52 protein-coding genes, 1 tRNA gene and 1 pseudogene (1 of these 54 running past the window's edge) are annotated in these 57,671 nt (G+C 41.6%); 12 read left to right on the top strand and 42 right to left on the bottom strand.

The features are described 5' to 3' along the window. Window positions 1-480, bottom strand: a pseudogene (gene rpoN / locus D0463_RS08400) (RNA polymerase factor sigma-54); it reaches 787 nt to the left of the window's first position. Between the two features lie 614 nt (window positions 481-1,094). On the opposite strand from rpoN, the gene D0463_RS08395 reads away from it, so the two are divergent. Next, a complete protein-coding gene (locus tag D0463_RS08395) occupies window positions 1,095-2,315 on the top strand; it encodes a Fic family protein (protein WP_160118384.1) in 1,221 nt (406 codons plus the stop codon). Between the two features lie 217 nt (window positions 2,316-2,532). Here the strand turns inward: D0463_RS08395 and D0463_RS08390 are convergent. Beyond that, window positions 2,533-2,604 (bottom strand) — tRNA-Arg (locus D0463_RS08390). Window positions 2,605-2,862: 258 nt separating this feature from the next. Between D0463_RS08390 and clpP the strand changes: the two genes are divergently transcribed. Then, complete coding sequence (gene clpP, locus D0463_RS08385) at window positions 2,863-3,462, top strand: ATP-dependent Clp endopeptidase proteolytic subunit ClpP (protein ID WP_117306955.1); 600 nt, start codon at window positions 2,863-2,865, stop codon at window positions 3,460-3,462. Window positions 3,463-3,523: 61 nt separating this feature from the next. On the opposite strand, the gene D0463_RS08380 is transcribed toward clpP, so the two are convergent. From D0463_RS08380 to D0463_RS08310, 15 genes are all read right to left on the bottom strand, one after another. Then, the gene (locus D0463_RS08380) at window positions 3,524-3,781 is read right to left on the bottom strand and encodes an HPr family phosphocarrier protein (protein WP_117306954.1); all 258 of its coding nucleotides are present in this window, start codon (window positions 3,779-3,781) and stop codon (window positions 3,524-3,526) included. A 30-nt stretch (window positions 3,782-3,811) separates the two neighbouring features. Beyond that, on the bottom strand, window positions 3,812-4,771 hold the full coding sequence (gene whiA, locus D0463_RS08375) for a DNA-binding protein WhiA (RefSeq protein WP_117306953.1): 960 nt from the start codon (window positions 4,769-4,771) through the stop codon (window positions 3,812-3,814). 69 nt (window positions 4,772-4,840) lie between these two features. Further along, window positions 4,841-5,815, bottom strand: a complete 975-nt coding sequence (locus D0463_RS08370; RefSeq protein ID WP_483295726.1) for a gluconeogenesis factor YvcK family protein — start codon at window positions 5,813-5,815, stop codon at window positions 4,841-4,843. Further along, window positions 5,805-6,704, bottom strand: coding sequence for an RNase adapter RapZ (rapZ, locus tag D0463_RS08365; protein WP_117306951.1), 900 nt, complete (start codon window positions 6,702-6,704; stop codon window positions 5,805-5,807). The genes D0463_RS08370 and rapZ overlap by 11 nt, the downstream gene beginning before the upstream one ends. Window positions 6,705-6,749: 45 nt before the next feature. Beyond that, entirely contained in the window at window positions 6,750-7,208 is a 459-nt protein-coding gene (locus D0463_RS08360; protein ID WP_117306950.1) for an 8-oxo-dGTP diphosphatase, read from the bottom strand. 503 nt (window positions 7,209-7,711) lie between these two features. Beyond that, the gene (gene trxB / locus D0463_RS08355) at window positions 7,712-8,662 is read right to left on the bottom strand and encodes a thioredoxin-disulfide reductase (RefSeq protein WP_117306949.1); all 951 of its coding nucleotides are present in this window, start codon (window positions 8,660-8,662) and stop codon (window positions 7,712-7,714) included. A 112-nt stretch (window positions 8,663-8,774) separates the two neighbouring features. Further along, the gene (locus tag D0463_RS08350) at window positions 8,775-10,277 is read right to left on the bottom strand and encodes a tetratricopeptide repeat protein (protein WP_117306948.1); all 1,503 of its coding nucleotides are present in this window, start codon (window positions 10,275-10,277) and stop codon (window positions 8,775-8,777) included. A 248-nt stretch (window positions 10,278-10,525) separates the two neighbouring features. Continuing rightward, window positions 10,526-11,161, bottom strand: coding sequence for a bifunctional phosphoribosyl-AMP cyclohydrolase/phosphoribosyl-ATP diphosphatase HisIE (gene hisIE, locus D0463_RS08345; protein ID WP_117306947.1), 636 nt, complete (start codon window positions 11,159-11,161; stop codon window positions 10,526-10,528). Beyond that, window positions 11,158-11,916 carry an imidazole glycerol phosphate synthase subunit HisF gene (gene hisF / locus D0463_RS08340; RefSeq protein WP_117306946.1) on the bottom strand — a complete coding sequence of 253 codons (759 nt, stop codon included), beginning with the start codon at window positions 11,914-11,916 and terminating at the stop codon, window positions 11,158-11,160. The genes hisIE and hisF overlap by 4 nt, the downstream gene beginning before the upstream one ends. Further along, window positions 11,917-12,651, bottom strand: coding sequence for a 1-(5-phosphoribosyl)-5-[(5-phosphoribosylamino)methylideneamino]imidazole-4-carboxamide isomerase (hisA, locus tag D0463_RS08335; protein WP_117306945.1), 735 nt, complete (start codon window positions 12,649-12,651; stop codon window positions 11,917-11,919). Continuing rightward, complete coding sequence (hisH, locus tag D0463_RS08330; RefSeq protein WP_117306944.1) at window positions 12,648-13,283, bottom strand: imidazole glycerol phosphate synthase subunit HisH; 636 nt, start codon at window positions 13,281-13,283, stop codon at window positions 12,648-12,650. Before hisH ends, hisA begins: the two co-directional genes overlap by 4 nt. Next, a complete protein-coding gene (hisB, locus tag D0463_RS08325) occupies window positions 13,284-13,871 on the bottom strand; it encodes an imidazoleglycerol-phosphate dehydratase HisB (RefSeq protein ID WP_117306943.1) in 588 nt (195 codons plus the stop codon). It lies immediately after the preceding gene. Window positions 13,872-13,898: 27 nt separating this feature from the next. Beyond that, complete coding sequence (hisD, locus tag D0463_RS08320) at window positions 13,899-15,161, bottom strand: histidinol dehydrogenase (RefSeq protein ID WP_117306942.1); 1,263 nt, start codon at window positions 15,159-15,161, stop codon at window positions 13,899-13,901. Between the two features lie 19 nt (window positions 15,162-15,180). Then, on the bottom strand, window positions 15,181-15,822 hold the full coding sequence (gene hisG, locus D0463_RS08315; protein ID WP_117306941.1) for an ATP phosphoribosyltransferase: 642 nt from the start codon (window positions 15,820-15,822) through the stop codon (window positions 15,181-15,183). Then, complete coding sequence (locus tag D0463_RS08310; RefSeq protein ID WP_117306940.1) at window positions 15,815-16,996, bottom strand: ATP phosphoribosyltransferase regulatory subunit; 1,182 nt, start codon at window positions 16,994-16,996, stop codon at window positions 15,815-15,817. Before D0463_RS08310 ends, hisG begins: the two co-directional genes overlap by 8 nt. Window positions 16,997-17,302: 306 nt before the next feature. On the opposite strand from D0463_RS08310, the gene D0463_RS08305 reads away from it, so the two are divergent. From D0463_RS08305 to D0463_RS19335, 3 genes are all read left to right on the top strand, one after another. After that, a complete protein-coding gene (locus tag D0463_RS08305; protein WP_117306939.1) occupies window positions 17,303-18,286 on the top strand; it encodes a processed acidic surface protein in 984 nt (327 codons plus the stop codon). 1 nt (window position 18,287) lies between these two features. Then, window positions 18,288-18,941 carry a class D sortase gene (locus tag D0463_RS08300; RefSeq protein WP_117306938.1) on the top strand — a complete coding sequence of 218 codons (654 nt, stop codon included), beginning with the start codon at window positions 18,288-18,290 and terminating at the stop codon, window positions 18,939-18,941. 375 nt (window positions 18,942-19,316) lie between these two features. Beyond that, window positions 19,317-19,460, top strand: a complete 144-nt coding sequence (locus D0463_RS19335) for a hypothetical protein (protein WP_160118383.1) — start codon at window positions 19,317-19,319, stop codon at window positions 19,458-19,460. 32 nt (window positions 19,461-19,492) lie between these two features. Here the strand turns inward: D0463_RS19335 and D0463_RS08295 are convergent, their stop codons facing one another. The 5 genes from D0463_RS08295 to hprK are packed head-to-tail and all read right to left on the bottom strand — an operon-like array spanning window position 19,493 to window position 23,414. Continuing rightward, window positions 19,493-20,005 carry an acyltransferase gene (locus tag D0463_RS08295; protein ID WP_117306937.1) on the bottom strand — a complete coding sequence of 171 codons (513 nt, stop codon included), beginning with the start codon at window positions 20,003-20,005 and terminating at the stop codon, window positions 19,493-19,495. Then, on the bottom strand, window positions 20,002-20,655 hold the full coding sequence (gene ppaX, locus D0463_RS08290) for a pyrophosphatase PpaX (protein WP_117306936.1): 654 nt from the start codon (window positions 20,653-20,655) through the stop codon (window positions 20,002-20,004). Before ppaX ends, D0463_RS08295 begins: the two co-directional genes overlap by 4 nt. Further along, the gene (locus tag D0463_RS08285; RefSeq protein WP_117306935.1) at window positions 20,645-21,592 is read right to left on the bottom strand and encodes a nucleoside recognition domain-containing protein; all 948 of its coding nucleotides are present in this window, start codon (window positions 21,590-21,592) and stop codon (window positions 20,645-20,647) included. The genes ppaX and D0463_RS08285 overlap by 11 nt, the downstream gene beginning before the upstream one ends. A gap of 29 nt (window positions 21,593-21,621) precedes the next feature. Beyond that, entirely contained in the window at window positions 21,622-22,434 is an 813-nt protein-coding gene (lgt, locus tag D0463_RS08280) for a prolipoprotein diacylglyceryl transferase (protein WP_117306934.1), read from the bottom strand. A gap of 44 nt (window positions 22,435-22,478) precedes the next feature. Next, on the bottom strand, window positions 22,479-23,414 hold the full coding sequence (hprK, locus tag D0463_RS08275; protein WP_117306933.1) for an HPr(Ser) kinase/phosphatase: 936 nt from the start codon (window positions 23,412-23,414) through the stop codon (window positions 22,479-22,481). 232 nt (window positions 23,415-23,646) lie between these two features. On the opposite strand from hprK, the gene D0463_RS08270 reads away from it, so the two are divergent. Continuing rightward, entirely contained in the window at window positions 23,647-24,321 is a 675-nt protein-coding gene (locus tag D0463_RS08270; RefSeq protein WP_117306932.1) for an N-acetylmuramoyl-L-alanine amidase, read from the top strand. Between the two features lie 131 nt (window positions 24,322-24,452). Here D0463_RS08270 and D0463_RS08265 read toward each other — a convergent pair whose 3' ends face one another. From D0463_RS08265 to D0463_RS08240, 5 genes are all read right to left on the bottom strand, one after another. Continuing rightward, window positions 24,453-25,553 (bottom strand): DUF4097 family beta strand repeat-containing protein, encoded by a 1,101-nt coding sequence (locus tag D0463_RS08265; protein WP_117306931.1) that lies wholly within the window; start codon window positions 25,551-25,553, stop codon window positions 24,453-24,455. A gap of 477 nt (window positions 25,554-26,030) precedes the next feature. Further along, a complete protein-coding gene (gene uvrA, locus D0463_RS08260; protein ID WP_117306930.1) occupies window positions 26,031-28,907 on the bottom strand; it encodes an excinuclease ABC subunit UvrA in 2,877 nt (958 codons plus the stop codon). Window positions 28,908-28,914: 7 nt separating this feature from the next. Further along, window positions 28,915-30,894 carry an excinuclease ABC subunit UvrB gene (uvrB, locus tag D0463_RS08255; protein ID WP_117306929.1) on the bottom strand — a complete coding sequence of 660 codons (1,980 nt, stop codon included), beginning with the start codon at window positions 30,892-30,894 and terminating at the stop codon, window positions 28,915-28,917. Between the two features lie 234 nt (window positions 30,895-31,128). Then, on the bottom strand, window positions 31,129-31,359 hold the full coding sequence (locus D0463_RS08245) for a CsbA family protein (protein ID WP_117306927.1): 231 nt from the start codon (window positions 31,357-31,359) through the stop codon (window positions 31,129-31,131). 193 nt (window positions 31,360-31,552) lie between these two features. Continuing rightward, window positions 31,553-33,160: a catalase gene (locus D0463_RS08240; RefSeq protein WP_117306926.1), complete on the bottom strand. Its 1,608-nt coding sequence runs from the start codon at window positions 33,158-33,160 to the stop codon at window positions 31,553-31,555. A 411-nt stretch (window positions 33,161-33,571) separates the two neighbouring features. Between D0463_RS08240 and D0463_RS08235 the strand changes: the two genes are divergently transcribed. Beyond that, window positions 33,572-33,850: an SH3 domain-containing protein gene (locus tag D0463_RS08235; RefSeq protein WP_117306925.1), complete on the top strand. Its 279-nt coding sequence runs from the start codon at window positions 33,572-33,574 to the stop codon at window positions 33,848-33,850. Beyond that, window positions 33,843-35,084, top strand: a complete 1,242-nt coding sequence (locus D0463_RS08230) for an N-acetylmuramoyl-L-alanine amidase family protein (protein WP_160118382.1) — start codon at window positions 33,843-33,845, stop codon at window positions 35,082-35,084. The genes D0463_RS08235 and D0463_RS08230 overlap by 8 nt, the downstream gene beginning before the upstream one ends. Before the next feature lie 126 nt (window positions 35,085-35,210). Here the strand turns inward: D0463_RS08230 and D0463_RS08225 are convergent, their stop codons facing one another. Further along, window positions 35,211-35,852, bottom strand: coding sequence for a YczE/YyaS/YitT family protein (locus D0463_RS08225; RefSeq protein WP_117306923.1), 642 nt, complete (start codon window positions 35,850-35,852; stop codon window positions 35,211-35,213). A 966-nt stretch (window positions 35,853-36,818) separates the two neighbouring features. Here D0463_RS08225 and D0463_RS08220 point away from each other — a divergent pair. Then, complete coding sequence (locus tag D0463_RS08220) at window positions 36,819-38,012, top strand: MFS transporter (RefSeq protein WP_117306922.1); 1,194 nt, start codon at window positions 36,819-36,821, stop codon at window positions 38,010-38,012. Between the two features lie 453 nt (window positions 38,013-38,465). Continuing rightward, window positions 38,466-38,753, top strand: a complete 288-nt coding sequence (locus D0463_RS08215) for an HU family DNA-binding protein (protein WP_117306921.1) — start codon at window positions 38,466-38,468, stop codon at window positions 38,751-38,753. 80 nt (window positions 38,754-38,833) lie between these two features. Here the strand turns inward: D0463_RS08215 and D0463_RS08210 are convergent, their stop codons facing one another. After that, the gene (locus tag D0463_RS08210; protein WP_117306920.1) at window positions 38,834-39,049 is read right to left on the bottom strand and encodes a DUF2187 family protein; all 216 of its coding nucleotides are present in this window, start codon (window positions 39,047-39,049) and stop codon (window positions 38,834-38,836) included. A gap of 547 nt (window positions 39,050-39,596) precedes the next feature. Then, the gene (locus D0463_RS08200) at window positions 39,597-40,094 is read right to left on the bottom strand and encodes a GNAT family N-acetyltransferase (protein ID WP_117306918.1); all 498 of its coding nucleotides are present in this window, start codon (window positions 40,092-40,094) and stop codon (window positions 39,597-39,599) included. 77 nt (window positions 40,095-40,171) lie between these two features. Between D0463_RS08200 and D0463_RS08195 the strand changes: the two genes are divergently transcribed. Next, the gene (locus D0463_RS08195) at window positions 40,172-40,414 is read left to right on the top strand and encodes a hypothetical protein (RefSeq protein WP_117306917.1); all 243 of its coding nucleotides are present in this window, start codon (window positions 40,172-40,174) and stop codon (window positions 40,412-40,414) included. 284 nt (window positions 40,415-40,698) lie between these two features. Here the strand turns inward: D0463_RS08195 and D0463_RS08190 are convergent, their stop codons facing one another. The 5 genes from D0463_RS08190 to D0463_RS08165 all read right to left on the bottom strand — a co-directional run bounded on the left by D0463_RS08190 (window position 40,699) and on the right by D0463_RS08165 (window position 46,269). Further along, window positions 40,699-41,436: a hypothetical protein gene (locus D0463_RS08190; protein WP_117306916.1), complete on the bottom strand. Its 738-nt coding sequence runs from the start codon at window positions 41,434-41,436 to the stop codon at window positions 40,699-40,701. A gap of 740 nt (window positions 41,437-42,176) precedes the next feature. Beyond that, complete coding sequence (locus D0463_RS08180) at window positions 42,177-42,857, bottom strand: lysozyme inhibitor LprI family protein (RefSeq protein ID WP_254052744.1); 681 nt, start codon at window positions 42,855-42,857, stop codon at window positions 42,177-42,179. A 36-nt stretch (window positions 42,858-42,893) separates the two neighbouring features. Next, window positions 42,894-44,300, bottom strand: coding sequence for a sensor histidine kinase (locus tag D0463_RS08175; RefSeq protein WP_117306914.1), 1,407 nt, complete (start codon window positions 44,298-44,300; stop codon window positions 42,894-42,896). Between the two features lie 3 nt (window positions 44,301-44,303). After that, a complete protein-coding gene (locus D0463_RS08170) occupies window positions 44,304-44,996 on the bottom strand; it encodes a response regulator transcription factor (RefSeq protein ID WP_117306913.1) in 693 nt (230 codons plus the stop codon). Between the two features lie 13 nt (window positions 44,997-45,009). Beyond that, window positions 45,010-46,269 carry an FG-GAP repeat domain-containing protein gene (locus D0463_RS08165; RefSeq protein ID WP_254052743.1) on the bottom strand — a complete coding sequence of 420 codons (1,260 nt, stop codon included), beginning with the start codon at window positions 46,267-46,269 and terminating at the stop codon, window positions 45,010-45,012. Window positions 46,270-46,798: 529 nt separating this feature from the next. Between D0463_RS08165 and asnB the strand changes: the two genes are divergently transcribed. After that, complete coding sequence (asnB, locus tag D0463_RS08160; protein ID WP_117306912.1) at window positions 46,799-48,700, top strand: asparagine synthase (glutamine-hydrolyzing); 1,902 nt, start codon at window positions 46,799-46,801, stop codon at window positions 48,698-48,700. Window positions 48,701-49,241: 541 nt separating this feature from the next. Here asnB and D0463_RS08155 read toward each other — a convergent pair. The 7 genes from D0463_RS08155 to D0463_RS08125 all read right to left on the bottom strand — a co-directional run bounded on the left by D0463_RS08155 (window position 49,242) and on the right by D0463_RS08125 (window position 57,316). Then, the gene (locus tag D0463_RS08155) at window positions 49,242-50,441 is read right to left on the bottom strand and encodes a PDZ domain-containing protein (RefSeq protein WP_117306911.1); all 1,200 of its coding nucleotides are present in this window, start codon (window positions 50,439-50,441) and stop codon (window positions 49,242-49,244) included. A 157-nt stretch (window positions 50,442-50,598) separates the two neighbouring features. Continuing rightward, window positions 50,599-52,071, bottom strand: coding sequence for a S41 family peptidase (locus D0463_RS08150; protein ID WP_117306910.1), 1,473 nt, complete (start codon window positions 52,069-52,071; stop codon window positions 50,599-50,601). Between the two features lie 714 nt (window positions 52,072-52,785). Beyond that, entirely contained in the window at window positions 52,786-54,057 is a 1,272-nt protein-coding gene (locus D0463_RS08145; RefSeq protein ID WP_254052742.1) for a murein hydrolase activator EnvC family protein, read from the bottom strand. Between the two features lie 108 nt (window positions 54,058-54,165). Beyond that, the gene (gene ftsX / locus D0463_RS08140; RefSeq protein WP_117306909.1) at window positions 54,166-55,059 is read right to left on the bottom strand and encodes a permease-like cell division protein FtsX; all 894 of its coding nucleotides are present in this window, start codon (window positions 55,057-55,059) and stop codon (window positions 54,166-54,168) included. Beyond that, on the bottom strand, window positions 55,049-55,735 hold the full coding sequence (gene ftsE, locus D0463_RS08135; RefSeq protein WP_117306908.1) for a cell division ATP-binding protein FtsE: 687 nt from the start codon (window positions 55,733-55,735) through the stop codon (window positions 55,049-55,051). Before ftsE ends, ftsX begins: the two co-directional genes overlap by 11 nt. 321 nt (window positions 55,736-56,056) lie before the next feature. Then, window positions 56,057-56,401 carry a cytochrome c551 gene (gene cccB, locus D0463_RS08130; RefSeq protein WP_117306907.1) on the bottom strand — a complete coding sequence of 115 codons (345 nt, stop codon included), beginning with the start codon at window positions 56,399-56,401 and terminating at the stop codon, window positions 56,057-56,059. Window positions 56,402-56,449: 48 nt separating this feature from the next. Then, entirely contained in the window at window positions 56,450-57,316 is an 867-nt protein-coding gene (locus D0463_RS08125; protein WP_117306906.1) for a YitT family protein, read from the bottom strand. Between the last annotated feature and the right edge of the window lie 355 nt (window positions 57,317-57,671).

The following is a 57,671-nucleotide window of genomic DNA, read 5'->3' as shown; positions in this document are numbered from 1 at the left end:
CTCGGCTAATTTATGTTTGGCCATCCTCGCTTGAATCAAAAGACATTCCTGCAGGTTCCTTGCACCGATCCCGAAAGGTTCAAGCTGGTGAATCAGCTTCAGGCATTCCGCGACCTCTTCCACCGGGGTTCCCGTCACTTTAGCAATGTCCTCTAACGTAACTCTTACATAGCCGTTGTCATCCATATTGCGAATGAATTGGAGGAAAATACGAAGCCTGGCTTTCGATATTTTCTTAATATTCAATTGGGATAATAAGTGTTTTTCAAGGTTCAGCTGATCCCCGCCGATTTGTTCGATCCAATACTTTGGATCATGCCCATTCCCCTTTCTGCTTTCGCCCCTTCGATGAACGGAAAATGGCTGCGGGTACTCCAGTGAAATCAGAGGATTCTCTAATGCTTCGCTTTCCAGAAAAGCTGTCAGCTCCTGTGAGGAATATTGTAAAAGGGCAATGGCCTGGCTCAATTCCTGGGTCATCGCCAATTTTAACGTTTGCTGTTGAAAAAGCCCCGCTCTCATATCCATGACTTCTCCCCCCTTTTTTCATTTTACAATATAGGGAGAAAAACGTGTATAAAAAGCGTTTGAAAACGGTTACTAAATTACTTTTTCTTTCTACCCATACGATAAATGATATGTGAGAGACGGCACAAAAAACCCGCCTGCCAATTAAAAAAGGCAGGCGGGTATAATGATGACGCCCTCGGCAGTGAGAAGGGCTTTTTTCTTATTATTAGGCTCTGTTAAACGATAATGTTGTTTTTGGGAAGGGAATCTGCGAGACTCCTCGAAAATGCATACGCATTTTCTCGTGCGGTGTCTATTCAAGGATGATGAATCAACGTCCTGCGGAAAAACGGGCTGGCAAGACCCCGCAGCGAGGTACGAGTGAGGAGGCTTGCCAGTTCGTCCGCGGAAAGCGAGTAGATTCCATGACCATTTGAAAATCAACAATGGAATTTAACAGAGCCTATTATTAAATTAAAAAATAATAACAAATTTAATTTTTGTTTTAAATGTCATAATTCTAAACTTTAAAAAATATACATTTTTTAAGTTTTGGTTATAATGGTATGAAAGGAGTGAATAAAATGTACAATTATTTGCATGATTCATTTCATCAAATAACTCAGTCTGAGTTTGAAGAAGAGTATAAGAAAAAATATAATAGTCAAACTACCATTTATTTGCCATTCGAGATTAGATCCCTAAACTATTCAGAAAAGTTCCCAGCATTTTTGAATATCCATATAAATTTAATAAATTTGTTAGACGAAATCTATCAACAAGATCAACAAATAAGAAAAATAATGGAGTTAATCCCTGATGTAGCACAAAAAGATTATATTATTGGCAACTTAGTTGATGAGTTACAAAGTACAAATGATTTAGAGGGTGTTAGAAGTACCAGAGCAGAAATGGCTGAAGGAACTAAGTTATTCATAAGTAAGTCTCCCAAAACCGTTAGACATCAAAGTCTTATTAGAACTTATAATAAGTTATTATCTGGTGACATAGAGATACCAAAAACTTCTAATGATATAAGGGAGATTTTTGACTTCTTACTTCAGGACTCGATTGAAAAAGAAAGTTTATTGGATGGTACTATTTTCCGTAAAGAGGGCTCAGAGGTACTAGCTAACAATGGAACCGGAAAGGTTATCCACAGAGGAGTTTCTCCGGAAAAAGAAGTAATTAAAGAAATGGATAAATTGTTAGACTTCCTAAACAATTTTCATCTACCTATGTTATTTAAAGTTTCAATTGCTCACTATTATTTTGGGTATATTCACCCGTTTTATGATGGCAATGGTAGGACTTCTAGGTTTATTAGTAGTATATATTTAGAACAAAATTTCAACATATTGATTGCTTTGTCCCTTTCTAAGGGTTGCAACGAATTTAAATCACAATACTTGAGAGCATTTGATATTACCAATTCATTTAAAAATAAAGGAGATCTCACATTTTTTTGCGAAACATTTTGTAAAATTATTAGAAATACTCAAATCAACATACTTAATGATATGAAAGAAAAAATCCATCAGATGAATACACTTAAAGATTTTGTAAGAAATGATACTAATTTAGATTCTGAATTAGAAAGAAGAGTAATGTATGTACTCGTACAAAACCATTTCTTTAATTATACTGATGAAGGTGTATCGCGAATGGAGTTAGTTGATTTCACACAGCAGTCTCCTTACACAATAAATAAGGTACTGGATAAACTAATAAAAGTTGATGCCATTGAAAAAATATCCAGTAATCCTATAGTAGTACATCTAAAAGAATCCTATTTCCGTCTCTAGCATCAAAAAGCCCATCTCAAATGAGAAGGGCTTTTTGAATTATTAGCGATAATGCTGTCTAAGGGATCCGTGCAACTTAATAACGGGAAAGTAAATAATTTTATGCGTAGCCGATTAGAGAAAATAGAGTAAAAAATAAGGGTTTTTCAAAGTAACTCGGACAAAACTTGGACAGTCTCATCATCATTACTTGAAAAACCCTTATTTATCAATTTAGCGCCCTCGGCAGGAATCGAACCCACATCTCAAGAACCGGAATCTTACGTGCTATCCGTTGCACCACGAGGGCATATAAAAAGGCAAGCGTATTATTAAACAACGAAGTTTATTATATGTCAGATTTCATCTGTTTGCAAGTAGCCAAGCTGTTTTAAATTCAATCATTATGGGTATTATGGATAAAGTGATTAAATTTACCTTTGGAAAATGTCGAACAAATTATGAGTTTGGTTAGATTGTTTTGTTTGACCTAAATTGACCAAAAGGTGTATCATACATACATAGAGTAAAACCTATAATCATTCTCTTTATAAGGAGGAAATAAAGCATGAACTTAATTCCTACAGTTATTGAACAAACAAGCCGCGGGGAACGTGCTTACGATATTTATTCCCGTCTATTAAAAGATCGTATTATTATGCTGGGCAGTGGCATTGACGATAATGTCGCGAATTCCATTGTGGCCCAGTTGCTGTTCCTTGAAGCGGAAAACCCTGAAAAAGATATCACGTTATACATCAATTCTCCGGGCGGAAGCATCACAGCTGGAATGGCCATTTATGATACGATGCAATATATTAAACCAAATGTCTCTACGATTTGTATTGGAATGGCTGCATCGATGGGTGCATTCCTGCTTGCTGCCGGGGAAAAAGGAAAACGCTACGCGCTTCCAAGCAGTGAAGTTATGATCCATCAACCCCTTGGTGGAGCTCAGGGGCAGGCGACCGAAATTGAAATCGCCGCACGCCGCATTCTTTTCTTGCGTGATAAATTAAATAAAGTTCTTTCTGAACGTACTGGCCAGCCGCTTGAAGTAATTGAGCGCGATACAGAACGCGATAACTTTATGGTTGCCGAGAAAGCGATGGAATACGGATTAATCGACAAGGTTATCTCACGCAACATTGATAACGAGAAAAAGTAATAAGTTCAAAATAAAAGGATACCTGCCAATCTTCAATAGATTGGCAGGTATCCTTTATTAATTATATATCCTGTTCAATGAACGCTTGCAGTGCTTCAACCGCTTCCTGTTCATCCTTGCCCTCTACAACCAGTTTGATGACCGAACCTGTGCTTACAGCGAGGCTCATTAGACCCATTATACTTTTTGCATTTACTTTTCTTCCATCCTTCTCCAAAAATACTTCCGATTGGAACCGGGTGGCTTCTTGGACAAAAAGAGCAGCCGGACGGGCCTGCAATCCGCTTTTCAAGCGAACTTCCACTTGTTTCTCAACCATTTATATATCTCCTCCTTGAAAGTATGATGTTTATATTTTTTGTGACGCAGTCATTTCTCCGGTTCTTAGCTTGTCGGCGATTTCATCAATCTTCCGCAAACGGTGATTAATCCCTGATTTGCTAATGTTACTGCCAGATACCATTTCCCCAAGTTCTTTCAAGGTAACCTCTTGGAATGCCACTCTCAGCTCGGCAATTTCCCGTAGCTTATCTGGCAATATCCCGAGGCCGACCGTTTCATCTATATATCGGATGTTTTCTACCTGCCTTAAGGAAGCACCGATGGTCTTATTCAGATTAGCCGTTTCACAGTTCACTAAACGGTTTACCGAATTTCGCATATCACGGACGATCCGCACATCTTCAAAGCGCAGTAAAGCATTGTGAGCACCAACTATATTTAAAAACTCAGCGATTTTTTCCGCTTCTTTTAAATATGTAATATAGCCTTTTTTTCGTTCCAATGTTTTAGCTTTTAGCCGAAAAACATTCATTAATTCGCATAGAGCGTCGTTATGCTCTTTGTAAAGTGAGAATACTTCCAGGTGGTAGGAAGAGGTTTCCGGATTATTGACAGAACCTCCCGCAAGAAAGGCTCCTCTTAAATACGCACGCTTGCAGCATTTCTTAGCGACCAGTTCTTTTGAAATAGTATGCTGGATCGCAAACCCGTCCTCTAATATTTTTAAATCGGTTAAGATGGATTGTCCACCTGAAGACATTCTGACGATATACACATTATTTTTTTTCAGCTTCATTTTTTTGCGGACAAGCAATTCTACTTGGACCGCCTCATAGTTTTTCTTTAGCAGCGTGTAGATCCTTCTTGCAATCGCCGCATTTTCTGTTTGAATATCGACAACAAGCTTTCGATTGGAAAACGAGAGCGAGCCGTTCATTCGAATGAGCGCACATAATTCAGCTTTGCCGCAGCAATCTTTTTCTTCTAATGTTGTCAGCTCTTTTTTAGTTTCTGAAGCAAAAGACACGAAATCCCACCTCCAATCGAAAATTACGTTATGCTCTGGCTCTGTTTTCTTAAGTTTTATACGAATTAATCAACGGTTAGTTTCATCTAACAACATATTATATAGAATCCGTGCTACTTTTTTTGTATCGTGACGGATCGCATTACGGTCGTAGCTGTATATTTTATCTACCACGATATCTAAACCAAGCGCCGTTAAACTGTCTAGGTCAAATCGGACCGGCTGGGCATCCTCTTCTTTATACCGTCGCAAAACCGAATCCGGAATGGCTTCATTGTTTACGAGGATGCTTGAAATGAAATGACAGCTCATATGATCATAAATCGCCTTTACATGATCGCTGGCTGTGTAATTCAAGGTCTCCCCTGCCTGGGTCATTAAATTACAAATGTAAACCTTCTTTGCCTTTGATTTGCAAACTTCTTCCCCAAGACCGGGAACTAACAGGTTTGGCAGGATACTGGTATATAAGCTTCCCGGACCGATGACAATAAGGTCAGCTTGTTTAATTTCCTGAATGGTTTCACGCAGTGGTTGAATGTCAATGGGTGACAGAAAAACCCTTTTAATCTTCTTCCCCGAATCCGGAATTTTCGATTCTCCTGTTACGACACTGCCATCCACCATCTCAGCGTTAAGAATCACACTTTGATTGGCCGCTGGAAGAACCTTCCCCCTGACATTGAGTACTTTGCCCATTTCCTGGATGGCATGGACAAAATCACCAGTTATCGACGTCATGGCCGCAATGATCAGGTTTCCAAGGGAATGGCCGGTAAGCTCTTTCGAACTTTTGAAACGATGCTGAAACATCTGTTCAACAAGCGGTTCTACGTCGGATAGGGCTGCCAGCACATTTCGGATATCACCGGGTGCGGGAATATCCAGCTCGTTCCTCAATCGGCCCGAGCTGCCGCCATCATCCGCTACCGTAACAATTGCCGTAATATCAACCGGGAATTTTTTTAACCCTCGCAGTAAAACAGGGAGGCCGGTGCCTCCTCCAATTATGACGATTCTTGGCTGTTGAATTTTATTTGGTATCAATTTTGCTCTTCCTCTTCTCTATATCACGGTGAGAAACATGTGTCATATAATCGTCTTCAAAATATTTGGCAATATGCTCAGCGAGTGCTACTGAACGATGCTGCCCGCCTGTACAGCCAATCGCGATAACAAGTTGCGCCTTACCCTCCCGTTTATAATGGGGAAGCATAAAACTTAGCAAATCGGTTACCTTCTCTAAAAACTTGGTCGTTTCATTCCACTTCAATACATAGCTTGACACTTCTTCATCCAGACCGGTTTTTGGGCGCATATGATCAATATAATGCGGATTCGGAAGGAAGCGAACGTCAAAAACAAGATCGGCGTCAATTGGCAGTCCATGCTTAAAGCCGAATGACATAACGTTTACTGAAAAGACAGGTTTACTGCCGTTAGCATACTCCGTTAAAATCTTTTCTCGCAATTCTCTTGGTTTTAATTTTGAAGTATTGTATATCGTCTGCGACCGCCCCTTTAATTCCTCTAACAGGCTGCGTTCGAGAAGAATACCCTCAAGTGGACGCTCTGAAGGCGCAAGTGGGTGCGTCCGTCTCGTTTCCTTGTATCGACGGACAAGCGCCTCATCATCGGCGTCCAGAAACAGAATTTGCGGGGTAACCCACGATGTCTCCGCAAGATTGTCGAGCGCTTTAAACAAATGGTCAAAAAACTCACGGCCACGCAAATCCATAACAAGGGCCACTTTATTCATCTTATTGCCGGATTCCTTCATTAACTCAAGAAATTTTGGCAGTAACGTCGGCGGCAAATTATCGACACAGAAAAACCCTAAATCTTCAAAGCTTTGAATCGCCACCGTTTTACCGGCACCTGACATCCCCGTAATAATTACTAATTGCGTCCCGCTTACCGAACCTGTACTCATTTCACTTTTCCCCCTATCAAAAGAGCAAACAGCATCTATTTTGAATTAACCTGGATCCAGTCTGTACGAAATCAAATCAAAATCAGGTGTATATGTAAACGTCCCGTAAATGATGCCGTTTCCATGAATCATATATTCCAAAATATGATGATCTCCTTCTGCCATCGGAAGCTTACTCACTTCTTCCACATGGTGCCAGAATAGTTCTCCTTCATCAGATTGATCAACATTCACTCCGTCAGCCTCTGTCGCCAGAAAGGTGAACATCATCCACTCGTTGAGAACCTTATCTCCCTCTTTCATAATGAAGGTGAAGATTCCTTTAATGGCAGGGTTCTTTATATATACTCCGGTTTCTTCTCGATATTCCCGGATACAAGCATCCCTCACTGATTCCCCTGGTTCCATCTTCCCGCCCGGCGCGACCCACCATCCGCGGCGGGGTTTTTTTAATAACAGAATTTGATCATCCTTAACCAAGACACAATTCGTTACACGCTGCATTTCCTTCACCTCTGGTCGCCTGAACTCGGCGTCTAAAAACCTAATTTATCATGAACAAAGTATCTGTAATAAGCAAAAGAATAAAGATGTATTCATATTATTATACTATTTTTGCAAACCTCCCACAATGAACAAAGGCTGACAGATTACACGTATTGGTTTGAAGCAAGCATAAAGAGAATTGACCGATTAAAGTAGCCAGTCTCAGACTTCGTAGTGGAAATTCCAATATTGTTGCGAGTTCCATGCTGATTGTAAGCCGAGTGGCGGATTTTTGGAGCGAGAATCTCAATGTTTTTAACCAGTTCAAGATTGCGTAGCGAAGATTTAAATTTTGTAGCGAGTTGAGGGCATTTCGCTCTTAACCGCAAAAAAATAGGCACGGAATTTTATCCGTGCCAGCCAAGGGTTATATTTATTAAAGGGGGTCAATTTCTATATCTACTATACCCGATCTTTATTTCACATATGTTACAGCACAATTAAAACAGAGTTACGAATTATTAAGCTCTTAATTTAAGCTGTTCTTGTACTTCTTCCACATAATGTTGCGCAGCCTGCGCAGCGATGCTGCCATCACCTGTAGCTGTTACAATCTGGCGAAGCGTTTTTTCACGGATGTCTCCCGCCGCAAAAATCCCGGGTATTTTCGTTTCCATTTTTTCATTGGTTACGATATAGCCATTTTCGTTTGTTATGCCAAGGTTTTCGAACGGTTTAGTCAATGGCAACATCCCGATATAAATGAACACACCGTCGGCTTTGAATTCCTGTTCTTCGCCATTGATCGTGTTAACAAGCGTTACACTGCCGACTTTTCCGTCTTTGTCATTAATTTCTTTGATGGTATGATTCCAGATGAAATCAATTTTTTCATTTTCAAACGCACGATCCTGAAGAATCTTTTGCGCACGAAGCTCATCCCGGCGATGCACAATTGTTACTTTTGAAGCGAAACGCGTCAGGTATACACCTTCTTCAACGGCAGAATCTCCGCCGCCGATAACGACTAGCTCTCTTTGCTTAAAGAAAGCTCCATCACAGACCGCACAATACGAAACACCGCGTCCTCCGAGTTCTTTTTCACCCGGCACACCGACTTTCTTGTACTCTGCACCAGCGCTTATAATAATGGAACGGGCTTTATATTCCTTTGAACCAGCAATGAGCGTTTTATATTCTTCACCATCAATGATTTCTTTTACATCGCCATACGCGTATTCCGCTCCGAATTTTTTCGCATGGTCGAACATCTTCGTAGAAAGCTCAGGTCCTAAAATGTGATCAAATCCGGGATAGTTTTCCACTTCCTCCGTATTGGCCATTTGACCACCTGGAACACCGCGTTCAAGCATCAATGTTGAAAGGTTTGCGCGGGAGGTATAGACTGCGGCTGTCATGCCTGCTGGTCCGGCACCGATTATAATTACATCATAAATTTTTTCTTCAGTCATGATGTTCACTCCTTCATTCAATCATTTCCACTAGCTCTTTATCGTTTTTCTTTTACTAGTATTTCCTACCTACTATCCTATATAACAAATAAATTCCAGTCCAAATATTTGCTCATTGAAGCAGTGCATTTACTAATTTGATGTACTTGGAAAGGGTAGAGACCGAAATGAAGTGCTTTTCCGCGATTTCCGGCTGGGTTTTTCTTTCATTGCGAAGTCTATACCATGCATATTCCAGCGCAGCCGCCCATCCTGCGGGATTCGTCAGCTTTAGGTTGGTTTTCTCTGCTTCTACGAACACGGAGAACCACATTAAGTACAGCCCTGCCTCTGTATGCTGCACAGGTTGAAAATGATGGTACAGCATTTCTGCTGTCCGGTCGGCAAAATCAATCGCTAACGGCTTCCTTCCCTTCGCACTACCCTTAACGGCCGCAGCGTATTCCTTTTCAAGCGTTGTAAAGAGCGGATTTTCTTGGAATAAAGGATGGTTAAACACCTGCTCTTTTTGATTGGAATGCTTCGCTAAAAAGATCGCAAACAGCCTTTCTTCGATAAACTCGCTTTCTAGCCGTATAATAATCGAAGGAAGATGGTGTTCAAAGCCATTAACTGCAGAATTCGCATCGCTCCACGGCTCCAAGCCTTCTTTCTCGGGACTGGTCTCCAGCACTTTTTTCCACGCCTGTTTCGCGGTGTTTTCATGTCCCAAATGAAAGGCTGAATTACTAAGCCAGTAATAGAACGACCCGTCACCCTCGAATCCCTGCTTTTGCAGCTGCTTCAGCCACCTATAAGCGAGGGCATACTTTCCGACTAAAGCAAAGGTAGCTCCAAGCTTAAAGCGATGTTCCACTAGAATGGGGCGGATTTTTTCCAGACCCTTAACCAATTCTTCGACCTTCTCATCATGTTTCCGATAATAATGGAATACTGTCAGATTGCAAAGAGCGTGCAGGTTACCGGGGCTCTTGGCGAGAACATCCTCTAAGGTACTGAAAGCTTCTTCTGTTTCCCCTAAATAAAAGTAAGCGAGGGCCAGGTTATTATAGGCCGACCAAAACTCGGGATGCTCTTTAATCGTTTCATTCAGCACTTCAATCGCCTTCTGAAAATTACCTGCCTCTAGGTATTCGCGGGCTTCCTCTTGTTTAAAAATCAATCCGTCCTGCTCCGCAAGGCTTTCTTCCGTTTCATCAGCTTCAAAAGTGATCAAATCGAGCAGATCCTCCGCATCTTCGCTGAATTCTCCATCTTCTTCTTTATCGAGGTAAGCACTCGCATGGCGGTACGCTTCCTTAAACATGCCCAAATGAGCATAATTATTAGCCAAGAAATAATGGCATTCTGTCATATATGGATCAAGTACATCCAAAATGTTCTCAAGCAGATGGTTAGAGCGGCTGTATTCCCCGATTTCCGTGCAAGTAATCGCAAGCTGACACGCAATCATCGGTTCAGCGGGTTCCAGTTCAAGCGCTCTTTCGAAATATTTCCTTGCTTTATATAAATCCTGTCTATGATATGCTTTTAAACCCTTGGCGAAATAGTATTCTCCTGTCGGGTGAAATGATAGTATTTTGGCTTGTTTGCCAAGCTTAGAGTCTTTGCTCATGAAATCCTCCATCTTCAAGTTCTTTAACTATAGTAGTATACCATATCGGACGGGGTTTGCGTAACTTTGGGAACCCACAGGGGCTGCGAGCTGAAAATGGAGTTTTCACTGGTTTGATATCCATTTTATTTTATGCCAGTTATAAACTGGTTTAGATTACGCGAATTTGCGTTTCGTTATAAAAAGGAATTATGAAATTGATTCAGCTAAATAAAAAAGAGAAGGAGAGTTCTATCTCCTTCCCGTTTTTATTCTTTCACGGCGTGTCTTTGCTTAAGAACCGTCAGTACGGCTTCCAATGGCAGTTCTTGTTCCTGAAGCAAAACAAGCAAGTGGTATAATAAGTCCGCTGTTTCTAAAGATAATTCTTCATGGCTTCTATTTTTAGCGGCAATAATGACCTCAGCCGCTTCTTCTCCGACTTTTTTCAGGATTTTGTCTACTCCCTTTTCGAATAAGTAGGTCGTATATGAGTCTTCAGGCAGCGATTTCTTTCGTTCGCCAATCAATGCTTCTAATTCCAGCAAAAATGCGGCATCGGTTTGAGCAGCAGAAGAGTTATCTGTTTGATACACTGTTTCTGTAAAGCAGCTGGTCGTGCCATTATGACAGGCAGGCCCGGTCGGCTTGACTAAGACAACCAAAGCATCACTGTCACAATCCAATTTCATTTCAACGATCTTCTGGGTATTGCCGCTCGTTTCTCCTTTATGCCACAATTCATTCCTTGAACGGCTAAAGAACCACGTTTCCCCTTTCTCCAGCGAAAGCTGAAGTGACTCTTTATTCATATACGCAAGAGTTAGGACTTCCTTTGAGTCCGCATCCTGAACGATGGCAGATATTAAGCCATTCTCATCAAATTTGACGTTATCTATATTCATCTCACTACCACTCCTTGCTGTTTAAGAAACGATTTTACCTCTTTAACCGAAGTCTCTTTATAATGAAAAATAGACGCGGCCAGCGCAGCATCCGCTTTCCCCTCTTTAAAGGCATTTTCAAAATGTTCAGCGTTTCCGGCTCCTCCCGATGCAATAACCGGGACCGTTACTGCTCCGCTTACCGCTTTCGTTAAGTCCAAATTAAAGCCGCTTTTTTCACCGTCGTTATCCATGCTCGTCAGCAATATTTCGCCGGCTCCCCGGTCAACCGCTTCCTTGGCCCAGCCGATCACATCCCGCTCTGTCGGTTGTCTGCCGCCATGTGTATAAACTCGCCAGGTGCCGATCGATTCGTCATATTTGGCATCTATCGCAATGACGATACACTGAGAACCGAAATAGCCAGCTCCTTCATCTATTAACTCCGGACGCAGTACGGCGGCTGTGTTCAAGGAAACTTTATCAGCTCCCGCCCGCAAAATCCGCTTCATATCCTCAAGCGAGTTGATTCCCCCGCCTACGGTAAACGGAATTGCCAGGCTCGCCGCAACGGCCTTTACAACTTCGACCATCGTCTGTCTGCCTTCATGCGATGCTGAAATATCAAGGAAAACCAGCTCATCTGCTCCTTCTTGATCGTAAAAAGCGGCGAGCTCAACTGGATCACCGGCGTCCCGAAGCGACACGAACTGAATCCCTTTTACGACACGTCCCTCTTTTACATCGAGGCAGGGAATGATTCGTTTAGTAAGCATTTAACCACGCACCTTTTCTAATGCTTCTTTAACGGTGAACCGATTCGAATAAATGGCTTTTCCGACAATCGCCCCGATAATCCCGTGTGACTGGACAGCCTTAAGTGCGGTTAAATCCTCGAGACCGCTAATGCCACCTGATGCAATCACATGCTTTCCCGTTTCCTCTGCCATCCGGACAACGCCGTCAATATTCGGGCCCGAAAGCATGCCATCCGTTGCAATATCGGTTACGATAAATACCTCAGCACCGGCATCAGCGACCGCTTTCCCAAGCTCATAAGCATCGGTCTCTGATGTTTGCAGCCAGCCGTGTGTGGCGGCTTTTCCATCCTTCGCATCGATTCCGATGGCGATTTGTTTCCCGTATTTTCGGATCATTTCCTTTGTAAAAATTGGATCCGAGACAGCAACACTGCCGAGGATTACTCGTGATATGCCATTTTCAAGATAATAGGCCACATCCTCTTCTGTCCGTATACCTCCGCCAATCTGAATCTTAGCAGATAATTGCTTGGCGGCCTGCATCACGTATGCATCGTTCACTCGTCCGCCTGCTTTTGCACCGTCCAAATCAACCATATGAATCCATTCGGCACCTTGATTTGCAAAGCTATTAGCCATATCAAAGGGAGAATCGCCATATACGGTTTCCTGATTATAGTCTCCCTGAATCAAGCGGACACATTTTCCCCCACGCATATCAATTGCCGGATAGATCGTAAAATTGCTCATCGGCTGACCTTCCTTTCCACTAGTTCCAGGTAATTCTTTAAAAGTGACATTCCCATTTCTCCACTTTTTTCAGGGTGAAATTGCATGCCATATACTGAATCCTTGCCAACTATCGCCGGAACTTCTTCATAATAGCCGGCGGAAGCTTTAACTACACTCTCTTCTGCTGTTTTCACATAGTAGGAATGAACAAAATAAACATAATCTTCTTTAAGGCCTTTGAGCAACTCTGACTCGTTCTTAAAATTCAGCAGGTTCCACCCCATATGCGGAACTTTATAGCTTTCTCCTTCGCCATCTGTTCCAGGAAAGCGAACAACCTTTCCAGGCAGCAAAGACAACCCTTTAGACAAGCCATTCTCTTCACTTTCGTCAAATAGCAGCTGCATCCCTAGGCAAATCCCAAGTAATGGCTTACCGCTGTTTGCATAATCTTTTATAAACCCTGTCAATTCCTGTCTGTCTAGCAAAGTCATCGCATCTTTATAGGAACCGACACCCGGCAGAATGAGTCCCCTGGCATTTCTAAGCTCCTCAGGTTTATCGGAAATGAACCATTCCGTACCAAGCCGCTCCAATGCCTGGCTTACGCTAAACAAATTGCCCATGCCGTAATCGATAATACCAATCATCTATAACATTCCCTTCGTCGAAGGAATCCCCTTTACCCTCGGGTCAATTGACGTTGCCTCGTCAAGAGCGCGAGCCAACGCTTTAAAAATCGCCTCAATAATATGGTGTGTATTCTGGCCGTAATGAACAATTACATGCAGGTTCATTCTCGCTTCAAGCGCCAGCTTCCAGAGAAATTCATGCACAAGCTCCGTGTCAAAGGTCCCCACTTTTTGCGATGGAAAAGAAGCACGGAACTCCAAGTGAGGACGATTGCTTAAGTCAACAACGACCTGAGCCAAAGCTTCATCCATCGGTACGAAAGCATTCCCGTAACGCCTGATTCCTTTTTTATCACCAAGTGCCTTTACAAGGGCCTGGCCAAGGCAAATCCCAATATCCTCTGTCGTGTGATGGTCATCCACATCAATATCACCCTTAGCATCAACGGTCATATCGAAGTGCCCATGCTTAGTGAATAAATCGAGCATATGCGTCATGAAGGGAACGCCCGTCTCAATCACAGATTTGCCTTCTCCATCTATCGAAAAATCCAATTTTATCTTTGTTTCATTTGTATTCCGCTCTATTTTAGCAACTCGTTCCATCTTGTCATACCTCCTATATGAGAACCGTTATTTCCTTGCTTCAACGGCCCTGGCGTGAGCCTCAAGGCCTTCCAATCGGGCAAAAGCAGCAATTTTTGCAGCGTTAGCCCTAAACGCTTCTTCACTATACATAATGATGCTTGATTTTTTTTGGAAGTCATCGACGTTCAAAGGACTCGAAAATCTGGCTGTCCCATTCGTCGGGAGCACATGATTCGGTCCGGCAAAATAATCCCCCACCGGCTCTGTGCTGTATCGTCCAAGAAAAATCGCACCAGCATGGCGGATTTTCGCCATCACTTCCAGCGGCTTTATAGTCAAGACTTCCAGATGTTCCGGTGCCAGCCCATTGACCGCATCAATCGCCTGATCCATATCTGCACAGAGGATGATCCGACCATAATCTCTAATCGATTGTTCTGCAATTTCCCGGCGCGGAAGCTGCTTAAGCTGACTTTCCACCTCAAGAGAAACTTCCTCTGCTAATTTTGGTGAAGTTGTTACCAATATACTGCATGCTCGCGGGTCATGCTCTGCCTGCGAAAGCAAATCTGCAGCAGCTTCCGAAGCAATCGCTGTCTCATCTGCAAGCACCGTAATCTCGCTGGGACCGGCGATCATATCAATGGCTACATCGCCAAAAACCTCCCGTTTTGCCAGCGCTACATAAATGTTTCCAGGCCCGACAATCTTATCGACCTTCTCAATCGATTCTGTTCCATACGCAAGAGCCGCAACCGCCTGGGCACCGCCTACCTTATAGATCTCTGTGACACCCGCTATTTTCGCAGCAGCGAGTACCGCTGGTGCCAGCTTGCCGTCTTTACCGGGAGGTGAGACCATAACAATCCGCTTTACCCCGGCAACGAGCGCAGGCATGACATTCATCAAAACAGATGATGGATAAGCAGCCGTCCCTCCAGGAACATAAACTCCGACCGCATCCAGTGGTGTAACCTTTTGGCCAAGCATGCTTCCAGTTTCATCCGTCGTCATCCAGGAATTGCGTTGCTGTTTTTGATGGAAGGATTTTATGTTCGCAGCCGCTTCACGAATGATTTTGATATATTCTTCGCCAAGTACCGCCATGCCTTCTTCTAGTTCACTATCGGTAACCATAAGATCCGACAATTCCACTCCATCAAAACGGTTCGTAAATGTAAACAATGCCGAATCGCCGTTATTTCTTACCTCTGAAATGATTTCCTGAACGGTCTTCCTTTGCTCCTCTGTACCTGAGTCAACCGAACGTTTCAAGGATATCCCTTCTGTATACCTCTCAATTTTCATACTCTCACCTCGGAGTCATTTATTCTCGGGCTAACGATTCGATAACCGGCGTAAGCCGCTCGACAATTTCCGTTATTCGCTGTTCTTTAATCCGATAGCTCACTGGGTTTGCAATCAGTCTAGATGTAACCTCTGCGATTCTGGCGTACTCTACTAAACCGTTGTCCCTCAACGTTTGTCCTGTAGATACAATATCGACGATTCGGTCAGCAAGGCCGATTAATGGCGCCAATTCGATGGAACCATTCAATTTAATGATTTCCACCTGCTCACCCTGTTCACGGAAATAACCGGAAGCCACATTCGGATATTTGCTGGCGATTTTCGGAGTGACATCACTAAGCTTTGTACCAGGAAGACCCGCGACCGCTAAGTAACAGGCACTAATTTTTAAATCGAGGAGTTCATATACGTCCCTCTCCTCTTCCAGCATAACATCTTTTCCGGCAATTCCAATGTCCGCCACACCGTGTTCGACATAGGTAACGACGTCCATCGGTTTTGCCAGCATGAAGCGGAGGTTTTCCTCCTCGACCTCAATAATTAACTTCCGGGAATCATCAAACTCCGGAGGCAACCGGAAGTCCGCTTTTCTTAATAGCTCTACCGCTTCCTCAAAGATTCTTCCCTTTGGCATCGCAATCGTTAAAAAGCTACTCATTTTCGTTACCTCCCTTGCCAATGAAGTATTGCACTTTAGAGAATATGGCTGTAAACGAATCCACATTTTGAACCGCATTTATATCCTGAGTCGTTACTCGTTTTCCTTCAAGACGTCTTTTCTGCGCATAAGCGAGTGCTTCTTTTCTATATTCAGAGGAAAATAGAACGCATTCAATAGGTTCTCCGCTTTTTAGCTCCCCTAGTGCTTCAGCCAATTGGTCCATCCGGATCGCAAAACCCGTTGCCGGCACATTCCAGCCAAATTTTTGGAGCAGGCTGTCATATCTGCCGCCGTTGCCGATCGGCGATCCGATTTCCGCGGCATACACTTCAAACAGTGTCCCCGTATAGTAGCTCATATGGCTGACAAGCGTTAAATCGAAGCTAATATATTGTTCAACACCAAACTCTTTTAATTGGGCGAGTAATTCTTTTAATTCGTATAAAGTATTTTTGCCCTTGTTATTTTCAAGGAGCTTCATGGCATTGTCTATGGACTCCTCTCCGCCGCGAAGTGAAATAAACTGTATCAACCTTTGCTTATCAATAGAAGAAAGCGGAAGGGATTTTACATGCTCCCGGTAGCCCACGTAATTTTTTTCATATAAAAACTTTCGCAAATTTGCGGCTCTTTCTTCATTACCGAGGATGCTGATAAACAATTCCTGCAGAAAGCCTATATGCCCGATGGAAACCTTAAACCCATCCAGGCCAGCCGCCTTCAGCGCCGAAACCAGTAAAGAGATAATTTCTGCATCTGCGCTAATTGAATCGTTGCCAATACACTCAATCCCAATCTGCTCAAATTCCGCCGGCTTACCGCCTTCTCTTTGCTGGGCGCGATAAACATTTTCAGAATATGCTAGGCGGATCGGAGTTTGCTGCTTCAAGAGTTTGGAAGCCGCCATTCTCGCAATCGGCGCCGTCATATCCGGACGGAGTACAAGTGTATGTCCCTCTCTGTCCAGGAGCTTAAACAATTGAGCGTCCAATATGGCCGAAGCCTCCCCGATTGTTTCGTAAAATTCCAAGGCAGGCGTTTCTATAAATTGATAGCCCCACTTGCTAATTTCCTCGCTCATCTTATTTCGAATGACTGCTTTTGTCTCATATAAAAGCGGAAGAGTGTCTCTCATTCCGAGTGGTTTTTCAAACATAAACGGCTTAGTCACGGCGACACGTCCTTTTTATTAATAAATAGCTTCTATTATTATTTCTCATTGCACAATCTTTTCTCTATTTAAAAGAAAGAATTTTCTAAAACGCTTTAGTTCGCTAATAAAGTGAAGTTATAAAACAGTTTACCTTTGATGACTTTTTCAGTCAAGAGCAGAACATTCAACAGCCGATTTTTACTAGTTTATTTATATAAAGAATACTATTATTGTAAATTCCAAAAATTTATCTATTCCTTTTTCTGTAAATCGATTATAATTTTCTAGTAGATATTATTTCATAGAGAACAATGGGGGAGTAAAATGAAGAAGTTGATGATGATTATTGCCAGTGCTGTTATCGTATTTATGTCCAGTGTCCCTGTTTTTGCTGCTATACCTCCAGCTGAATTGGACGCTTATCTAGCTGAAGTAGGGATGAATGAGCCAGAGTTAAGAGAGTATTTAGCCGCTATGCAATATCCTGCGATTGAAGATTATGAATCGATTTCAGAATTACGTAAAAAATTAGGGAAGCCGCTCACAGAAGCTACTCTTGCGGAATTTTTGGATAAAAACCAGATGTCAAAGGAAGAACTTGAAGAAATGCTGATAGCTTATGGTGAATTAGAAGACGGCGAAGAAATTGTCGACAACTTCTATTTTGTGAACGACCTCAACGACTATCTGTACGATCAATTAGAAGACGAGTTTTATTTAGCAATGAAGGATGTCTTCGATGAATTTAGCATCACCAAAGAAGAATATGGAAAACTTTATGATCATTTGAACACTGTTCGTAAAGGTTCAGATATCGAGGGCGCTTTGGCTGAACTCGACCTGCTTGCCGATGAAATGATGTCTGTCGGAGAATTCGAGACAATGGATGAAATCTCTGAAGAAGAAGTCGCTGAAATGTTAGCTATCTATGATGAAATACAACGTATCTTCCAAGTGAAATTCACGTATGCGCTCGTCCAAAATGGCGTTGAGAAAGATCTCTCCCTTCAAGCATTAATGGAGATTGAGGAATTAAGTGAGGATGCTGTTTTAAAGATAAATGTTTACGCTCTTAATACAAATGAGAAACTTCTGGATTTAATCATCACCCCTGAAATGTTTAATGACGACCTAATAGAAGATGTCGGAGATGGCCTCAAGGATGCAACAAAAACTACGCCAGTAAAGACAGAAATGGGCGGCAAGCTTCCGAAAACAGCCGGTGACTATATGGCTGGAATGCTAATTGGACTGCTTCTGATTGGCGGATCCATTGTATTTATGAAAAAAGCAGGGTCTGTGAAATAAGATGAAAACGAATAAAAAACAGCATTCGAAAAAGAAGACGGTGCTTATTGTTTGTGCAGTATTGCTGTTTTGCGGCGGTTTTTATTTTACGACCACCAACGCCTATACTTTTCTAAAAGGCTATGCCATCTATACGTTTAATAAGCCTGAGGTTGCAGCTGAGAGCAAACCTCAAAAGAGCACCCCGGTTGCAACTGAAGCGAAAGATAATGAGAAAGAAGCGGGCATTCTTTATCCGGAGCGTCCGCAAAAGGGCGATGTCGTAGGAGAGCTGTATATCCCTAAGCTTGAGAAAAGCCTCCCCATCTATCATGGCACAGATGAAGATGAATTAGAAAAAGGGGTTGGCCATTACGCGAAGTCGGTTCTCCCCGGTGAGAAAGACAACTCCGTCTTATCAGGCCACAGAGACACGGTTTTCCGTAAGCTCGGTGAAGTAGGTAAAGGTGATTTGCTTGTGGCGAAAACAGAAGCCGGAACGTTTACCTATAAGGTCAGGAAAGTGCGCATTGTAGATGCTGACGACCGGACCGTGATCGTTCCTAAGCCTAAGGCTACACTGACGGTTACGACCTGTTATCCATTTAACTTCATCGGCGATGCACCGGAACGTTATGTTTTAGTCGCTGATTTGTTGAAAACGGAACTGAACTGATAAAGAAAACTCGTCGATTGACGAGCCTGTTAAGGCGAAGACAGAGACGTAGTTACACTTATGGAGAAAGGAAAGTTTATACTTTCCTTTCTGCCCTGCAAAGGCTGCTGATTTGGCAGCCTTTTTCTCTTAAGCCGCTACTTCGATGATATATTATTTTGATTTTCGATGATATATCCCAAATATCGGTGATATATTTCAAATTTCGGTGATATAGCCTGAATTTCGGTGATATATTTCTATTTTCGGTGATATCTCAAATTTCAGTGACATCCTGAATTTCGGTGATATTCTATTTTTCATTTAATATGTTTAAAAGACTATCAATCAGGGAAACTATCATTTGTTATTGATTATTTTGGAGGAAGAACAACTATGGACAAGCAAAAACAGGAGAGCTTTTTTCAGCTGCTCCAAAGCACATATGAATCTACAGCGAATCGTGATGATGTTTCACTGGAAGATCTAATGACTACATTAAAAGATCAACTATCCATCTTATTTGCTGAAAAAAATTAAGGATTTGCCCATCAAAGGCAAATCCTTTTCTTTTACTCCAATAGTCCCCGCTGTGCTACTTCTTCTTTCGTATAAATCACTCTCATCGGGTTCCCTCCGACAAAAGCTCCTTCCGGCACATCTTTATGAACGAGGGTACCGGCCGACACGATCGCACCGTTGCCAATCGTTACTCCCGGCAGAATCGTTGAATTGGCGCCAATCATCACCTCGTCACCAATGTGGACCTCACCCAGACGATATTCCTTGATTAAATATTCATGAGCCAAAATCGTAGTGTTATATCCAATTACCGAATTCCGCCCGACCGAGATTTTTTCAGGGAACATGACATCCAGCATGACCATGAGTGCAAATGAGGTTTGCTCGCCGACCTTCATCCTCAGAAATGTGCGGTACAGCCAGCTTTTCATCGCTAAAAATGGCGTATACCTTGCCAGTTGGATCACGATGAAGTTTTTGACAACCTTCCAGAACGGCACTGTTTTATAAACATGCCATAACGAATTAGCCCCCTCGACAAAATGCCTTTCGGTGCGTCTCATTTTCGTGAAGCCTCAGGAATTCGTAATAAGTCGCCCATATGATCAAGCATATAGTCCGGTTCAAAGCCTTCAAGATATTCACGGCCCTTTACTGTCCAGGCCACACCCGCAGTCAGTGTCCCGGCGTTTTTTCCGGCAAGGACATCATGATGATTATCACCGATCATGATCGCCTCTGATGGAGATGATTCTAAAAGATGCAACGCTTTTAGTACAGGCTCCGGATCCGGCTTGGCGTTTTCGACATCGTCCAACGTGACAATCACTTCAAAGAACTCATCGAGCTTGCTGAGCTTCAGTCCTTTTAATACAACATCGCGTTTCTTTGTCGTTACGATGCCAAGTTTGTATTCTTCTTCATGCAAGATCCTTATCGTTTCATACACGCCTTCATATTGCGTCACCATCGCATCATGGTTTTTAACATTGTGCTCACGATAGCGGGCAATCATTTCCTCCACCCGTTCTTTGTCAATTGAATGGAAAGTTTCATAGAGAGATGGCCCAATAAAGGGCAAGATATCTTCCCGTGTATATTGACCAGGATAATAATAATTCAGTGTTTCCGTGAAAGAAGCAATAATCAAGTCGTTTGTATTAATCAGTGTTCCGTCTAAATCAAAAAGTAATGTTGTAATCTTATTGCCCATATGTGGCTTCCTTCCTTCTTGTAATATCAGCACGATTCCATAAGTACCCTACCGTTATCGTTAATAATAAAGCAACAACAACCCTTATTAGTAATAACGGCAAGACAGGAATTCCCAGGGGCACAAATATCAAGGTATCCTCCACAACGGCATGGCAGGCGACCAAAAAGATAAACGCCAATGTGATATCTTTTTTGCTTACATTGTCCTCTTGAACTGCCTGAATCATCACGCCCGCACCATATGCGAGCCCAATCGTCAAACCGGCCACAAGCGTCATCGAAGCATTAGGTTTCATACCAAGAATCCGCATAAATGGGGCGAGCAGCCGAGAAAAGGCATCAAGCCATTTTAGATCTTTCATAATTTGGATAATGACCATAAGCGGAATCACAATGATCGCCAGCTGAAGAATTCCGGCAAGCGCTTTTTCAATCCCGTACAAAACGATAGCTCCAGCACCCTCCAACTCCGGTGCAGCGCTGCTTATAAAACCGTACTTTGCTGTGTCGCTCCCGCCATTCCAGACCAGGTTGATCACAACAGCTGAAATCACTGCAAGGCCGATTCGCACCGCTAGGATCATCCAAAGCTTGACTCCGACTTTCATGGCAACCCCGGATTCAATCAACAGATTGTGGGAAAAAGAAAGCATAATGGCAATGATAAATACTTCTTTCACTGAGAGTTCGAGCGTCAATATTCCAGCAATCCCGGCGTATAGATTCAAGAACTTACCGAGTACAAGCGGAATCGCTGCTTCTCCTGGAAGTCCAAACAGATGCATCAATGGAGCGATGATTGTCGTAATCCAGCCCAGTACGGGTGTATATTGAAGTATTGAAATAATGAGTGTGACGGGAAAAATAACTTTCCCCAGTGTCCATGTCGTATGCAGACCGGCAAGCAGTCCTTTTTTAACAGATTCCTTTGTCATTTCCCTTCACCTCTTGCCAGCTATATGCTTTATGATTCTAAATATCTCTTATCCGCATAGCCGCGCATTCTTCTGACTATTATTAAACCTACCGCGACCACTATTAAGACAATCGAGATTACCTGTGCGATCCGAAGTGTTTCTGTAAGCATTAGGCTGTCTGTACGAAGATCCTCGATAAAGAAACGTCCAACCGAATACCAGATGACGTATCCTAGAAAAAGTTCTCCCTGACGCAGGTTGGCTTTCCTGAGTAGAATCAGAATGACAACCCCGGCAATATTCCAAACAGATTCATATAAGAATGTCGGATGATAATAGGAACCGTTTATGTACATTTGATTAATGATGAAATCCGGAAGAAAAAGACCTTCCAGAAAGGATCTGCTTACTTCTCCTCCATGCGCTTCCTGATTCATAAAGTTCCCCCAACGCCCAATTGCCTGCCCTAACAGGATACTCGGCGCCGCTATATCGGCGATTTTCCAAAAAGACAACTTCTTAATCCTTGCAAACACGATGGCGGTCACAACAGAACCAATGAGCGCTCCATGAATGGCAATTCCACCATTCCAAATAGCGATAATTTCCCCGGGATTCTGGCTATAATAATCCCATTCAAATATCACATAATAAATTCTGGCACTGATAATCGCAATAGGAACTGCATATAAAATTAAGTCCACAAACGCATCCTTGTTGAGCCCTCTTCTTTCTGATTCCCTGACAGCCAGATAAAGCGCAAGCAGTACACCGGTACCGATAATCAAGCCATACCAATGTACCTGAAGCGATCCCAATTCAAAGGCAATCGGGTTTAAAGGCTTTATTCCTTCTTCCATTCAAACTCCCTCTTTTCGCTCATTTCTTAATATCGATGTGTAATTTATAGTTCTTCATGATCTCCCTCGGCGATGGCATTGTTCAAACGGCTCGAAAATTGTTCAGCCGCGTTAACGCCCATCCGCTTCAATCGGAAGTTCATCGCCGCAACCTCGATAATAACGGCCAGGTTCCGGCCAGGCCGGACAGGCACGGTCAATTTGGTGATATCCGTATCAATAATTTTCATCGTTTCTTCGTCCAGGCCTACCCGGTCGTACTGCTTATTTTTTTCCCAAAGTTCAAGATTGATCACGAGTGATATTTTCTTATTGCTGCGCACCGCCCCTGCACCAAACAACGTCATGACGTTAATGATCCCCAGGCCACGAATCTCGAGCAGATGCTCGATTAACTCAGGAGCATTACCGACCAGCGTATCCTGATCTTCCTGCCTGATTTCAACACAATCATCGGCGACAAGCCGGTGTCCTCTTTTAACCAGTTCAAGGGCGGTCTCACTTTTACCAACGCCGCTTTTACCGGTAATCAAAACACCCACTCCATATATATCAATCAAAACCCCATGCACCGCAGTAGTAGGGGCCAGCTTACTTTCAAGAAAATTGGTCAAATGACTGAACAATCTGGTTGTCTTCATGTTCGATCTCATCACCGGCACCGATTCACGCTCCGATGCTTGAATCAATTCAACAGGGACATCCTGACCGCGGGTAATGATAATCCCGGGAGTGATATCGCGGCAAAGCTGCTCCATTCTGATCTTTTGTTCCGGTTCACTCAGCTTATCGTAAAAACTCATTTCCGTCATCCCAAGCAGTTGAAGACGTTCAGCCGGATAGTAATCGAAAAAGCCGGCAATCTCAAGTCCCGGACGCGACAGGTCACTGGTGACAATCGGCCTATTAACCCCCTCTTCCCCGCTGATCAGTTCTAAATGAAATGTATCGATTACATCTTTTACACGTACTTTAGCCATTTATGTAATTCCTCCCACTGGAGTTGATTGTAAAGTTCCTTCTCTATTTTAGCATTTTTTGTGAAAGAACCAAATAATGCAGGCCAAAAAACATTCTTGAGATTTTCCTTAATCATTCTAATAAGCGATATAGGAACATTTCTTAATAAAGACGCTACTAATTACTCATTCGTTTATATGATAGGGGCGAGACACCGCTTTGCAAAAAATCTTATAGAAAGGAGGAACGATAATGAAAATTATGCTTGATGCGGGGCACGGTTATCAGACGCCTGGAAAACGCACACCCGATGGGATGCGGGAGTATGAATTTAATCGCGCCGTCGCTTCCGAAGCGAAATCATTGCTGGACAAGTATGCAGAAGTTACAGTCTACTTTGCCCATTCCGACCGCGAGGACATTCCGCTTCGCCGAAGAACAGACCAGGCAAATGCGCTAAAAGCTGATGTGTATATTTCCATTCACGCAAACGCATTTGGAAACGGCTCTTGGAACGATGCGGGAGGAATCGAGACATTCGTGTACGCGACGAAACCGCAAGAATCACTGTCTCTCGCGAAAAGAATCCAAACTAATATGACTGACTTGACCGGTCTTATCGACCGCGGTGTGAAAACAGGTGATTTCCATGTTCTTCGCGAAACAAAATGTCCAGCTGTTCTTGTCGAATGCGGCTTTATGACAAACCACCTTGAAGCGTCTCTCCTCCGTTCAGAAGATTACCGGAAGCTCTGCGCGAAAGCGATTGTGAAGAGTATTGTCCAGCATTTCCGGCTTGAACTTCCTGAAACTCCAAGAAATACAGCCATTTACCGTGTTCAGACAGGTGCATTCAAAACCAAGAGTAATGCCGAAGAACTTGTAAAAAGATTAAAAGCAGCTGGCTTTGAGGGCACGATTATCTAGAAAAAGAAGTCCGGCAAAGTAGTTTCCTTTGCCGGACTTGCCCAGGATGGGCTGGCATCGACGTAAGGCATAACGATGTGGCAGGTCTTAGTCGATGTCCCTTACTTCCAGGGCGCTTGCGCTTTTCTAATTTAATTGATAGTTATAGATCCTGTCTTTGTATCGGCGAAAATATGCAGTGCCGGTTCATCGAGACGTGCTGTTTTAAACGTAAGCACCTTTTGGACCACTTCATTTTTTTCTTCTACCACTTCAATACCCGGAAGGTTCACATGCAAACTGCCGATATTGGACTTTAGCTCTCCATGAACAGCCGTACCCGACTCCAGGTTCACGTATATTTTTCCGGTTACTGTTTTTGCGTGAATATAATCTCCCTTGCGGCCAGGGAAGTAGCAGGATATATCACCGGAAAAGGACTGGGCGTCTATTTTATTAAAATAACCATCAGTAACAATCGAACCGTTAAGTGTTTCAGCCTCGATTTTTTCTAAGTGCGCATGTTCAACTGTTATTGCGCCGTTACCGGTTTCAAACTCGGCTTTTTCACCGGAAAGCTGGTTGAAAGTAATCGCCCCATTAGCTGTTTTGGCCTTCATTTTTTCAAACTGCAGATTTTCCCCGCTTATCGAACCATTGAATAACCTTATATTCACTTGGTCATAATGAGATTTCGGTACATAGATATTTGCTTCAATCTTCATTGACTTTTGTCTTGCGGCGAATTGAAAGCTATATTCGTTTGCTGAAAAAAGGACGTCCCGCAAAAAGATGCTTCTCGCCTCATCCTGATTGTTTACTCTGTATATTTTCGCTTGGCATTCTACCCGCAAGTCCTGCTGATCCCAAGGAATAAGGTTGGCTTTTCCGTTTGCTATTTCAATGTTGATTTCTTTAAAGAAGGTCTGATTTTGGTGGAATATATGGGCGATGTCTACGGAAGCACCAAAGTTGAAATCCAAGTCGGCTTCCTTCATTTTTTTGATGGCACTATCGATAAAATCGATGACTTTGTCTTTTGAGGAGTGGATTTTTTTCTGAAAGGAATCATGTGATTTCTCGTCAGATTCTTCAAACTTATTGACCGGTGCAAGCTCATGAACAAGGCTTTCTTCTTTTTTTCCGCTTTCCTGTTCGGCTTTATCCAGTTCTGTCAGCAAAGCCAACGCGTCATCAGCAGATAATTTCCCTTCCTGAACCAATTGTAAAATCCGCTTCTTTTCCTCCTGCATTTACTTCCCCACCTTTACTATATGAGTAAAATGAATTCACTTATAATGTTTACGCAACCAGTTGCAGAAAGTTTCATATTGAATTCATTTTATCATGGCACAAACATTTCACCAGTAATATTCGACAGCAGTGTATCGACAACTTACTCCTGGGAATATATCCGCATTTCCCCGGAAATATTATCTTTCTTATCGTTTCAATTAAACGATTGATTAAGAATCCAAAAGACATGAACAGACAACAAGCGATAAAGAAAACTCGTCGTTTGACGAGCCGTAAAGCGAAGATGTGACGAAGTTGAGGCCCACAACAAGGAATTCTACGACAGCGATGCATCACTAGCGCAGGATGCGCTGGCGTCGGTGTAAGACATAAGGACGTGGCGGCACTTAGTCTGTGTTCAGCTTTATGCAGAAAGGAAAGTTATTGCGTCCCTTTCTGCCAAAAATAAAGCAAGCCTCATGGCTTGCTTCGCTCTACTTTACATGTTCATGTTCTTTTTCTTCAATCCATTTTTCCATACGAATCTGGTCACGGGTTAAAACTGACTTTAGATATTTGCCGGTATGTGATTCTTCTTCCTTAATGATTTGCTCTGGTGTTCCCGTTGCCACGATCGTTCCGCCTTTATCCCCGCCTTCAGGACCAAGATCGACAATATAATCCGCTGCTTTGATCACATCGAGATTATGTTCGATCACAAGAACGGTATCACCATTCTCCACGAGCCGCTGTAAAACGACCAACAGTCTGGAAATATCATCGACATGCAGCCCGGTCGTCGGTTCGTCGAGGATATAAAATGAACGCCCGTTTGAACGTTTATGCAACTCCGAAGCAAGTTTCACACGCTGAGCTTCTCCTCCGGAAAGAGTCGTAGCCGGCTGTCCAAGTGTAATGTATCCAAGACCAACATCATAAATCGTTTGCAGCTTCCTTCTGATTTTCGGAATGTTTTCAAAGAATGGGAGTGCATCTTCCACCGTCATATCAAGAATTTCAGAAATATTTTTGCCTTTATATTTCACTTCCAGCGTCTCACGATTATATCGCTTTCCATGACAAACTTCACATGGAACGTAAACGTCAGGAAGAAAATGCATTTCAATCTTAATGATTCCATCGCCACGGCAGGCCTCACAGCGGCCGCCTTTTACGTTAAAGCTAAAGCGTCCTTTTTTATATCCGCGAATCTTTGCTTCATTTGTGGTGGCATAAACATCGCGGATGTCATCGAAAACACCTATATAAGTAGCCGGATTGGAACGCGGTGTCCTGCCTATTGGCGATTGGTCTATATCAATGACTTTTTCAAGATGTTCAATTCCTTTAATCTCTTTAAACTGTCCTGGCTTTGTCTTTGCGCGATTCAGCTTTTGGGCGAGCGTCTTATGAAGGATTTCATTAATCAAGGTACTCTTACCCGAACCTGAAACACCAGTAACAGCTATAAAGTTACCAAGCGGGAATTTGACGTTAACATTCTTTAAGTTATTTTCCTTTGCGCCTTTAATTTCCACAAACCTTCCGTCGCTCTTGCGGCGCTCAAGTGGAAGTGGAATGAATTTCTTCCCTGATAGATATTGTCCCGTTATCGAGTTCGGATCTTCCATAACATGTTCAGGAGTTCCGGCTGAAATGATTTCTCCCCCATGCACACCCGCACCAGGACCAACATCAATAAGATAGTCAGCAGCCATCATCGTATCCTCATCATGTTCAACCACAATCAGAGTATTGCCGATATCGCGCATATTCTTTAACGTATCAATCAGTCGGTCATTATCCCGTTGATGAAGGCCGATTGACGGTTCATCGAGGATATAAAGAACTCCGGTCAGGCGAGATCCGATCTGGGTAGCAAGGCGAATACGCTGAGCCTCCCCGCCAGAAAGTGTGCCGGCCGCACGGCTTAAAGATAAATATTCAAGCCCTACATTTGAGAGGAAACCCAGGCGTTCTTCAATTTCCCGCAAAATCAGATTCGAAATTTTTCTTTCCTTTTCCGTCAACTCAAGATTATTATAAAAATCCAAAGCCTCTTTAATGGAAAGTGAAGTGGTCTGGCTAATATGCTGGCCTTGAATCAATACAGCAAGACTTTCACGCTTCAGTCTGTATCCCTTACAGGTTTGGCAATCATGCTCAGCCATATATTTTTCCATCTGCTCCCTAGTCCAATCAGAGCTCGTTTCTTTGTAACGGCGTTCTACATTTTTTAAGATGCCTTCAAATTGAAGGTAATTTTCTCGGACCTGCCCAAAATCGTTTTCATACCTGAAGTAGATTTTATCTTTTTTGGAACCGTATAATATTTTATCCACAGCCGCTTCGGACAAATCTTTAACCGGCACATCCATATCAATGCCAAAATGATTCGCGATCGCTTCGAGCAATTGCGGATAATACTGTGAGCTGGTCGGCTCCCATGGGGCAATTGCATGCTGGCGAAGGGTAAGATCCCTGTCCGGAATCACAAGTGCTATGTCTACCTCAAGTTTAGAACCAAGGCCGTCACAGTCGGGACAAGCTCCGAAAGGACTGTTGAAAGAAAACATTCTTGGCTCAAGCTCTCCAATTGAAAAACCGCAGTATGGACATGCGTGATGTTCACTGAAAAGGAGCTCTTCCTCACCGTTCACATCGATGATTACTTTCCCCTCACCCAGCTTCAATGAATTCTCCAACGAATCGGCAAGACGAGCAGAAACGCCTTCCTTTACAACGATTCGGTCGATGATCACCTCAATTGAATGCTTTTTATTCTTTTCAAGACTGATTTCATCGCCCAGATCATGTATTTCTCCATTAATACGAGCCCGGACATACCCTTGTTTCTTAATGTCCTCAAGTACCTTAGCATGAGTGCCTTTTCTGCCGGAAACCAGCGGAGCGAGTACCTGCAGCTTGGTGCGTTCAGGATACTCCATAATTCTGTCAACCATTTGCTCAATGGTTTGCGAAGTGATTTCTATATTATGAATGGGGCATGTCGGCCGGCCGACACGTGCATACAATAAACGCAAATAATCATAAATCTCCGTTACGGTTCCCACAGTGGAGCGCGGATTCCGGCTCGTCGTTTTCTGGTCGATTGAAATCGCTGGCGATAGACCTTCAATCGAATCGACATCCGGTTTGTCCATTTGCCCTAAAAATTGGCGGGCGTAAGCAGACAACGACTCCACATAACGTCGCTGTCCTTCCGCATATATCGTATCAAAGGCTAAAGACGATTTGCCTGAACCTGATAATCCTGTCAGAACGACCAGCTTATCTCTGGGAATGGTGACATCAATATTTTTCAGGTTATGCGCTCTGGCGCCTTTAACGATGAGTTTATCCATTACCATTGTCTCGTCATCCTTCCGCTTTTAACTCTAGCAGCAAATCACGAAGCTCTGCGGCTCGTTCGAAATCCAATGCTTTCGCCGCTTGCTTCATCTCTTTTTCCATACTTGCCATCATCTTCTCGCGTTCTTTTTTCGTCATATTAGCCAAGCTTGGTGCAGGATTATATTGTTCCTGTTCTTCCGCGGCATGGGTAGCTCTAATTCCTTCTCTAATATCCTTTTGGATCGTTTGTGGAACAACGCCATGCTCTTTATTGTATTTCTCCTGTATTTCCCGACGTCGTTTTGTTTCACTTATCGCCAGTTCCATCGAGTTCGTCATTCGGTCTGCATACATGATGACACGGCCATTTGCGTTCCGGGCAGCACGTCCGATTGTCTGAATCAATGACCGCTCTGAGCGAAGGAAACCTTCCTTATCGGCATCTAAAATCGTAACCAAGGAAACCTCCGGGATATCCAATCCTTCCCTAAGCAGGTTGATCCCCACCAAAACATCATACTTCCCCATCCTAAGCTCGCGGATGATTTCAATCCGATCTAATGTCTTTACCTCAGAATGCAGATATTGAACTTTAATGCCGATTTCTTTTAAGTAATCGGTCAGGTCTTCGGACATTTTCTTGGTTAAAGTCGTAACAAGCACGCGCTCATTCTTTTTAACTCGCTCCTGGATTTCGCCGATTAAATCATCAATCTGCCCTTCAATGGGGCGGACATCAATGATTGGATCCAATAAACCAGTAGGCCTGATGATCTGCTCAACCATCTCAGGGGTATGATCAATTTCATAAGGTCCCGGAGTCGCGGAAACATATACAGCCTGACCCACTTTTTTCTCAAACTCTTCAAATCTGAGTGGCCTGTTATCCATCGCGGAAGGCAAACGGAAGCCGTGGTCAACAAGCACCTGCTTGCGGGCCTGGTCTCCATTGAACATCCCGCGTATTTGTGGAAGCGATACATGCGACTCGTCCACGACAAGCAGGAAGTCTTCTGGAAAATAATCCAACAGCGTATAGGGTGTCGAACCTGCAGGCCTTAATGTAAGTTGGCGGGAATAGTTTTCAATTCCTGAACAGAAACCCATTTCGCTCATCATTTCAAGATCATATCTCGTTCTTTGTTCAATACGCTGGGCCTCAAGGAGCTTTTCATCTTCACGAAGCTCGACTAAACGTTCTTCCAATTCTTTTTCGATATTGGCGATTGCCAATTTCATTTTTTCTTCCCTGGTAACGAAGTGGGATGCCGGAAAAATCGCAATATGATCCCGCTCGCCGATAATTTCTCCTGTCAATGCATCCACTTCACGAATCCGGTCGATTTCATCGCCAAAGAACTCAACCCTCATGCAATGTTCATCACGTGAAGCCGGGAAGATTTCGACTACATCTCCCCGTACTCGGAACGTCCCGCGTTGGAAGGCAATATCATTTCTTTCATATTGGATGTCAACCAGTCGGTGCAGCAGCGTATTTCTATCCATTTCCATGCCGGTGCGAAGTGAAACGACCATCTCCCTGTACTCTTCCGGAGAACCGAGACCATAAATGCAGGATACACTGGCAATAATGATGACATCCTTGCGTTCGAATAAGGACGAAGTGGCTGAGTGCCGCAGTTTATCGATTTCATCATTGATGCTCGCGTCCTTTTCAATGAAGGTGTCTGTAGATGGCACATAAGCTTCCGGTTGGTAATAGTCATAATAGCTGACAAAGTATTCAACGGCGTTATTTGGGAAAAATTCTTTAAATTCACTATATAGCTGGCCAGCCAGCGTTTTATTGTGGGCAATGACAAGCGTCGGCTTGTTCACTTCCTTTATGACATTCGACATAGTGAACGTTTTGCCCGTACCCGTCGCACCAAGCAGTGTCTGATGTTTTTTTCCTTTATTTAAACCATCAATGATCTGCCGGATCGCTTCCGGCTGATCTCCCTGAGGTGAATATTTTGAGACTAGCTCAAATACGTCCTTCACTCGGCAAACCTCCCATTGTCTTTACAATATAACTGTATTTCTATTAAAAGAAGAAGGATCTTTTCAGGTCCCTCTTTACCTGTATCTATATATTTATAGCCATTTCTTTGACTTTCATATACACATTCTACCACATAACCACGAAAACAAACCAGCAAAAAGCGAACGTTCATTCGTTTTTCTTTCGACAAAGGCTCCATCATTGAGAGAGGTTCCATAAAAAAAAGCACCTTACTAGGCGCTTGACGCGTTTTTCTCCATCATCCTTGAGGATAACCAAAAGCCAACAGTCAGTGAAAATGCATCTATGATAATTAACCACCACTCATGCGTATACCCTTTATACGCAGACGCCGCAATTAATGCCACTGTCAACGCAAGACCGATGACGCGGTTATAGGTCACTCTGGTAAACAGCAGAACAAGCAAAGCGGGAAGTATGAGTGCAGATAATAGCTTAATCATTTCTCTATCTCCCTTCAGAGAACCAATCGTATGAACTGAACCTGTAAAAAGTAAAAAGAAGAATATACTTATTTTAACGGATTATTGCTTTTTTTGCCAGTAAAATGACCTATAAGCATGGGGCTTATTTATCTTTAAAAAAGAACCTTGCAACCGTTACCGGCTCAAGGTTCTTTACTTTCAACTATTTAACTTAATAGGGATCCTGGGAATGACCTTTTTCTTCCGCTTTTCGAGGTGCATCCTCGGCTCCTTCAAAGCCGATCGGTTCCCGGCTCGAAGTGTTACCGGGATCAGCATTTCGTAGTCCTTCTTCTACTCTTCTACCATAATCCTCATCACACTTATAAAACATTTCGATCATTTTCGTTTTAATTCTTTCATCACACGGTGCCAACGTATTCACAAGGTTGGTGATCAATTCGTCTCTTTCCCAGTCTTCGAAGTGTCTGTAGGTCTCACCAGCTTGTCCAAAGTTGTTTTCGCGGTCGATGCTTTCCTTTACAAGTTTGCCTTCAACATAAGGTGTATGCGGCCTGCCACCCTCTTTTGCTTCTTTCAGGCCATCAAGTGTTGATGGCTCATAGTTGATATGCGGATTTTGGTCTTCTCCAAGATTCACATGGTATTGCATTTGTCCTCCACGCTGGTTGGTGGCAACCCGCTTTTTAGGCGCGTTGACCGGAAGCTGTAAGTAGTTAGGCCCAACCCGATGGCGCTGAGTATCGGAATAAGAGAATGTTCTGCCCTGAAGCATCTTGTCATCAGAGAAGTCCATTCCATCCACTAATACACCAGTTCCAAATGCTGCCTGTTCGACTTCATTGAAGTAATCTTTCGGATTTCGATCAAGCACCATTTTTCCGACAGCTAACCACGGGAACTTCTCTTCCGGCCATAGCTTTGTATCATCAAGCGGATCAAAGTCCAATTCAGGGTGTTCATCATCACTCATGATTTGTACGAGCAGCTCCCATTCCGGATAATCACCTTTTTCGATTGCTTCATATAAATCCTGGGTTGCATGGTTGAAGTTTTTCGCCTGAATTTCTTCAGCATCCTTCTGGGTCAGATTCTTAATGCCTTGCTTCGGCTCCCAATGATACTTTACAAGCACAGCTTTTCCTTCTTCATTGACCCACCGGTACGTGTTTACTCCCGATCCCTGCATTTGCCTATAATTGGCGGGAATGCCCCATGGCGAGAACAGGAACGTTATCATGTGCATGGCTTCAGGGGAATTGGAAATGAAATCAAACTGTCTTTCGCCATCCTGTATGTTCGTAACGGGATCCGGCTTAAAGGCATGAATGAAGTCCGGAAACTTCATCGCGTCGCGGATAAAGAAAATTTTAAGATTGTTTCCTACCAAATCCCAGTTTCCATCCTCTGTATACATTTTGACAGCGAATCCCCGGGGATCTCGTAGTGTCTCAGGGGAATGCGTTCCATGTATAACTGTAGAAAAGCGGACCAATAAAGGCGTTCGTTTGCCTTTTTCCTGAAATAGTTTAGCTCTTGTATACTTTGAAGGGTGCTCATCCCCTACTTTACCGTAGGCTTCAAAGTACCCATGAGCCCCTGCTCCTCTCCCGTGAACGACACGCTCTGGAATCCTTTCACGGTCAAAATGACTGATTTTTTCAATAAAGTCATAGTTCTCTAACGTGGCCGGACCTCTGTTGCCGACCGTGCGCATATTCTGGTTGTTTGAAACCGGATGACCCTGGCCGTTTGTTAAGGTTTCATCGGTTTCGCGCTCAGACTTTTTTTGGTTGTTGGATGATTGATCTTTTCCCACTTTTTCTCCTCCTTTTAGGTTATGTAGATACACTTACTACTTTTCCCTCATTTCTATAAAAAATGCCAATTTTGTAAGTGAAATTTCAAATAGGAAAAAAGAAGCAATCTAATTTCTCTGAAGAGAAATAGACCTAAATTAAAAACACTATATACCTAGTAAAATAATCCTATATTTCTACAAAACACTTAAGAATTCGACAAACAATCCGATAATTTTTATGTAACTTAAAGATAATACGCTAAAAAATAAGACTAAAGACGCTGGTTTTATTCACCAAAATTCGACATGCGAAATTTGTATCATTTTACTAAGTTTGTCTGATTTTTCAGTAGCTTTAAGTTATAGTGTTTATGGCAGCTGTCGAATTCTGCTGTACTTGGAAAAAAATTAAGGAAAGGGGGCGACAACATGACAAAGAGATTCGGAGCTCTCTTATTAGCTACCACACTCTTAATATCGTTATTCACTATCTCTGTTCCTGCGAATCAAGTATTTGCCTCTACAACGGCAAAAGTAAATGCAACTACTCTCAACATTCGGGAGAAGCCGACCACATCGTCCAAGGTTATCGGGAACTACAAAAAAGGGCAGACGATTACCATCACCCAACAACAAAATGGATGGTCCAAGGTTCCTGTCGGTAAAAAAAACCGGATGGGTATCCTCAAAATACGTTACGGTGATTAAGCCGACTGCGTCTAAAGCAGCTGTCGCAAGCGGTACCAAGTATTATGTGACGGCCACTACCTTAAATATTCGTAAATCACCAAGCACTTCTGCTGCACGGGTTGATTCAGTAAAGAAAAATGCAGCGGTCACATTGTACGAAAAGAAAGGTTCATGGGGAAGGGTAAAGACAGCATCCGGCAAAACTGGATGGGCTTCGCTTTCTTACCTTACGACGAAGGCACCAGCCGCACCAAAACCTGCAGCAAAGGCTCCTGCAAAGTATTACGTGACGGCTACTTCTTTAAATATTCGTAAGTCGCCAAGCACTACTGCGGCCAAAGTTGATTTGGTCAAAAAAAATGCGGCGGTTTCTTTATACGAAAAGAAAGGGAGCTGGGGAAAGGTAAAAACGGCATCCGGCAAAACTGGATGGGCTTCACTTTCCTATCTTACGACGAAGGCGCCGGTTGCACCGAAACCTGCACCAAAGCCGCCGGTTACAACGTCTTCCGGTAAATCGTATGTAGTCATTAGGACAGACGGTGTAAATATCCGCAAAAGTGCATCTACTTCTGCAGCTGTCGTAACGAAAGTAAACCGAGGAACAAAACTTGAGAAAATTTCTGTAGATAACGGCTGGGTTCAGGTCAAAACCAGTACCGGAAAAACGGGATGGGTAGCGAACTGGCTTGCTACTACAGCGGGTAAGGGTGTTAGAGGCAAAGTGATCGTTCTTGATCCAGGCCACGGAGGCACTGATTCTGGCGCAGTCGGAAAAACCCACAATGAAAGATCCATCAACTTGTCGACTGCCAATGAACTGAAGACTCTTCTTCAAAATGCCGGTGCAAAGGTCATCATGACCCGCACCTCTAATACGAGCCGTAAATTAGAGCTCAGCGAACGTGTTGCAATCAGCCATCAATATAAACCGGATGTTTTCATCAGCATTCATTACAATTCCGGCGGAAATGCAACTGGAATAGATACCTTCTATGACGCAAAATATGGCAATGAAAAAGAACTTGCCACTAGTATTCAGAATGAACTTATTAAGAGTACTGGAAAGAAAAACCGGGGCGTAAAACCTGCGGAATTCTACGTTGTTAAATACAACGAGATGCCTTCTATTCTTGTAGAGCTTGGATTTATTTCAAATCCTACAGAAGAAAAGGAAATCGCAACAAAAGCCTATCAGCAAAAAGCCGCACGAGGCATTTACAATGGATTGAATAAATATTTTAATCTATAAGAATATGAAAGAAACCTTCATCTCCGGAACCCTTTCCCGAGATGAAGGTTTCTTTTTTTTTAGACCAAATTCGTGGTTTTCTAGAGCTTAAATATCAAATATCGATAGAGTTATCTAACAAAGTCTTTATTTATGAATAACCGTTTCCATAATTGTTCCTTTTTTACGCATTCCCTCCAGAGTGCTCCTGAAATAATGAAAGGAACGCTGAAAGATTGGACTTTGGATGAAGGTATACAGAAAGCTGACAACGAAAACAGGACCGCCCAAAATGAAACCGATGACCAGCACTACGCTTTCAACAATGATTCTTGCCTTGCTGACGGAAAGGCCGGTCTTCTCTGAAATCGATAGCATAAACCCGTCTCTTGGACCTGCACCTGCCCCGGAAGCGACATACATTCCTCCACCCGTACCTGCAAGTATAATACCCACAAAAATAATCAGATAATCAATCCACGTATACGTCGCCTTTGGCAGCATATCCGTCCATAAAAAAAAATCCATGATCGGACCAATCAGTAAAGCATTCAGAAAGGTTCCTAGACTAATATATTTCCGATCCATGACAAGTGTGATCATCACAAGGAAAAACCCGCATAAGACTGACCAAGTTCCGATGGTGAAGCCCAATCTTTCAAACAAGGCGACATTCAATACCTCCCATGGATGGAGGCCGAGAAATTGCACCTCTACGGCAATGGCGTTCCCTAATCCAAAAAGAATTAATCCACCAAAAAACATAACCCACTTCACAAAGATATACATCCTCTTGCCCCCGCTGTTCTGTTTTCAAGAAATAATAAAACAAATATAACACATTATGCATTGTTGTTTAATGCCTGCTTTACGTAAACTTACCAATTACTAATGTTTCATTGTGAATCGAAGAAAGTCAACTGCTTTAGCTGGGGGAGTATCAGCTCAACTTATCTCAGCTTTTTGCAGTCGGTCTGTTTCTTGGGAATCTGACAAAGATTTAACTTAATGGGCCTATTTGGAGGCTAGCAGTTCAGCAACTCACCTCGATTGCGAAATACGCCATTATTGCTATCTCTGCATCGTGGCGCTGGATTGGCTATGGCGTGGCGCCATCCATCCTCATCTCGGGGGTTTGGCGTTAGCGGTAAGAATTTTGCGGCAATACTTCTAAACGCTGGGGAAAAAGATTGAAAAAAAAAGTCTGTGAATAAAGAAATCGGAATCAATTTGGGCTCGATGATCTAAGTTTGTGTTCGAAGATATGAATTGGCGGTCGATGATCTGAGTTTCTGCTCGATAATTTGAATTTGTGCTCGATAATTTGAATTTGTGCTCGATTTTCTGAATTTCTGCTCGATTATTTAAATTTGTGCTCGTTAATCCAGATTTCTGCTCGATGACCTGAATTAGTGTTCGATGAACCTAATTTCTGCTTGATGACCTGAACTTCTGCTCGATGATCCTAACCGAATTTCCGCTCGACTATCTTTCTCATTACAAGGATAGACCTACTATTTAATATCATGATAAAGCTAGAGCCCGTCAGTTTAGCCCGGTTCTTTTTGGGGATTATACAAATATAAGTCCGGGACCATTTAATTGACTTCCCATTTTTATATGACGTACAATGAGCAAATCATCTACACCGCCATTTCGTGATGAAACAAAAAGAGAATTTTTAGCATTAGTATCATTAAATGGACGGATACTAACTGCCAAAGAACTTTTAAATTAAAAAATGAGGTATACATAATGGGACCCCCATCAAGAAAGAAAAACCTGTCACTAATTTTATTATTAAGTAATTTATTTATAGCGTTTTTGGGAATTGGCTTAGTTGTTCCGATTATGCCTTCCTATATGAGAGCCTTAAATTTATCCGGCGAAATCATGGGGTACCTGGTGGCAGCTTTTGCCTTTGCTCAATTGGTCGTTTCACCGATTGCCGGCGTTTGGGTTGATAAATACGGGAGAAAAAAGCTGATTGTTTCGGGTCTCTTCGTTTTCGCTTTTTCGGAGCTGCTTTTCGGGTTAGGGAATCATGTTTCGGTTCTTTTTTTATCGAGAATTCTAGGTGGAATTGGTGCCGCGTTCATTACGCCTGCAGTTACCGCGTTTGTGGCAGATATAACCTCCCTTGAGGAAAGGCCTAAAGCCCTGGGGTATGTCTCGGCCGCAATAAGCGCGGGCTTCATAATCGGACCGGGGGTTGGCGGATTTATTGCTGATTTAGGTGTACGGGCTCCATTCTTCTTTGCTGCCGGCATTGCGCTTGTAGCTGCTATCTTCTCATTAATCCTCCTGAAAGAGCCTTTATCGAAAGAACAATTAACGGAAATGGGAAGCAATAAAGTAAGGATAAGCTTTATAGGAGAGTTGAAGAAATCGTTTCACCCTTTGTATTTTATCCCCTTAATTATTGTATTTGTTCTTGCTTTCGGATTGGCCGCCTATGAAACCATGTTCGGACTTTTTGTTGATGAGAAATTTGGCTTCACTCCGAAGGATATATCCATACTTATTACAGTGGGGGCGATTTTCGGGGTCGTTGCACAGGTAGTCATATTTGGAAAACTCGTTGAAAAAATAGGCGAGAAAAGACTCATTCAAATCACACTTCTGGTGGCTGCCATCTTTATATCGCTCTCTGTGTTTATCAGTGGCTATTGGATAGTCATGATCGTCACCTTTATTGTTTTTTTAGCTTGTGACTTACTTCGCCCTGCATTAACAACAATGCTTTCGAAGCTGGCAGGAGACGAGCAAGGCTTCGTCGCAGGAATGAACTCCACATACACAAGTCTGGGAAATATCATCGGACCTGCTTTGGCAGGAATCCTCTTTGACTTGAATATCAACTTGCCTTATATCTTTGCCTCAATTGTGCTCATGGCTGGATTTATCTTGACCATAGTATGGAGAGGGCAACAAAAAGTTGAAGCATAAATTAGAAAGCATCGTAGATATCATCCAATTTTTGGATAACTCTGCTTTCTTTGCTACCCTTTAGAGGAAATGGTTATATTACCGCTATTTGAGACCTCTTTAACCAGATAATGGGGGGCAGTATTTTCACTTACTATTAACTGGTTGTACCAACTCGAAACATCCGCAGCGGCAGCAGTATTTCATCCTGTATCTCTCTTGCAAACATGCCTTAACTGTGGATTCTAGAGAGAATTAATCAACTCGCAGAACATTCTAGATATTGAGGATATTGTTTAGTGATTTATTAAGCCAGCCAAATTAATTGGTTGGTTTTTCTATTTTCCTTCAGGTTTCTACCGAATTCGACAAAAAATACCAAAAACCGCTTGCGAACTCATGTGCGTTGTGATAAAAATAAAGAATAATCCAATAATTAATAGGATTATAATTTTTTTCTAAGGAGTTTTTGAAATGAACAAAACAGAATTCGTTGGTCAAGTAGCAAAAACAGCTGGTCTTTCACAAAAAGATGCAGCTAAAGCAGTAGATGCAGTATTCTCAACAGTTTCAGGAGCATTAAAAAAAGGTGACAAAGTTTCACTAATAGGTTTTGGTAACTTTGAAGTTCGCAGCCGTGCTGCACGTAAAGGCCGTAACCCACAAACAGGTAAAGAGATTTCTATCGCTGCAAGCAAAGTACCAGCTTTCAAACCTGGTAAAGCGCTTAAAGAAGCTGTAGCTGGCAAGAAGAAGAAGTAATAGAATCATATTTTAGAGCATTCATACGATCTTCGCAAAGTAAGAGGGTGTCCATTAGGACACCCTCTTACTTTTTCCCGCTATTTCCTGATCGTATAATTCCCATGGCGAACGACAGTGTTTGGCGTTTCATAATCCAAAACTTGGGCCATTTCCTTTGAAATCTCGACCAGAACACTATTTTCTCTTACTTGAAATACGATTCCTTCACATGAGATTTCTTTTCTTTCAAAAAGAATCGTATCACCTACTTTTGCCTGTTTCCTACTATATGAAATCTTATTTGCTTCTTGCATAATAGAATTCTCCTCATAATTTACTTTTGGAGATTAACGAACCACAAGCTTTTCACATGCGTTGGACAGATTCTGCAAACATTCTACCCGATGTTTTTCGTCCCCTACGAAATCATACAAAATTTCATACTCCAGTCCGGAATTTATGATAGATATATAATCTTCCCTAGTCAACGCTCTAATTTGGTTCTTTTCCAGATAACTTAGGATTTCACTTTCAAAGTACTCTACACTTCCGTATAACACAGTCAACTTCCGACTCACCTTTCCTATTCGAATTTCTCTGTTTTATTAATAATTCTGTCATTTAAAATTAGATTGCTGTTTAGTGAATATCTATATATCTATTAATGATAAAACTTTAGAGGTGGAATTTCAACAATTTTCGCCATTTTTTAACAAATTTTTTATCTTTACCCTTGGTAATAAACTTCTAAACTTGCTAAAATGCTGGCTTCAAGCCATAAAAAAACCGTCCGGTGCTTGGAACACTAGACGGTCTATAAATAGAACCATTCCTATAAATAAAAAGTGACCAGATGACTTCCTAAGAATTAGAATACACACAAACGTGCTGCCCCGATAATACGATTTCCTTCTCACAGTTCATCCCAATCTTCTTTGCTACTTCTCGCGAAGCCAAATTTCCAGGTTGAATCAAGGCAATTAATCTTTTTTTGCCTAGTTGATTGATTCCGTGATCCCTGAGAGCCTTCGCTGCTTCTGTCGCATAACCCTTACCCCAATAATCCTGGGCAATCCAGTACCCTATTTCAATTTCCTCTTCCCGATCAATTACCTGAGGAACTAGACCAGCATGCCCAATTGGCGTGTTGTCTTCTTTCCGGACTAGTACCATCAATCCCAAATCCGGCCCGGCTTCGTATGTACAATATATCCAATCCAAAAATTTCTTTGCTCCATTTCTCGTTTGCCCATTCCCAATATATTGAACCATTTTAGGATCTGACAACAAAGAAAACAGGAATTCGAAATCTTTTTCTTCATATGGTTGAAAATATAATCTTTCCGAAAGAATTGTCATTATAAATCTCCCTTCCAACACCCGTTAATTGAAAAAATATGGTAATATAATCCACAAGATGATAAGGGGGGATAAGAATGCGAGAAAGTTTTGGTATCCTTTCTATTATGTTCTTTATCTTAACATTATTGTTTTGGATTTGGATTGGACCATCACTACCGGCAAATGGACAACAAGGTACTAATCTCATACTTATGTTGGCTGGTATTTCCCTGCTATTTGCGATATTAGGAAAAGGGAAATGGAGATTCGTAACTTTAATCGGAATACCTTTGGTTGCAGTTTTTACCTTTGTGTATGCATTCTTAATTTTCTTTTGAAAACGGGCAGAGATTAAGTGATTTTTTGGATGCAAAATTCCTTATGCTACCAGACATGGCCGATATATGAAACTTAGCGTTGTGTTTACACCTTTAAAAAAAGCCTTCTATATTTTAATAGTAGGCTTCTTCTTGGAACTTCTCACTCTCTTTTATACTTCACATTTCATCCTTTATGAAATTCATCTTTTCCTCTTTCATATTGGACTAAGTTGCCCCGATAGTTAAAATAAGACTGTTATTAAACAACTTTTTCTTGTATGGTTTTATTTAGAACAATAAGATTATTTACTCTCAGCCATTTGTTCCAAATATGGTTGTAAATAATCTTCACAATCAAAAAAACTTGTTATTGATTCTTTATTGTTTTCTATATAAATTACTTTTTGAAATTCAGGTTTTTCACCTTTAATCAGAAGTTCCTCAGTAAAATTTTGATAGTTCAAAATTAATTCATTTGATGTGATGCTTAACTTAATATGATAAAGAATTACTAAAAAATCATAGATGCCACCTTTTTTAATAAAAAGGGGGGTGCACTTTTCAATGTGATTGTTATTAGAAATACCTAACTCTTCAGCAAGCTCTCGTAATACACTTTCTTCAATGTCAAAATAATCTCCTTTTTTATCTTCCCAACTCAAACCTCCCGCAACACACTGTAGCCTACCTGGATAAGCAGTGTGGTTTCCCATTTCACCGAAAACAAATTTTGAATCCTTAGTTTCCACTAATCCAGCCCCAAAAACAACTTTGCATCCTTCTTCATCTGTAATATGATTTCTAACAGTATGTAAATAGTGAGCATAATCAGTACAGTTTAGTATGATATTGTACAAATCTCCCTGTTCAATTATAGAATAAACATTAAAAACTTCTCCCCGATGAAATGAGTTATGTTGGTTTATCTCCATCCAAAATTCCTCAATTTCTCTCTTTCGTTTTGAAGATAATTGAACAATGCTCTGGGAATATTCAACTATCACTTCTTTTGTCAGTGGTGTTAATACTATTGGCTTCATAGTGTATAACCCTCCTTTTCTTCAACCTGCCTCGTTATTTCTATTTAATCAATTATCTAGATTACTTAATGTTCTTTTTAATTACCACCTCAACAAAAGCTACTACTAATAATATTTTCAAATAAAATAGAAAATATAGATAAATAATGTATGAAATGTTTAGTTCATCAGTAGTAGTAATAAGAAATAATATCCAATAAATGTAAAATATTAACCATATTAAATTAGTAAAATAAAGTTTACTTTTCAATAAAAAATACGATATTGCCAGAAGAATTATAGACATAAATGTATATTGTAGTAATGAATACGAAATTTCATTAAAATCCTTTTTATTAAATGCCCAATAACACAAAATAAATCCTGATATAAATAATAATATTGAAAAAGATACAAAATATGTTTTTTTATTTCGTATCATAATCTACCACCTAATTTTTAAGGCAGCTATACAAAAATAAGATTGCCTCTTTATTATTTTATTCTATATAAGTTGAACTATAGATTTTCCTGAATTGCACTTGATTCCATCCTTATACACAGTCGGTCAATGACTGTCATAGGATTTATATTCTTCATAAAAGCCTGGACGTTCTTGCGAATTTCAGCTGTGGTATAAAGAAAGGCGCCTGATTATGGAAAATCATCCCCTGACCAATTCATATAAGCAATAAAAGGCATTTCCTTCGTATCTTTACTACGAGAGGTTTAAAGCAATATTTTTGATGGGGTACATAATACTAATTCATATGACCTTCAACTAAGTCATAACATCTCTCTTCTGTAATCCGTGCTTGTATGCTTATATATTCTAATGATTCCATAGTGCCCCCCTCAAACTTCAATGATTCTTTCTGTGCCGTTTCATCTCTGTATATGATCCATTCTCGCTGTTCTTCTCTTAACCTATCCATTTCATTAGCAGAAAGTTGTTTCTCTAAAGTTCCATAGATATCATTTAAAGCATTATCCCATCTTGTGAAAATTTCCCCATAAGCCTGGCCCATTTCTACTTGTGTTCCAGTTTCCAATACTTTATCAAATTCACCTAAGCTTTTTTTTATTTCATTAAGTTTTATAATATATTTTGCCTTTTCACCTAACACAGGGGAGGATGTATTCTTTTTTGACGCATTGGTTTCTTCATTGTTTTTTGTATTAGGTGATTCAGTATTGTTTTTTTTACTTTCCATACTTTGTGAATCTGCCTTGGTTTCTTTTTTGTTTTCCGTACTTTGTGAATCCGTTTTGGTATCTTCATTACTTTTTATATTTTGTGAATCTGTCTTAGTGTCTTGATTACTATCTGTATCATTTTCTGACACTGGCTTTTCCTCTTCCGCAGCCTGATCATTTGCTGAAGTGCCGCATCCCACTAAAAATAGAGAAAGGAAGAGGGGCATTACTATTAATTTCTTCATTATTTTTTCCTCCATATTGAAAGGTATTGATATTAATTATAAGCGTTTCGGCGTCTGGCTTTTCTCCTTTTTCATTCCATTCAAAGGCAAGCAAACAAATACAGTTGTGCCTTTACCATACTCGCTTTTCACTTCGATGGTTCCCCCATGTTTATCGACGATATTTCGGGTGATCGCTAATCCAAGCCCTGTGCCAATAGATTTTGAATCAATTTTGTAAAAAGAATCCATTATATACTTTAATTTTTCCTGCTTGATCCCAATACCATGATCTTGGATTTTCAGGACTGCCATGTCTTCTTTTAAGTATTGAAATATTTGAATTTCACTGCCTCTTTCAGAAAACTTAATTGCATTATCCAACAAATTTAATAATACCTGACGTATCTTGTTGCCATCAGCATTAATTAAAACAGGGGTACATACTAGTTTCATCTGAACGTCTTTCTCGTTAGCTGTATTTTGAAGCTGTAACGTTACATCTTTAATTAGTCTATCAAATTCGATGACGGTCGGGACAAGTGTGACCCGGTTTGATTCGTACCTAGAGAAATCTAATAGATCTTCAACTAAATTCATAAGCCGTTCAGATTCACTGTTAAGCATACGCAATCCGAATTTCGTTTCTTCTTCCGTTAAGCCGTCCGGTGACTCCATTGTCTCTACCCAACCCTTTATCCCCGTCAAAGGCGTTCGAAGCTCATGTGAAATCGAAGAGATGAAATCTGTTTTTAGCCGATTCATTTTAACGATTTCTTCAGCCATATAATTAAGCGTTTGCGACATTTCTCCAAGTTCATAAGGAAAGGTTTCTTCTATTCGTTTTTCAAACCGGCCCTTTGACATCTCCTGAGTAAACTGAATAATCTTATTAACAGGCCTCACAATGGAATCTGCCAGGCGAAGGCTTACAAGAAAGACAATGGCTGCAACACCTAGACATATTAAGAATCCATATCCTAGTAAACTGCTAATTAAATCCTGCACCATAGTTAATGAAGAAACATAACGAAGGACTCCTACTGTCTGTCCTTCAAACAAAAGAGGTGTGTAGACAGCCAAAACTTTCTTTCCTGATTTTTGCAGTTCCTCTTTTTTATATATGGTCTGATTGGAAAAGACATCTGGATCGATGGAGTAGGTTTGTTCTTCGTAAAAGCCTGTTGAAGATTGAATAAGTTTACCATCATTATTCAATAGCTGTAATTCAGCTCCATCATATTGATAGCTTTTGATCACAAGGTCGCTATAGTCCTCAAGATTCCCATAATAGAGTTCATTTCCCGTTTCCCAAATAGGGTTGATGGCTTCGGCATGATTTTGAAAAGTATTGGCTATTCCCTGGTAATAATACTTTGTTAACGCTCCCCCATACACAGCCATTACCAATCCTAAAGTCAGGGTGATAATAATCATGAAATATAGAATGACTTTACGTTTCATCGACTAACCCTTCCATAGATATCCACGTCCCCAATCGGTACATAAAAAGACTGGGGAGGAAGGATTACTTTCTATTTTCTGGCGAATGCGCCGAATGTTGACGTCAACTACTTTTATATCACCTACATAGTTTTGACCCCAAACCTCATCCAACAGTTCGTCTCTTGAAAACACTCTGTTCTGATGAGTCATTAATAAATGGAGAATCGAATATTCAGTTGGTGTTAGGTTGATCTCCCTGCCTGAGCATAGCAGTCTTTTGTTTTCTAATTCTAACTGGAAGGGACCTGAGGCAACCCTTTCACTGTCCTCTAGTGAAACCCTTTCGCTTAAATTGATCCTGCGCAAAAGCGAAAAAATTCTTGCTTCTAACTCAACGATGCTGAATGGTTTAAACAAGTAATCATCGGCTCCGAGTATAAGACCTTCCACCTTATCTTCCTCTTGAGTTCTGGCTGTTAGCATAATAATCCCAACCGTCTGGTTTGCCTTTCTAATTTCCTGACAAACTTCGAACCCGTCTATCCCAGGAAGCATGAGATCAAGCAGTACGATATCAAATTGTTCCTTTTGAAAAAAGCTCAATGCATCTTCTCCTGTTTCCGCTTCCCAGACATCGTAGCCTCTCTTTTTCAGATTTAAGCAAACAAAACTGCGTATAGATAGTTCATCTTCAACAACAAGGATTCTATTCATTTTTCTCCCTCACTTAAAACTCATCTTCCAGCAAATGAAACTGATCAAAAGGAAACGTTTCATTTTCTTTGCGATCTGAATAAAAAACAGTATCCTTTGTTTCCTCCAAAACTGCTTTTGAGGGTTCAGAGGATTGTTTTTTCACCCATTTCACCTCAAACACTGGCTTCTGTTTGGAAACCGATAGTAATTGAATTCCATTTTTGATCTTATTTACTGTAACCTTACCATGCCATTCAGAAGGGATCTCAATGTAAAACCTTCGGACCTGGTCGGTAAACCGTTCCGTAATCTTTTTGGGAGCTCCCTCTATGGAATACGTTGAATAAACTTCGATAAATGGGATGTCCTCGAATAAGGCATCTTCCCAGCCTTGAGGGATATACATCTCCCCTACCTCTGTTACACCGTCTTCATTTATATCTTTGCTGTACAGGGGATGTTGTTTCATTTGTAAACCGCCATTTTTCTCCCCGACTTTCACAAGTTTCCCATGATCATACGCTATAATTTCAGTCAGCATGGAGTGAACACCGATTGAGCTATCAATAAATAATGCCTTTTTACCATCATTTAATTGACCGTTCACCATATTCTCATGAAAGGAAAATGCTTCTAAATCTACGGCCGAACGCAACTCTAAAATATTGTCTTCATAACGGAACAACTCTGCTGTAAATGATTCTCTTCTTTTTCCGTCTACAAGGAGAACATCCATTTTTTTATCGCCGTCGTAGTCCGCGATATCTAATATATGGTAGCTTCGCTTCATTTGTTTGATGAGCCCAGCCTTATCCCACCGATATATGACCAGCTGTTTCTCGGTTTCGAAATCCGAGGTCCCTAAACCCATTGTTACCTCCATTACTCCATCATCGTCCAAATCATGAAGCCCAAAATAATCAAGATTGATATAATCCATTTCGATATCTGATATTTTTGTCCATTCTTTATTTTTTTGCTGTAAAACCAGTAAATGAACTTGCTCGGTTTCCTTTAAATTTCTGTATAAAATAAAGGCTTCTTGTTGTTTCCCGTCACCATTTACATCTTCAATGAATATGGACTGTTTTATAGCAGCTTGTTTGGGGGTTATATACTCTATGCCAGATGGCAAAAGCTGATTTAATGTATCCTTGACTTTCAGCTGTTGCCCGTCATTCAGCTGAGGTGATTCAATTAAATCACCGGGTGATTTTACCATGCTACAGCCTGATAACATAACCCCAACCAAGATATACATCAATGCCTTCCATTTCGCTCTATTATCCACGCTGTATACTCCTATCAATTAGTCCATTATGGGTTAAATACATTATAAAACCCCTTGTCATTTAAAGGGTTACAAAAAAATTACAATATTAGTAGCATTGAAAAATTAGATGAATAGATTTTCCCAAACCTGCTACCCACACTATAAAGCTGCGTTTTAAAGTATCATCAATCATACTATTTTTTAGCTCATTCAAGTGAAACCTAAGTATAACACGATTTTTAACGTATGCTGAGAGGTTCCTGCCCCGGAACACGACCTGAGGAAGTGTGTTTTCTCTTTCGTCTCAGATACAGGAAGTAATGGAAGAAATGTCGACAGAGATATTGAACAGAGTTTATAAAGTAATGAACCCCATCTCTCGTACCAATCTTCTTATCCACAAATTCTGTAACTATTTTGTAACCACTTACAGCATCCCTGCTTTTATACTAATTTAAGTGCAATGAAAAGGAAAATTATTAAAGGCGGTCTGCACAACCCATTAGAACGACAATACAAAAAATGAAGTAAGAAGCAGGTGGAGAGAATGTGCGGTTTTGTAGGATGTTTAAGCAGTCGTCCCTGGGCGCTGAATAATGAGATTCAAGAACAAGTAAGGGCCATGAATCAATCGATTATCCATAGGGGCCCCGATGATGAAGGGTATTTTTTCGATGAATATGTGAATTTTGGTTTTAGAAGATTAAGCATCATAGATGAGGAGAAGGGCAGTCAGCCTCTCTCTTATGAAAATGAAAGATATTGGATTATATTTAATGGAGAAATCTATAACTATATCGAGCTTAAAGCAGAATTGATGGAATGCGGGCACACGTTCAGCACGGATACCGATACGGAAGTCATTCTTGCTCTCTATAGCAGAATAAAGGAAGAAACGGCTCGTAAACTGCGCGGCATGTTTGCTTTTGTGATTTGGGACAAGCTCGAGGAGAGACTGTATGGTGCCAGAGACCATTTTGGGATTAAGCCTTTCTTTTATTGTGAACAGTCTAATATCACTTATTTCGCTTCTGAAAAAAAATCGATATTAACAGCCATTGAAGATGAGTTGGACATTCATTCTTTCCAGCATTTTTTAAGCTTTCAGTATGTTCCTGAACCTAATACGATGACTAAGTCTATTAAAAAATTGTCACCTGGCCATTATTTCACTCAAAGGCCAGGAGAAAGAATGAATTTTTTCTCTTATTGGGAGCCGCAATTTAAACCAGCTAACATGGAAAACTCTAAGTTAATAAAAGAAATCCAAGACACGTTAAAAGATTCTGTAAATGTTCATATGAGAAGTGACGTGCCTATTGGGGCCTTCCTTTCTGGAGGGATTGACTCTTCCTTTATCGTTTCTTTAGCAAAAGAAGTAAATCCTAAGATTAAAACTTTTTCAGTAGGCTTTGAAACGAAAGGGTACAGTGAAATTGATATTGCCAAAGAAACAGCGGACCATTTAGATGTCGAAAATATATCCTATGTAATCAGTCCGGAAGAATTCATGAACAAGTTGCCGAAGATTATTTGGCATATGGATGATCCACTTGCTGATCCTGCTGCTGTTCCTTTATATTTCCTGGCCAGAGAAGCCAGGAAACATGTAAAGGTAGCCTTATCCGGAGAAGGAGCAGACGAATTGTTCGGGGGATATAATATATATAGGGAACCCCAGTCCTTACAAGCGTTTACCTATATGCCGTCTCCGATAAAAGCTCTATTAAAAGCTGCCTCGAGTCGGATTCCGGATGGGGTCAGAGGGAAAAGCCTAATAGAGAGAGGCGTTACCCCCCTGAATAAACGGTATATCGGCAATGCTAATATTTTTAATGAAAAAGAAAAGAAGCATTTATTGGTTCAATATCTATCTAATGCTGAAAATGGAAAAGTAACGGATCTGCTGTACTCCAATTCTTTTTCCTATGATGATGTCACAAAAATGCAATACATAGATATCCAAACCTGGTTGAAAGGAGACATTTTATTAAAGGCAGATAAAATGTCGATGGCTAACTCACTAGAAGTAAGAGTTCCTTTCTTGGACAAACAGGTTTTCAGCACCGCTTCAAAACTAACCAGCAGCCAAAAAATAAAAGATGGCCAGACCAAATTCCTTCTGCGGGAAGCCGCAAAAGGAATAGTGCCACAACATGTATGGCACAGAAAAAAACTCGGGTTTCCAGTGCCTATTCGACATTGGCTAAAAAATGAAATGTATGATTGGGCTATCCAGTTAATCAATGACAGCCAAACAGACTCGCTATTTAACAAAGGTGAGATTTATAAATTACTTGCTGCTCATGTTTGCGACGAGAGAGATAACAGTCGAAAGCTATGGTCAATCTTCACATTCATGATATGGCATCAGATTTATATCGAAAAAGTATATCAATTTGATACACAAAAAGTAAGCAAAGAAAGATTTACATTTGTGACATCATAAATGGAAACCAGCTCAAACCACCTAAAGGAAATTTGGAATGTTGTGGTTTCCTTTCCTTTTACATTATAGAATCGAACTCTTAAATCGCTAATCTATAACAAACCAAGGAATGAGCCACTCTTCTTTGAAAGAGTAGTTCATTCCTTTATTTAAAAACCAATCTTTAGAATTTCCTTTTTCTTCAAATAGTGAAAGATTTGTTTTTCAACTAACCTGCCCCGTTAGCCACCCATGCAGCTCAAAATCGGCGCTGCACCACAGAGAATGAAAATGGATCAGGCAGTCTATACTGTTTTAATGCTGGCGAAGAAGGTCTTTGAACTATGGTGCCTTTGAGCCCATCCGTTAGTCTGACTCCACCGACTGTCGCGCCCTGTAGGGGTAGCACTCATGGGAGATTAATCCTTTTACTGGTTGTTGCGCCAGCTTTACTTGATTTCATTTTAAGTAGAAGGGTATGACAATTTGATTTTTATCAACCAATCCAATATTCCATTCTTCAAGAGGCTCAGCCTTTCCGCGAATTTCTGAAAATTAATACTCACACAACCCGCCCCTTACTCACTTTCGTCCCTTCCACAAACAAAATCCCAAGTTCATGGTGCTCGCCTTCAAAAAGCGCGCGCTGGGTGAAGCGGATTTGGCCGTTATTGCCGATGACTTCAAGTTTGCAATAGGCCCGATTGACTTGAAGGGCTTCATAGAATTCAAGATCGTCACGGACAATGACCCCGTTTACTTTTGTTACAATTTCTCCCATCTCCAGGCCCATCATTTCTGCGGGAGACTTCGGGATGATACCCAGAATCCGGACTCCGAGATTGCTTCTTGAAAAATAGAGCGGCATTTTCTTATCATTGCTTTTAGAAAAATAAGCAATCAGTTCCCTGACGAGCATTGCCAGGACCACTGCTGTTACCGTCAGGACAGGATACCAGTTACCTGCGATGGAAATCGCGGTGACCACTATACCCAGAAGCGTGACCTTCCTTCCATAAGCAGCAATGGCCCTCTTTGGAAGTTCACCCTTTACGACATGGGAAAAGCCAAGTAAAAATGGAACAAACAACGGTGATACGTGTACGCTGCCTGCCGAAAATACAGGCCACCATTCGAACGGGGCAGGGAGATTCCCATCCGGCACAAGAATAAACATCGGAATCAGCCACAATCGTTTGGAAGCATAAGCACCAACTGTAAAGCCCCGTTTCGAAATCAGCAGTTTCGGTGAAGCCTTCTTATGCCCACTCCTGCTAATCAGGGAGCCTTCCGCTATCAACAGCAGACCAAGCAGGACGGCTAGCGCTGGATAAACCGGTCGATTGAGACTGGCAAACGTTTCTTGCAATATTGGAAGCTGCACATCACGGCCATAAAAAAAGAAAAAGAAAATGATGAAAAAGGCCAGTCCAAAGCTGTAAGACGGCGACAGCAGCCTGAATTGCATCGTAACTGCCAGGATAAGGGACAGCAGACCGATCAGCAGCAGCGAAGCAAACGGGATAACAAGGCCCGCTCCGAGCGTAACCAGCGAAAGGGTAAGTCCCCAAACAATTCCCAAGGGCAGCAGAGAACGAAGCTCCTGAAGCATATCATGGACGCGGATATGAAAGTCGCTTCTTTCCCGTTTAATCCGAAGATAACCAATAAAAATTGATAGTATGATAGAAAAATAAAAAACTGGATGAAGAAAAAATGTTCCCAATCCTTTTAAACACGCAAACAGCCACTCTTCAGTCAAGCTCCGTTCACCATCCTTTATCTATATTTTATAAAAATAATAAAAGAATCTATTATCTCATTTTATCAAACTGGTACTGCCCTGCCTATATCTCTAAAAGAAAAAAGTCTGGCCTGTATTCAGGTGCCAGACTTTCCCTGTATTCAGTTTGAACGTATTACTGATCCGTTAACTTTGCGACAAATAAAAGCGCTGTTTTTAATTGAACATCATTGTTTTCATCCTGTATCTTTTCCACAATGGCTTCTTCTAATTTTGAGGCTGTTTTTTGATCCATTTCACCAGTAATCTTTAAACCCTCTTGCTGTTGAAAAGCTTTTATGGCAATCTCGGTTTTCGCGTCATAATAGCCGTCATCTCTTCCCGGTTCAAGCCCCAATCCTTTTAGCATCCCTTGAGCATATTGGATTTGCGGATTGGTCATATCGCGCTTGAATGTCTTTTCGACCTGCAATGGATGAACGTTGAAATAATCCGGCTGGTGTACTTCAATCGTTGGCTTTATGCCTTTTTTATGAATCCAATTGCCGTCTGGTGTCAGCCATTTAAATAACGTCAGCTTGATATCACTGCCGTCTCCCATTGGCACAGCCTGCTGGACCGTACCCTTTCCGAACGTTTTTTCACCGATTAACGGATAGTCCCCGGCTTCGTTCAAGGCGCCGGCCAAAATTTCCGCTGCAGAGGCACTCCCTTTGTCAGTCAATACAGCAATGGGATATTTCTTTTTTTCTGTTAATTCCGAAAAAAATGTCTCGGTGTCTCCATTCCGTTGCGCGATTTGCAAGTACGGCTTATCTTTTGTTACAAGTAAGCTAAGGATTTCCTGGGCACTGGACAGCAGGCCGCCCGGATTGCCACGTACATCTATGACAAGTCCTTCTATGCCCTTTTTCTCCATCGCTTCCAATTGCTTTTTGAAGTCGTTCGCTGTACCTTCCGAAAAGGTAGTCAATTCAATGTAACCGATATTCACATCATTTATCTTCTTAATCGAAGAAAAAACCGTTTCAACCGGAATCTCATCCCGAGTAACTTTCAAAGTCAGCGGCTCCGTTACGCCTGAGCGTTTGATTTCAAGCGTAACCTTGCTTCCCTTTTTCCCGCGTATCTTGAGGCTCATCTCATATAAATTCAGGCCATCCACGCTCTCCCCGTTTATCTTTAGCAACTCATCCTTAGGCTTGAGGCCTGCTTTTTCGGCTGGTGAATCCTTATAAGGAGAAACGATGATGATTTTGCCATCCTCCACGCCAATTTCAGTGCCAATACCTTCAAAGGAAGAACCCAACGCCTCGCCGAATTGCTCTGCCGTTTCTTTGTTCATATAGACAGAATAAGGATCCTTTAACGTGGAAAGCATCCCCTCTATGGCTCCTTCCACTAGCTGCTCATCTTTTACTTTTTCAACATATTGCCCGCGGATAAGTTCGTAGGCTTGTTCTACTTTTTTCAATTCTGTACTTGTGGCTCCGTTTTCCTTTTTGGCAGCGTCCTCATTACTTTCTGTTCCCACTAGCATTTGCTTGATATCCTGGTTCGGTGCCTGTGAGGTAAGATATACCCCTCCTGCAACCCCCATGATGAGTGAAAGTATCACAACTAGGGGGAATACCCACTTTTTGCCCATAACTTCGTCTCCTTCTTCCATAAGGAATCACCATGGATTACGATCATCCTGGTCCGTTTTACTCCATCATATGAAGGGCTTGTACGAAATATGCTGTGCTCTTTTTTGTGAGGGAAGGTTTATAAAGAGAAGGTGGGTTTTTCTATCAAATTTGTACCACCGCTCGTAAAATTGGAAGGATTGCTCGTAAATTCGGATAATAGCTCGTAATTTTGGTTATCGCTCGTATATTTTGCTAAACGCTCATATATTTTAATTATCGCTCATATTTTTGGTTTATCGCCCATATATTCGGAGTATCGCTCATATATTTGAATCACCGCTAATATATCCGGGGCATCACTCATATTTTTGGTTCATCGCTCATATATTTGGTTCATCGCTCATATATTTAGGTCATCGCTCATATATTTGGTTCATCGCTCATATATTTAGGTCATCGCTCATATATTTGGGTCATCGCTCATATATTTTGATAAACGCTCATATATTTTGATAAACGCTCATATATTTTGATAAACGCTCATATATCCGAATAATCGCTCATATCTTCTATAACGCTCATATATCAACTCTAAATATCGCCTATAAAACAAATTGAAAAAGGTTTAACTAAAAACAAAGCAGCCAGGATTCATTCCCTGGCTGCTCTTATCTACCTATTCATTTCTATGATTATCTTCCTACTATTAAGGGTATATATAATAGACTCTATTAATAAGAAACATAACTTAATGGGTTTACGGCATTTGATTTAGAGACATTCCAAGATCCTTTGTGTATCTCGAAATGCAAATGCTGTCCGTATGAACGTCCTGTGTTCCCCATCAGACCGATTTTCTGGCCTTTTGCAACGACTTGGCCGGTGCTTACATTCATGGAACGCATATGTGCATATACAGTCGTATATTGCTGACCATTAATGGAATGCGTAATCATGACGCAGTTACCATAAGTGCTGGATACATACGCACGCATAACTACTCCATCAGCTGAAGCTACCACAGGCACTGTGCCTTTTTTCGCGATATCGATCCCAGCATGCTGCTTGTTCCAGCGTGGGCCCATCTTAGATGTCACACGGCCTGCAGAAGGATTTGTGAATGCTCCAGACGAAATTCTCGGAGCCGCGCTTACACTTTCACCACCGCCGCCTGAACCGGATCTCGCTTCAGCCGCCGCACGCTTTCTCGCTGCTTCAAGCTCTGCACGGCGTGATTGCTCCAGCTCAATCGCTTTCTGGATGGCTGATTGCTGTGCAGCAAGGTTTTCTTCTTCTTCTTGAAGGCTCATTTTCAATTCTTGTGTTTGCTCTTCTTCTTTCTCTAATTTAGCCATCAAAGCATCTTTCTGCTGTTTTTGGTTTGTAAGTTGAGCATTCATTTCTTTAAGCTCTGCTAGCATGCTTTGTAAATCAGCCATTTTCTGTTCAACGGCTTTCTGGCTTTCTTCGAGTTCTTTTTTGTCCGCTTCATGCTGCTCCAGGATTTCCCGGTCAGCTTCGACGATTGTCGCAACGGCGTTAACACGTCCGACAAAGTCACTGAAGCTGCTGGACCCAAGCAGAACTTCAAGATAGCTGATGTCCCCGCCACTTTCCTGGAAGGAAACAGCGCGCTCTTTAAGAAGTTCATTCCGCTTTTCGATTCTTTCTATTAAAACAGCAATCTCTTCTTTTAACTTTTCAATCTCAGCTTGTGTTTCTTTAATTTGAATATCTTTTTCTTTAATCTTAGCTTCTGAATCACTTATTTCTTTTTCAATGCGGGAAATCTGATCTTCCAGGCTTTCCTGTTGACCTTGTAATTTTTTAATATCCTGTTCCGCATTATGTATGCCGGATTGGACACCTGAACGCTTCTCCTGGATTGCTTCTTTTTTCTCTTTCATATCCTGGATCGATTCGGCATCAACACCGGGAACTGCAAGTACACTGCTTAAGCCAAGCATAATCGTTGTATTAATTGCTACTATCTTTTTCTTCAAAATTCTCTTTCCCCTTTCTTTCTACCCGTAAAACACAGACACAACCTACGGTTAGACTTCCCTAATGGTACTTAAAGAGAAGGTGCAAAGCCGGTCGCCCGGCTTGCTTTAAATTTTCAAAAATTTTCTCACTGACATCAAGCTTCCCCAGACACCGATTAAAGCGCCAAGCAATATAAGAATCGCTGAAATCTGGAAGATGAATGGGCTGACCGGCAATAGTTCTACAAAATTGATTTTTATTTGTGGACCGATGGCTTCATACAAATAGTAATAGCCTGTCCCGATTAAGATAATCGGCAGTACAGCTCCGAGAACCCCCAGCCACAATCCTTCTAGGAAGAACGGCCAGCGGATAAAGCCGTTTGTCGCGCCTACCAGTCTCATAATCTCAATTTCTTTTCTTCTGGCGACAATTGTAATCTTGATTGTATTGGAAATGAGGAACATCGCCGTAAACAGAAGACCGAGGATTAACACAATCCCTACGTTTCTCGATACATTCACGACATCAAACAAATTTTCCACATATCCTTGTCCATAATTCACTTTCTGAATATAAGTTAAGCCTTCAATTTCTTCGGCTACCTTAATAACATCCTGTGGAGCTTTCGTTTTGACGATATAAACATCTCGGAGTGGGTTATCCTGCTCATAAAGCTTGAAAGCATCTCCGTCTTCCCCTAAGTCATCAATTAGGTTGGTTAATTCCTTTTCTTTTGGGGAAAAGGTAACTGTATCAACCTCAGGGATTTGCTCAATTTGGTTGCCGATTGATTCCTGATCTTGGGCGCTTGCCGCAGAATCAAGATGGGCCCGGATTTCCACGTCTTTCTCGACATTGCCGGCGATATGGTTCAAATTCATCATAATGACAAAGAACACACCGACCAACAACAACGTCACAGTAACAGCACTGATGGATGCGAACGTCATCCATCCATTCCGATTAAGGTTTTTTAAACTTTCCCGAAAATGGCGGCGAATTGTATTATAATTCATAACCGTATTCACCTCGCTGCTCATCGCGGACAATCTTTCCATTTTCAATGGCTATAACACGATGTTTCATATTATTAACTATATCTTTATTATGGGTCGCCATAACGACGGTCGTACCCCGTTTATTAATTTCTTCAAGCGTGTTCATGATTTCCCAGGATGTTTCGGGATCCAGATTACCTGTAGGCTCGTCGGCAATGACCACTTTCGGTGAATTGACGATCGAGCGTGCAATAGACACACGCTGCTGTTCTCCGCCCGAAAGCTCATTCGGCATTGAACGAACCTTATGCTTCAATCCCACTAAATCGAGAACCTCCATCACACGCCTCTTAATCTCAGCAGGATGCTTTTCAATCACTTCCATGGCAAACGCAATATTCTCATAGACGGTCAGCGTGGGAAGCAATTTGAAATCTTGGAACACGACTCCGAGATTTCTGCGGAACAAAGGGACCTTTGTATTGCGAAGGCTGAATACATTGACGCCATTGACCACAATAGTGCCTTTTGACGGCTTCTCTTCCCGGTACATCATTTTTATAAAAGTAGATTTCCCTGCACCGCTGGGACCTACAACATAGACGAACTCACCTGGCTCGATTTTGACATTAATACCACTAACAGCAACCACGCCATTTGGGTATGTTTTATAAACTTCAGACATTTCTATCATTTAATAACCACCTAATTCGCTTCTAAAAAAAGTTTGCTTCTCTCATAGTGTGTCGATTCTATTTCGAAGCTTGATATTCGACATAATTCTACAAAAAACATGAATAAATAACAGATTTCTCAACCTGAACAAACACATTATACCATCTCTATTTGTCAAAATACGCATTTTAATATTACAGTTTCATTTCAAATTAGATGGAAAAATTCAAAAAAGTCATGAGCATAAAGGTTTATTTTTTAAAAATGTAATGTTTCCGGAAGCGTTTCCATATAAAAATGCCCTGTCATTAATACGACAGGGCATTTATCATGATCCATATTATTTTTGTTCGGATAGCCATTTAGCCATTTGTGATACTTGATCTCCTTCTATTAACCCACCAGGCATCGATCCTTTGCCTTCGTTGATGATCTTTTCAATGTCTTCTTGAGACAAGCGGGATCCGACATTATTCAACTTAGGACCAAAGTCCCCTTCAAGATTATTCCCATGACAACTTGCACAGCTATTTACATAAATCTTTTCTGTATCTCCGGCACCGGCCGTTGTGGTACCTTGATCACCATTTCCCGATTCGTTGCCAGCATTCTCGTCCTCGCCGCCACCACAGGCCGCCAGGATAAGCGATGTTCCCATCAATAGTGCCAAAAGCTTTTTTTTCATATAAAAACCTCCCCAAACTATGGTTTTATATTTAAATCTTATACCTTTTTACGAATGTTTGAAACCTTCCCCCAATACCTCGGAAGCATCCATAACAATGACAAACGCTTTTGGATCAACCGTTTTCACCAATTGTTTCAATTTTGTGAATTCCGTCTGATCAATCACGCACATCAGAATGGGACGGGCATCATCGGTATACCCGCCATAGCCTGACAGCCTCGTGACGCCCCGATCTATCTCATTAATAATAGCATGTCTCACTTCCGGCTCGTTATTCGTGATGATCATCGCCATCTTCGAGCGTCCCAAACCGATCTGCACCAAATCAATCGTTTTGCTCGTCACGTACAGGGCAATCAATGCATACAACCCTCTTTCAATATCAAAAACAACAGCTGCACTTAAAACAATCAAACCGTCGATGATCGCAACGCATGTGCCTAAAGAAAAGTTTGTATACTTATGTATGATTTGTGCTGCCAAATCAGTGCCGCCGGTTGAGGCTTTTCCTCTAAAAACAATTCCCAGCCCCAGTCCAACACCGATGCCTCCGAAAATCGATCCAAGTAAAGCATCGTTCGTCCAAGGATCCCAGTCCTTAGTTAAAAATACGACAAACGGAAGAAACAAAGTCCCGGCCAGCGTTTTGGCACCGAATTGCATCCCCAGAAAAATAAGACCCGCTATAAACAATGGAATGTTCAATGCCCACTGCACATACGCAGGCTCAAAGCCGAACGTCGCATCCAGTATCGTACTGATTCCGCTCACTCCGCCTGAAGCGATCCGGTTAGGTAGCAAAAACACATTAAAGGAAAGCGCGACAAATGCTGAGCCGATCAGTACCAGTAAATATTCACTTATCTTTGTCATTATAGGATGATTGGGTTCCCCCCTATATCTTCTTTTCATAAAAAAGCTCCTTTGGGTACATCAATGAATTTAATACACGCATTTTTCCATAAACAGCTAATAGCCGAAAGTAGTATAGCACCCCCATTGAAGTTATGTAAATGCCAGCAAGATAAAGCACTAAAGCGGATTTGAATATATTTTTATCAGGGAGGGAGATTTACTCTAGTGAGAGCGAATAAGGCAATTGGACTAAATATTTTTTTAAAAGAACGAGAAGGGCTTTGGCTAGAAAAATAGAGCTTCTCAATAAACTCCAGATTAATTCCAGCAAAATATGAAAGGGTCTAACTCTGATAAAATGTACCCTATAGTGTAGACACTTTGAAAAAAGGTCTCTCTATAGGGTGCATTT

It is taken from the genome of Bacillus sp. V59.32b (assembly GCF_003429085.1).
GTDB lineage: Bacteria > Bacillota > Bacilli > Bacillales > DSM-1321 > Peribacillus.
This window is presented reverse-complemented; position numbering and strand designations above follow the sequence as displayed.

Coding starts and splice junctions, on each gene's coding strand:
- D0463_RS08395 (WP_160118384.1), top strand. CDS start 1,095: ATGTACAATTATTTGCATGATTCATTTCATCAAATAACTCAGTCTGAG.
- clpP (WP_117306955.1), top strand. CDS start 2,863: ATGAACTTAATTCCTACAGTTATTGAACAAACAAGCCGCGGGGAACGT.
- D0463_RS08380 (WP_117306954.1), bottom strand. CDS start 3,781: ATGGTTGAGAAACAAGTGGAAGTTCGCTTGAAAAGCGGATTGCAGGCC.
- rapZ (WP_117306951.1), bottom strand. CDS start 6,704: ATGAGTACAGGTTCGGTAAGCGGGACGCAATTAGTAATTATTACGGGG.
- D0463_RS08360 (WP_117306950.1), bottom strand. CDS start 7,208: ATGCAGCGTGTAACGAATTGTGTCTTGGTTAAGGATGATCAAATTCTG.
- trxB (WP_117306949.1), bottom strand. CDS start 8,662: ATGACTGAAGAAAAAATTTATGATGTAATTATAATCGGTGCCGGACCA.
- D0463_RS08350 (WP_117306948.1), bottom strand. CDS start 10,277: ATGAGCAAAGACTCTAAGCTTGGCAAACAAGCCAAAATACTATCATTT.
- hisIE (WP_117306947.1), bottom strand. CDS start 11,161: ATGAATATAGATAACGTCAAATTTGATGAGAATGGCTTAATATCTGCC.
- hisF (WP_117306946.1), bottom strand. CDS start 11,916: ATGCTTACTAAACGAATCATTCCCTGCCTCGATGTAAAAGAGGGACGT.
- hisA (WP_117306945.1), bottom strand. CDS start 12,651: ATGAGCAATTTTACGATCTATCCGGCAATTGATATGCGTGGGGGAAAA.
- hisH (WP_117306944.1), bottom strand. CDS start 13,283: ATGATTGGTATTATCGATTACGGCATGGGCAATTTGTTTAGCGTAAGC.
- hisB (WP_117306943.1), bottom strand. CDS start 13,871: ATGGAACGAGTTGCTAAAATAGAGCGGAATACAAATGAAACAAAGATA.
- hisD (WP_117306942.1), bottom strand. CDS start 15,161: ATGAAAATTGAGAGGTATACAGAAGGGATATCCTTGAAACGTTCGGTT.
- hisG (WP_117306941.1), bottom strand. CDS start 15,822: ATGAGTAGCTTTTTAACGATTGCGATGCCAAAGGGAAGAATCTTTGAG.
- D0463_RS08305 (WP_117306939.1), top strand. CDS start 17,303: ATGAAGAAGTTGATGATGATTATTGCCAGTGCTGTTATCGTATTTATG.
- D0463_RS08300 (WP_117306938.1), top strand. CDS start 18,288: ATGAAAACGAATAAAAAACAGCATTCGAAAAAGAAGACGGTGCTTATT.
- D0463_RS19335 (WP_160118383.1), top strand. CDS start 19,317: ATGGACAAGCAAAAACAGGAGAGCTTTTTTCAGCTGCTCCAAAGCACA.
- D0463_RS08295 (WP_117306937.1), bottom strand. CDS start 20,005: ATGAGACGCACCGAAAGGCATTTTGTCGAGGGGGCTAATTCGTTATGG.
- ppaX (WP_117306936.1), bottom strand. CDS start 20,655: ATGGGCAATAAGATTACAACATTACTTTTTGATTTAGACGGAACACTG.
- D0463_RS08285 (WP_117306935.1), bottom strand. CDS start 21,592: ATGACAAAGGAATCTGTTAAAAAAGGACTGCTTGCCGGTCTGCATACG.
- lgt (WP_117306934.1), bottom strand. CDS start 22,434: ATGGAAGAAGGAATAAAGCCTTTAAACCCGATTGCCTTTGAATTGGGA.
- hprK (WP_117306933.1), bottom strand. CDS start 23,414: ATGGCTAAAGTACGTGTAAAAGATGTAATCGATACATTTCATTTAGAA.
- D0463_RS08270 (WP_117306932.1), top strand. CDS start 23,647: ATGAAAATTATGCTTGATGCGGGGCACGGTTATCAGACGCCTGGAAAA.
- D0463_RS08265 (WP_117306931.1), bottom strand. CDS start 25,553: ATGCAGGAGGAAAAGAAGCGGATTTTACAATTGGTTCAGGAAGGGAAA.
- uvrA (WP_117306930.1), bottom strand. CDS start 28,907: ATGGTAATGGATAAACTCATCGTTAAAGGCGCCAGAGCGCATAACCTG.
- D0463_RS08245 (WP_117306927.1), bottom strand. CDS start 31,359: ATGATTAAGCTATTATCTGCACTCATACTTCCCGCTTTGCTTGTTCTG.
- D0463_RS08235 (WP_117306925.1), top strand. CDS start 33,572: ATGACAAAGAGATTCGGAGCTCTCTTATTAGCTACCACACTCTTAATA.
- D0463_RS08225 (WP_117306923.1), bottom strand. CDS start 35,852: ATGTATATCTTTGTGAAGTGGGTTATGTTTTTTGGTGGATTAATTCTT.
- D0463_RS08220 (WP_117306922.1), top strand. CDS start 36,819: ATGGGACCCCCATCAAGAAAGAAAAACCTGTCACTAATTTTATTATTA.
- D0463_RS08215 (WP_117306921.1), top strand. CDS start 38,466: ATGAACAAAACAGAATTCGTTGGTCAAGTAGCAAAAACAGCTGGTCTT.
- D0463_RS08210 (WP_117306920.1), bottom strand. CDS start 39,049: ATGCAAGAAGCAAATAAGATTTCATATAGTAGGAAACAGGCAAAAGTA.
- D0463_RS08200 (WP_117306918.1), bottom strand. CDS start 40,094: ATGACAATTCTTTCGGAAAGATTATATTTTCAACCATATGAAGAAAAA.
- D0463_RS08195 (WP_117306917.1), top strand. CDS start 40,172: ATGCGAGAAAGTTTTGGTATCCTTTCTATTATGTTCTTTATCTTAACA.
- D0463_RS08190 (WP_117306916.1), bottom strand. CDS start 41,436: ATGAAGCCAATAGTATTAACACCACTGACAAAAGAAGTGATAGTTGAA.
- D0463_RS08180 (WP_254052744.1), bottom strand. CDS start 42,857: ATGAAGAAATTAATAGTAATGCCCCTCTTCCTTTCTCTATTTTTAGTG.
- D0463_RS08175 (WP_117306914.1), bottom strand. CDS start 44,300: ATGAAACGTAAAGTCATTCTATATTTCATGATTATTATCACCCTGACT.
- D0463_RS08170 (WP_117306913.1), bottom strand. CDS start 44,996: ATGAATAGAATCCTTGTTGTTGAAGATGAACTATCTATACGCAGTTTT.
- asnB (WP_117306912.1), top strand. CDS start 46,799: ATGTGCGGTTTTGTAGGATGTTTAAGCAGTCGTCCCTGGGCGCTGAAT.
- D0463_RS08150 (WP_117306910.1), bottom strand. CDS start 52,071: ATGGGCAAAAAGTGGGTATTCCCCCTAGTTGTGATACTTTCACTCATC.
- ftsX (WP_117306909.1), bottom strand. CDS start 55,059: ATGAATTATAATACAATTCGCCGCCATTTTCGGGAAAGTTTAAAAAAC.
- ftsE (WP_117306908.1), bottom strand. CDS start 55,735: ATGATAGAAATGTCTGAAGTTTATAAAACATACCCAAATGGCGTGGTT.
- cccB (WP_117306907.1), bottom strand. CDS start 56,401: ATGAAAAAAAAGCTTTTGGCACTATTGATGGGAACATCGCTTATCCTG.
- D0463_RS08125 (WP_117306906.1), bottom strand. CDS start 57,316: ATGAAAAGAAGATATAGGGGGGAACCCAATCATCCTATAATGACAAAG.